The sequence below is a fragment of the Corynebacterium spheniscorum genome (assembly GCF_900113445.1).
Lineage (GTDB): Bacteria > Actinomycetota > Actinomycetes > Mycobacteriales > Mycobacteriaceae > Corynebacterium > Corynebacterium spheniscorum.
This window is the reverse complement of the sequence record NZ_FOPJ01000018.1, coordinates 1-43719: the sequence shown is the minus strand read 5'-3', so window position 1 is coordinate 43719 and position 43719 is coordinate 1. Positions and strand designations below refer to the sequence as shown.

The 43719-nt window shown below is 57.0% G+C and carries 46 protein-coding genes, 1 tRNA gene and 1 pseudogene; 20 read left to right on the top strand and 28 right to left on the bottom strand.

The genetic code is table 11. From position 1 onward, the window contains the following. Positions 1-181 precede the first annotated feature (181 nt). The 3 genes from metG to rsmI form a co-directional block, all read right to left on the bottom strand. Complete coding sequence (gene metG / locus BMZ01_RS10580) at positions 182-2017, bottom strand: methionine--tRNA ligase (RefSeq protein ID WP_092287193.1); 1836 nt, start codon at positions 2015-2017, stop codon at positions 182-184. Positions 2018-2176: 159 nt separating this feature from the next. Then, positions 2177-4066, bottom strand: a complete 1890-nt coding sequence (locus tag BMZ01_RS10575) for a BCCT family transporter (protein ID WP_395890984.1) — start codon at positions 4064-4066, stop codon at positions 2177-2179. Between the two features lie 240 nt (positions 4067-4306). Beyond that, entirely contained in the window at positions 4307-5161 is an 855-nt protein-coding gene (rsmI, locus tag BMZ01_RS10570) for a 16S rRNA (cytidine(1402)-2'-O)-methyltransferase (RefSeq protein WP_092287189.1), read from the bottom strand. A gap of 214 nt (positions 5162-5375) precedes the next feature. On the opposite strand from rsmI, the gene BMZ01_RS10565 reads away from it, so the two are divergent. Then, complete coding sequence (locus tag BMZ01_RS10565; protein ID WP_092287205.1) at positions 5376-6938, top strand: dolichyl-phosphate-mannose--protein mannosyltransferase; 1563 nt, start codon at positions 5376-5378, stop codon at positions 6936-6938. 2 nt (positions 6939-6940) lie between these two features. Here BMZ01_RS10565 and BMZ01_RS10560 read toward each other — a convergent pair whose 3' ends face one another. After that, positions 6941-7651, bottom strand: a complete 711-nt coding sequence (locus BMZ01_RS10560; RefSeq protein ID WP_092287187.1) for a zf-HC2 domain-containing protein — start codon at positions 7649-7651, stop codon at positions 6941-6943. Further along, positions 7638-8057: a DoxX family protein gene (locus tag BMZ01_RS10555; protein WP_092287203.1), complete on the bottom strand. Its 420-nt coding sequence runs from the start codon at positions 8055-8057 to the stop codon at positions 7638-7640. Before BMZ01_RS10555 ends, BMZ01_RS10560 begins: the two co-directional genes overlap by 14 nt. A gap of 220 nt (positions 8058-8277) precedes the next feature. Between BMZ01_RS10555 and BMZ01_RS10550 the strand changes: the two genes are divergently transcribed. Then, positions 8278-8832 (top strand): MGMT family protein, encoded by a 555-nt coding sequence (locus BMZ01_RS10550; RefSeq protein ID WP_092287185.1) that lies wholly within the window; start codon positions 8278-8280, stop codon positions 8830-8832. Here BMZ01_RS10550 and BMZ01_RS10545 read toward each other — a convergent pair. Together BMZ01_RS10545 and BMZ01_RS10540 are read right to left on the bottom strand one after the other, a co-directional pair. Next, entirely contained in the window at positions 8827-9399 is a 573-nt protein-coding gene (locus tag BMZ01_RS10545; protein WP_092287184.1) for an isochorismatase family protein, read from the bottom strand. The genes BMZ01_RS10550 and BMZ01_RS10545 overlap by 6 nt on opposite strands. A gap of 141 nt (positions 9400-9540) precedes the next feature. After that, entirely contained in the window at positions 9541-10908 is a 1368-nt protein-coding gene (locus BMZ01_RS10540) for an MFS transporter (RefSeq protein WP_092287182.1), read from the bottom strand. Between the two features lie 475 nt (positions 10909-11383). On the opposite strand from BMZ01_RS10540, the gene BMZ01_RS10530 reads away from it, so the two are divergent. Then, positions 11384-11827: a hypothetical protein gene (locus tag BMZ01_RS10530; protein WP_092287178.1), complete on the top strand. Its 444-nt coding sequence runs from the start codon at positions 11384-11386 to the stop codon at positions 11825-11827. Positions 11828-11844: 17 nt separating this feature from the next. On the opposite strand, the gene nhaC is transcribed toward BMZ01_RS10530, so the two are convergent. From nhaC to BMZ01_RS10505, 5 genes are all read right to left on the bottom strand, one after another. Then, a complete protein-coding gene (gene nhaC / locus BMZ01_RS10525; RefSeq protein WP_218140957.1) occupies positions 11845-13221 on the bottom strand; it encodes a Na+/H+ antiporter NhaC in 1377 nt (458 codons plus the stop codon). A gap of 203 nt (positions 13222-13424) precedes the next feature. Further along, the gene (locus BMZ01_RS10520) at positions 13425-14654 is read right to left on the bottom strand and encodes a serpin family protein (protein WP_177180159.1); all 1230 of its coding nucleotides are present in this window, start codon (positions 14652-14654) and stop codon (positions 13425-13427) included. Next, positions 14641-15831, bottom strand: a complete 1191-nt coding sequence (locus BMZ01_RS10515; protein WP_092287174.1) for a serpin family protein — start codon at positions 15829-15831, stop codon at positions 14641-14643. Before BMZ01_RS10515 ends, BMZ01_RS10520 begins: the two co-directional genes overlap by 14 nt. 9 nt (positions 15832-15840) lie before the next feature. Continuing rightward, entirely contained in the window at positions 15841-16338 is a 498-nt protein-coding gene (locus BMZ01_RS10510) for an NUDIX hydrolase (RefSeq protein WP_092287172.1), read from the bottom strand. Then, positions 16338-17231 (bottom strand): GIY-YIG nuclease family protein, encoded by an 894-nt coding sequence (locus BMZ01_RS10505; protein WP_092287170.1) that lies wholly within the window; start codon positions 17229-17231, stop codon positions 16338-16340. The genes BMZ01_RS10510 and BMZ01_RS10505 overlap by 1 nt, the downstream gene beginning before the upstream one ends. A gap of 189 nt (positions 17232-17420) precedes the next feature. Here BMZ01_RS10505 and BMZ01_RS10500 point away from each other — a divergent pair, with 189 nt between their 5' ends. The 5 genes from BMZ01_RS10500 to BMZ01_RS11315 all read left to right on the top strand — a co-directional run bounded on the left by BMZ01_RS10500 (position 17421) and on the right by BMZ01_RS11315 (position 20969). Beyond that, a complete protein-coding gene (locus tag BMZ01_RS10500) occupies positions 17421-18290 on the top strand; it encodes an ABC transporter ATP-binding protein (protein WP_218140956.1) in 870 nt (289 codons plus the stop codon). Continuing rightward, positions 18287-19135, top strand: coding sequence for an ABC transporter permease (locus tag BMZ01_RS10495; RefSeq protein WP_092287166.1), 849 nt, complete (start codon positions 18287-18289; stop codon positions 19133-19135). Before BMZ01_RS10500 ends, BMZ01_RS10495 begins: the two co-directional genes overlap by 4 nt. Next, a complete protein-coding gene (locus BMZ01_RS10490) occupies positions 19135-19359 on the top strand; it encodes a helix-turn-helix transcriptional regulator (RefSeq protein WP_092287164.1) in 225 nt (74 codons plus the stop codon). Before BMZ01_RS10495 ends, BMZ01_RS10490 begins: the two co-directional genes overlap by 1 nt. A gap of 14 nt (positions 19360-19373) precedes the next feature. After that, a complete protein-coding gene (locus BMZ01_RS10485) occupies positions 19374-20180 on the top strand; it encodes an alpha/beta fold hydrolase (protein WP_092287163.1) in 807 nt (268 codons plus the stop codon). A 570-nt stretch (positions 20181-20750) separates the two neighbouring features. Further along, positions 20751-20969 (top strand): type IV toxin-antitoxin system AbiEi family antitoxin domain-containing protein, encoded by a 219-nt coding sequence (locus BMZ01_RS11315; protein ID WP_218140955.1) that lies wholly within the window; start codon positions 20751-20753, stop codon positions 20967-20969. A 451-nt stretch (positions 20970-21420) separates the two neighbouring features. On the opposite strand, the gene BMZ01_RS10475 is transcribed toward BMZ01_RS11315, so the two are convergent. The 5 genes from BMZ01_RS10475 to BMZ01_RS10455 all read right to left on the bottom strand — a co-directional run bounded on the left by BMZ01_RS10475 (position 21421) and on the right by BMZ01_RS10455 (position 25947). Further along, a tRNA-Ala gene (locus BMZ01_RS10475) sits at positions 21421-21493 on the bottom strand. Positions 21494-21569: 76 nt separating this feature from the next. Next, complete coding sequence (sepX, locus tag BMZ01_RS10470; RefSeq protein ID WP_223845922.1) at positions 21570-22670, bottom strand: divisome protein SepX/GlpR; 1101 nt, start codon at positions 22668-22670, stop codon at positions 21570-21572. 122 nt (positions 22671-22792) lie between these two features. Then, positions 22793-23578 carry a GNAT family N-acetyltransferase gene (locus BMZ01_RS10465; RefSeq protein WP_317845921.1) on the bottom strand — a complete coding sequence of 262 codons (786 nt, stop codon included), beginning with the start codon at positions 23576-23578 and terminating at the stop codon, positions 22793-22795. After that, positions 23578-24855, bottom strand: coding sequence for a molybdotransferase-like divisome protein Glp (gene glp / locus BMZ01_RS10460; protein WP_092287157.1), 1278 nt, complete (start codon positions 24853-24855; stop codon positions 23578-23580). The genes BMZ01_RS10465 and glp overlap by 1 nt, the downstream gene beginning before the upstream one ends. Positions 24856-24954: 99 nt before the next feature. Next, positions 24955-25947, bottom strand: coding sequence for a UTP--glucose-1-phosphate uridylyltransferase (locus tag BMZ01_RS10455; RefSeq protein WP_092287155.1), 993 nt, complete (start codon positions 25945-25947; stop codon positions 24955-24957). Positions 25948-26046: 99 nt separating this feature from the next. On the opposite strand from BMZ01_RS10455, the gene BMZ01_RS10450 reads away from it, so the two are divergent. The 5 genes from BMZ01_RS10450 (at position 26047) to BMZ01_RS10430 (ending at position 28907) form a co-directional block, all read left to right on the top strand. Next, positions 26047-26757: a 5-formyltetrahydrofolate cyclo-ligase gene (locus BMZ01_RS10450; RefSeq protein ID WP_092287153.1), complete on the top strand. Its 711-nt coding sequence runs from the start codon at positions 26047-26049 to the stop codon at positions 26755-26757. Positions 26758-26763: 6 nt separating this feature from the next. Continuing rightward, entirely contained in the window at positions 26764-27441 is a 678-nt protein-coding gene (locus BMZ01_RS10445; protein ID WP_092287151.1) for an SAF domain-containing protein, read from the top strand. Between the two features lie 126 nt (positions 27442-27567). Then, positions 27568-28041: a large-conductance mechanosensitive channel protein MscL gene (gene mscL / locus BMZ01_RS10440; protein ID WP_092287197.1), complete on the top strand. Its 474-nt coding sequence runs from the start codon at positions 27568-27570 to the stop codon at positions 28039-28041. Between the two features lie 274 nt (positions 28042-28315). After that, complete coding sequence (locus tag BMZ01_RS11575; protein WP_092287149.1) at positions 28316-28522, top strand: type II toxin-antitoxin system HicA family toxin; 207 nt, start codon at positions 28316-28318, stop codon at positions 28520-28522. Positions 28523-28532: 10 nt separating this feature from the next. After that, the gene (locus BMZ01_RS10430; RefSeq protein WP_092287147.1) at positions 28533-28907 is read left to right on the top strand and encodes a helix-turn-helix domain-containing protein; all 375 of its coding nucleotides are present in this window, start codon (positions 28533-28535) and stop codon (positions 28905-28907) included. A 222-nt stretch (positions 28908-29129) separates the two neighbouring features. Here BMZ01_RS10430 and BMZ01_RS10425 read toward each other — a convergent pair whose 3' ends face one another. The 7 genes from BMZ01_RS10425 to BMZ01_RS10395 all read right to left on the bottom strand — a co-directional run bounded on the left by BMZ01_RS10425 (position 29130) and on the right by BMZ01_RS10395 (position 34749). After that, positions 29130-29363 (bottom strand): hypothetical protein, encoded by a 234-nt coding sequence (locus BMZ01_RS10425; RefSeq protein ID WP_092287145.1) that lies wholly within the window; start codon positions 29361-29363, stop codon positions 29130-29132. Positions 29364-29365: 2 nt separating this feature from the next. After that, entirely contained in the window at positions 29366-29926 is a 561-nt protein-coding gene (locus tag BMZ01_RS10420) for a MogA/MoaB family molybdenum cofactor biosynthesis protein (RefSeq protein WP_092287143.1), read from the bottom strand. A gap of 132 nt (positions 29927-30058) precedes the next feature. Further along, positions 30059-31369, bottom strand: a complete 1311-nt coding sequence (locus BMZ01_RS10415) for a S1C family serine protease (RefSeq protein ID WP_395890974.1) — start codon at positions 31367-31369, stop codon at positions 30059-30061. Between the two features lie 88 nt (positions 31370-31457). Continuing rightward, positions 31458-32978, bottom strand: a complete 1521-nt coding sequence (locus tag BMZ01_RS10410) for a sensor histidine kinase (protein WP_143067498.1) — start codon at positions 32976-32978, stop codon at positions 31458-31460. Positions 32979-33215: 237 nt separating this feature from the next. Next, positions 33216-33908 (bottom strand): response regulator transcription factor, encoded by a 693-nt coding sequence (locus tag BMZ01_RS10405; RefSeq protein WP_092287139.1) that lies wholly within the window; start codon positions 33906-33908, stop codon positions 33216-33218. Between the two features lie 385 nt (positions 33909-34293). Further along, complete coding sequence (gene rpmF / locus BMZ01_RS10400; RefSeq protein WP_092287137.1) at positions 34294-34467, bottom strand: 50S ribosomal protein L32; 174 nt, start codon at positions 34465-34467, stop codon at positions 34294-34296. A 3-nt stretch (positions 34468-34470) separates the two neighbouring features. Continuing rightward, positions 34471-34749, bottom strand: a complete 279-nt coding sequence (locus BMZ01_RS10395; RefSeq protein ID WP_092287135.1) for a type B 50S ribosomal protein L31 — start codon at positions 34747-34749, stop codon at positions 34471-34473. A 353-nt stretch (positions 34750-35102) separates the two neighbouring features. Here BMZ01_RS10395 and rpmB point away from each other — a divergent pair, with 353 nt between their 5' ends. The 6 genes from rpmB (at position 35103) to BMZ01_RS10365 (ending at position 38229) form a co-directional block, all read left to right on the top strand. Next, complete coding sequence (rpmB, locus tag BMZ01_RS10390; protein WP_092287133.1) at positions 35103-35339, top strand: 50S ribosomal protein L28; 237 nt, start codon at positions 35103-35105, stop codon at positions 35337-35339. Next, positions 35340-35504, top strand: coding sequence for a 50S ribosomal protein L33 (rpmG, locus tag BMZ01_RS10385; RefSeq protein WP_018019289.1), 165 nt, complete (start codon positions 35340-35342; stop codon positions 35502-35504). Positions 35505-35506: 2 nt separating this feature from the next. Then, complete coding sequence (gene rpsN, locus BMZ01_RS10380) at positions 35507-35812, top strand: 30S ribosomal protein S14 (RefSeq protein ID WP_092287131.1); 306 nt, start codon at positions 35507-35509, stop codon at positions 35810-35812. A gap of 15 nt (positions 35813-35827) precedes the next feature. After that, positions 35828-36073 carry a 30S ribosomal protein S18 gene (gene rpsR, locus BMZ01_RS10375; RefSeq protein WP_092287129.1) on the top strand — a complete coding sequence of 82 codons (246 nt, stop codon included), beginning with the start codon at positions 35828-35830 and terminating at the stop codon, positions 36071-36073. Between the two features lie 239 nt (positions 36074-36312). Continuing rightward, positions 36313-37389 carry a hypothetical protein gene (locus tag BMZ01_RS10370; protein WP_092287127.1) on the top strand — a complete coding sequence of 359 codons (1077 nt, stop codon included), beginning with the start codon at positions 36313-36315 and terminating at the stop codon, positions 37387-37389. A gap of 165 nt (positions 37390-37554) precedes the next feature. After that, complete coding sequence (locus tag BMZ01_RS10365) at positions 37555-38229, top strand: TetR/AcrR family transcriptional regulator (RefSeq protein WP_092287125.1); 675 nt, start codon at positions 37555-37557, stop codon at positions 38227-38229. A 48-nt stretch (positions 38230-38277) separates the two neighbouring features. On the opposite strand, the gene purH is transcribed toward BMZ01_RS10365, so the two are convergent. The 3 genes from purH to BMZ01_RS10350 are packed head-to-tail and all read right to left on the bottom strand — an operon-like array spanning position 38278 to position 42081. Continuing rightward, positions 38278-39846: a bifunctional phosphoribosylaminoimidazolecarboxamide formyltransferase/IMP cyclohydrolase gene (gene purH / locus BMZ01_RS10360; RefSeq protein ID WP_092287123.1), complete on the bottom strand. Its 1569-nt coding sequence runs from the start codon at positions 39844-39846 to the stop codon at positions 38278-38280. Further along, on the bottom strand, positions 39843-40451 hold the full coding sequence (gene purN, locus BMZ01_RS10355) for a phosphoribosylglycinamide formyltransferase (protein ID WP_092287121.1): 609 nt from the start codon (positions 40449-40451) through the stop codon (positions 39843-39845). The genes purH and purN overlap by 4 nt, the downstream gene beginning before the upstream one ends. 10 nt (positions 40452-40461) lie before the next feature. Further along, the gene (locus BMZ01_RS10350) at positions 40462-42081 is read right to left on the bottom strand and encodes a cell division protein PerM (RefSeq protein ID WP_143067497.1); all 1620 of its coding nucleotides are present in this window, start codon (positions 42079-42081) and stop codon (positions 40462-40464) included. A gap of 439 nt (positions 42082-42520) precedes the next feature. Between BMZ01_RS10350 and BMZ01_RS10345 the strand changes: the two genes are divergently transcribed. Further along, complete coding sequence (locus BMZ01_RS10345; RefSeq protein WP_092287117.1) at positions 42521-43267, top strand: M23 family metallopeptidase; 747 nt, start codon at positions 42521-42523, stop codon at positions 43265-43267. A 166-nt stretch (positions 43268-43433) separates the two neighbouring features. On the opposite strand, the pseudogene BMZ01_RS10340 reads toward BMZ01_RS10345, so the two are convergent. Further along, positions 43434-43719: pseudogene (locus BMZ01_RS10340) on the bottom strand (IS1249 family transposase); the annotation flags it as partial.

The window sequence follows — 43719 nt, the reverse complement described above, 5'->3', positions numbered from 1 at the left end:
ACCCCCTAAGCAAAGAAGACCAACAACTCATCAAAGAACACTACAAAACCCACGCCGAAATCAAACGCAGCATCCGCAAACTCACCAACCACACCGACGACCCCAACCAACCCCCACCCTTCTAACCCCCAACAATCACCGTGCCAACACCCACAGGCACGGTGATTCATGCTGCCAAAAACTAAGCCGACTGCACCGGCGCCCACTCCGGACCGGTCTCCCCCAGCTCCGGATCCAACTTCTGAATCAAAGGCTTCGGCTTAGCCAACGGCGTTCCCGGGACCACATCCACACGACCCCAAGCTGCCTGCTGCGACTCATAGTCCCCAGTAATCACCGGGTAGCTCTGATTCTCCTCCGGCAGCCCAACACCCACCAGGTTCACCGGCAGATCATCAGATACCTCGCGAACCTCCGGGGCAGCAGCCCACACACCCTCGCGCCCCAAGGTCTCATGAACCTTCTGCGCAGTGTGCGGCAAATAAGGAGTCAACAAAACATTGCAATCGCTGACCACCTGCAAGGCAGTCCACAGCACCGTAGCCAAACGCTCCCGCTGCTCCTCATCCTTCGCCAAAGCCCAAGGCTGCTGGTCAGCGATATAAGCATTCGCTTCCCCCACCACATGCATCGCCGCAGTAATACCAATCTTGAACTTCGACTCCGCCAAAGCCGCCCCCACGGTCTCGAAGGTCTCATCAGCCAAAGCCAAGATCTTCTTATCCGCGTCGCTCAGCTCGCCCGGCGTCGGCACCTCCCCAAAGTTCTTATGAGCCATCGACACCGTGCGGTTCACCAGGTTGCCCCAGCCATTCGCCAGCTCATTATTCACCCGGCGCACAAACTCATCCCAGGTGAAGTCCGTGTCATTATTCTCCGGCCCCGCCACCGCAATGAAGTAGCGCAAAGGATCCGGACCAAACTCCTGCAGGAAGTCCTTGACATAAATCACCACGCCTTTAGAAGAGCTGAACTTCGAGCCACTCATCGTCAAGAACTCGGAGCTCACCACCTCAGTCGGCAGGTTCAATTCGCCATAGGTGCCAGCTTCCCCACCTTTATCTCCCTTACCTGCATATCCCAGCAATTCCGCCGGCCAGATTTGGGAGTGGAAGGTGATATTGTCCTTGCCCATAAAGTAATAGGACTCAGTTTCCGGGTTATTCCAAAACTCCCGCCACGCCTCTGGGTCACCACTACGGTAGGCCCATTCAATCGACGCAGAAAGATACCCAACAACCGCGTCAAACCACACATAAAGTTTCTTGGCATTATTGTCCTGCCAACCCTCAACCGGAATCGGAATACCCCAGTCAATATCGCGGGTCATCGCACGCGGACGCAGGTCATCCAGCAAATTCAGCGAGAATTTCAACACATTCGGACGCCAAGATTCACGACCCTGCAGCCACTTCTCCAAGGCCCCCGCCAAACTCGGCAGATCCAGCAGGAAGTGTTCCGTCTCAATGAAGTTCGGCGTCTCCCCATTGATCTTCGACACCGGCTTAATCAGATCCGCCGGATCCAGCTGGTTACCACAGGTATCACACTGGTCACCGCGCGCCCCATCTGCACCACAAATCGGGCAGGTGCCCTCAATATAACGATCCGGCAAGGTCCGCCCCGTCGAAGGCGATACCGCCCCCATCGTGGTCTCCTTGATCATGTACCCGTTGTCATACAGCCCCCGGAAGAGCTCCTGCACAACCGAATAATGATTCCGCGTAGTCGTCCGCGTAAACAGGTCATAGGACAATCCCAGCCCCGCCAGGTCCTCCACGATCTGCCGGTTATAGCGATCCGCTAATTCTTTAACCGACACACCTTCCTTATCCGCCTGCACCAACAGCGGCGTGCCATGCTCATCCGTCCCGCTGACCATCAGCACCTTATTCCCGCACATTCGCTGATAACGCGCAAAAACATCAGAGGGAACACCGAACCCCGCAACATGTCCAATATGGCGAGGGCCGTTGGCATAAGGCCAGGCAACAGATACGAGCACAGACTTGGTCATGCGAACCACCTTAATTTATGAGCTCTTCTAAGTATTGCGATACCCCCCTGTCTGAGCGACAGAGGGGTTTTCTTAGCTTTCCCCGAGATCCGGTGATCAGGTGTGCACAGCGTTCAAGGTTTGCTTCCCACCGCTATGCCGCACCTGTTTTCACCAATCCTACTTCCTATTCAAATGCAAACTCGGATTCGCCTTATGCGGACGCTTGCGGCTGCTAGCGCGCTTCTGGCGGCGTTCCTTCAAAGCCTGACGACGCAGCGCCTCAGCGTGAATGCGACGCTCACGGGCCAGTCGGGCCGCGAACTCTTGTTGCGAACGATAATCCAGGTAGATCACGTCATTGCGCAGATCCTTCACCATCGCCACCATCAGCAGGATCACCACCAGCAAGAAGGGGCTCGCCGCAATAATCGTGACATTCTGCAGATTCGTCAGGGTGTCATCACCGGCAGAAAGCAGCATGGTCAAACCGATCAACGCAGTCAGCACACCCCACCCGGCGGAAACAATCGGGGTGGCTTCGGTGCGACCGTATTGGGACATGGAGCCCATCACCGTAGAAGCAGAGTCCGCGGAGGTGATGAAGAAGGTCGAGAGCAGAATCATGGCGATTACACCGGTCAAGGTGCCGAGCGGCAAAGTGTGCAGGAGGCCAAAGAGCTGCTTTTCTGCGGAACCATCACCGTAAATGGAGTGACCCTGCTGTTCCAGGGTGATAGCGGTACCACCGAAGATGGAGAACCACACCACCGACACACCAGTGGGTACCAGCATCACACCAACGCAGAATTCGCGGATCGTGCGACCGCGGGAAATGCGGGCCAGGAACATTCCCACGAAGGGGCTCCAGGAGATCCACCAGGCCCAGTAGAAGATGGACCAGCTAGCCAACCAATCACCCGCAGTGCCATCAGCGGACATGGCGGTACGGCCAGCCATCTCAAAGAAGTTAGCCAAGTAGGCGCCAATGGAACCCGGGATCAGGTTCAAAATGGACACCGTCGGACCCACAATGAAGACGAAGATGGCCAGCAATGCTGCCAGCGCCATATTCGCGTTAGAGAGGTACTGCACGCCCTTACCCACACCGGAAAGCGCGGAGATAATAAAGGCCAAGGTCAGCACCGACACAATGCCAATGATGGTCGACTGGCCGGGGTTTTCAATCAGACCAGAAGCCTTCAGACCAGCACCAATCTGCACCGCACCAACGCCCAAGGAGCAGGCGGTACCGAAGACAGTGGCAATAATCGCCAAAATATCAATGAACTTACCCAGGGCGCCTTCCGCACGCCGTTCACCAATGAGCGGGATGAAGGCCGCACTGACCAGCTGGCGGCGTCCCAGACGGAAGGTGGAGTATGCAATCGCCAGACCAACAATGGCGTAAATAGCCCACGGGTGCAGAGTCCAGTGGAACATAGCCGAGGCCATAGCCGGACCAACCGAGTGCTTGGCGTGGAGGGGCACACCTTCGCGGTAGAAGGTCAGCGGTTCGGAAGCACCATAGAACATCAAACCAATACCCATGCCGGCGGCGAACATCATCGCAATCCAGGACACGGTTCTAAACTCTGGTGCTTCATCATCACGGCCCAAACGGATCTGCCCGAATTTACTCAGGGCCAACACGAAGATGAAGAACACAAAGGCCGTACTAAAGAGGATGAAGGCCCAGCCGAAGTAGCCAACCACAAAGTCCAGAGTGTTGGAGGCGAACTCAGCGAAGCTCACCGGCCCGGTCAGACCCCAAATCACAATCGCCAGGCACACGGTGATGGCTGGAACAACAACAGCCCAGTTCATCTTTGCCTCGCCGGCCTCCGAGGCAAGCTCAATCTCATCCTCGGGGCGATCCGCATGCTTGGTGATCGTCTCGCTTTCCGAGAGCATATTGGCCAGCTGCTCGGTTGCCGAGTAGGAGGCCAAGGTGTCATCCACGGTCACTGGCGTGGCACCAGCTGCTTGGATTTCCCTGGAGGCTTCCGGGGTCACGCTCTTGGAAACATGCTCCAAGCGACCATGGTCCGGCATGTGGGTGTCTGCCACAGGATCAGCGGAGTGATTCTTTCCACCTTCTCCATGCGCATTGTCTTTAGGGTCAGTTGTGGTCATGGAATACCACCTTGGTGGCAGCCGGGATGAAACTCAACTAGAAAAGCCCAGGCTATGAAGCTAAGAAGCCTCAAGAATCAGAAAAGTTATCGTCCCGTTACCAACTGAATGCTGTCACCTAGCTTTAGCTTTAATCTTATTAACCCCAAAAAGATCACGAAATGATAACAACCCTTAGTTTTGTGACGCAGCTCTCTTATCTAGCACGGCTTGATAGAGCTCTCGAGAGCTCACTCCAGCGCTCTCAGCCAGGGCTCGGCAGGCGTGTTTGAGCTTTTCGCCAGCATTCACCCGCTCTTCTACTAAAGCCACCAGATCTTCTGGATCCACTTCCCGCGCAGTGGCCCCCTCCAGGACAACCGTAATCTCGCCCTTCAATCCTTCCTCAGCCCACTTCGCCAACTCGCCTAAGTTAGCGCGCTTTACCTCCTCGAAGGTCTTGGTCAGTTCACGGCACACCGCTGCCCGCCGGTCTGCGCCCAATACCTCCACCGCGGTCGCCAAGGTATCCGCAATGCGGTGCGGGGAGTCAAAGAAGCACACCGCTCGCGATTCAGTCTTCAAAGATTCCAACCACGTGCGCCGCGCCCGCGCTTTACGTGGAGCAAAACCATCGAAGGCGAAGGTTCCCACCGCCAAGCCGCTCAGCGCCAAGGCAGTAGTCACCGCCGAAGGACCCGGAATACAGGTCACCGGAATACCCGCATCATGCGCCGCGGAAACCACGCTATGTCCAGGGTCAGAAACCAAGGGCATACCGGCATCGCTAACTACCAGAACACTGCCATGGGTGGCAGCTTGCAAAAGTTGTTCTACCCGCGATTCTTCATTGTGATCGAAATTAGAGATCACCTGACCGCGGATGTTCACACCGAGGTAATTCGCTAGGTTCTTCGTGCGCCGAGTATCTTCCGCAGCAATAAGATCTGCATATTCAAGCGCATGGCATAACCGAGGGGAAGCATCGCCGGGGTTGCCTAGTGGGGTGCCGGCAATAATGATGCCGCGAGGTAGTTCTTCTGGTTTCACTGCGCTTTCCTTTATCGGTATTGGCCTTGAGCGTAGTTCTGCGCCCGCCGGCCTTACAAGAACCCAGGTGTCAACATAGGTGGTCAAAAATTGCCCCACCGTAGGGGTAATAAGGCTCCCCAATGTTCGCACATAGCCTAGAATCACCGGCGTGACCACCACCGATAAGCTAGCTACCGCCCCCTCGCATCCCCGCGGCGCCCATGGTGCGCCCTTGCACTGGCAGAACCTAGGGTTAATTCCACGCTCTTTGTGGTGGACCAGAGCTGACACGCTTTATTTAGTCATCATCGCGATCTTGGCTTTTGCCACACGGTTTATCGGTCTCGGTGCCGCGCAGTCCTCCGGCACCCCGGTTTTTGATGAAAAGCACTATGTCCCCCAGGCCTGGGATATGGTCCGCAGCTCGCCTAACCCACTAGTCGGGGGCATCGAATCGAACCCCGGTTATGGCCTGGTAGTGCACCCACCGCTAGCCAAACAGATCGAAGCCTGGGGCGAAATGATCTTCGGCTACTCCCCCTGGGGTTGGCGCTTCAGCGGCGCCCTCATGGGTGTCCTGGTGGTCCTAGGCATCATGCTGATCGCGCGGCAGCTCTCCGCCTCCCGCGAGGTAGCTTTCCTAGCCGGCATCCTCGCCATCTTTGATGGTGTACTGCTGGTGAGCTCGCGCTTCGGAATGCTCGATATCTTCCTAACGATTTTTGTCGTCGCCGCTGCGCTATTTCTCATCCTGGATCACCAGCAGGTGGCCACGCGCATGGAGCGTTTCCTGCGCAGCGGTGGAGAGATTATCTGCGGCAGCGGTACCGGGCCACGCCTCGGTTTTAGGTGGTGGCGCTTTGCTGCCGGCATTGCCCTAGGCATGGCACTCTCGGTGAAGTGGTCCGGCGCCTACTACATTGCCTTCTTCGGGCTCATGAGCGCGCTCAGCGATGCTGCGCTGCGTCACCGCGCTGGCGCACCGCGGCCGATTATCGGCGCCCTAGTACGCGATGTCCCCGCAGCCCTAGCCAGCCTGGTGCTGGTCCCTGCGCTGACCTACCTGTGGAGCTGGCGCGCCTGGTTCTCTTCCGAAACCGCCGTGTATCGGCACTACCGTGACGCCGGCAAAATTGAAGGCGGTTCTTTCCTCAACCTTCTCCCCAGCCCCGTCGCAGATTTCCTGTACTACCACTTCTCGGTGCTGAAATTCCACGGCACCTTGAGGACCTCTACCGGTAGTTCGCACCCCTGGGATTCCAAACCCTGGTCCTGGCTGGCTGGCACGCGACCCATCCTTTATTCCTCTGCCACTGATCTGGACTGTGGGGAAAATAAGTGCCGCGAGATGATTTATCTCTTCGGCACCCCAGCCATTTGGTGGCTCACCGTGCCCGTACTGCTGTGGGGCTTCTATGCGCTGATCGTCAAGCGCCGCCGAGAGTTCTTAGTACCGCTGGTTGGCTTCGCCGCTGGCTTTATCCCCTGGCTGCTGGCCTATGACCGCCAAATGTATTTCTTCTATGCCGTCCCCTTGGTGCCCTTCACCATTGTGTTGCTGGCTCTAAGCGCCGGCATGCTCAGTGGCCAAGGGCCACTTATGAGCGGGGTGCTCGGACGCAAGATTCTGCCCAAACTTACTGGCGGGGCGGTGCTGCACCGCGGTACCTTCGCGATCTATGTCTACGTCGGTGTGGTGATCGCCTGCTTCGCCATTTACACCCCGATCCTTTATGGCTTCCGGATTACTGACACCCTGTTCAACCAGCTCATGTGGATGCCAAGCTGGAAATAACGCTAGTAGGGCCGCGACCCCAGGGTGCGCCAGCTTTCCTGCCAGGTGCGGCCACTAGGGCCGAAGTACCACGCCATCCCTAAGCACAGCGCGCTTATAGCCAAAAGGCAAAGGTGCGCTAGTTGTGGAGCGCTCAACGCTCCTAAGACAATTCCGCGGACCGCAAAGCCTAAGCCGAAGGTCCACAGGGCTGCCACCAAGGGCACCAGCCCTGCCGCTAGCCGCGGGCGCCACGCAGCGGTGGCCAAACCCAAAGCTAAGGCCAAGCGCACACTGGCTGCTTCCACCAGTAGGTTCGCCAGGGCCGGGTCAGCTCGTTCCGGCAGTGGTTGACCTTCTGCCACTATCGGCTGCACCACAGTGGAGTCCGCCAAAATCATTACTGCCCACACCACATAAATAACTGCGATCAGGGCCAGCACCACTCGTGCTACCGCCAAGAAGGCCGCACGGTTAGCTGCACTGCGTCGCCACTGCGGTTCTACTTCCGCCAAGATGGCATCAGCTAGGTCTGGGGGTTGCATAGCGGAGGGCTCCCCCAACGGCACTAGGTCGGAAGCCAATTGGTCATTAAGGGCGACAGCACGGTCATAGAAGGCCTTGCATTCGCTACAGCCAGCCAGGTGCGCATCGATAATGTCATCAGCTATGCCGGGGGATTCGCCGTCGAGTCTGGCCGAGAGCGCCGCCCGGATCTGCTCACAGCTCAGCACGTACTAGCACCCCGTCAACGCTTGCTCGACCGGACCCAAAAACCACAATGATTAATAAGGCGCAGAGCATCACCAGGGGATACTCCATACCCATGTGGGTGCTATCGATGAAGATGCCTTGGTCAAGGTGCACAAAATACAGCCCCAACGCCACCATCAACATCAGTGCGCCAGCAACAAAGGTGGTTAAAAGTCCCACTATCAGTAGTGCCCCACCAGCGCCTTCCGCGATCGCCACAATCCAGGAGGTGAGTTTCGGTTGGGGCACATTCGCTGCCGAAAAGCGGCCGGTGGTTTCGGTGATACCGGTGATGGCAAAGCGATCCCAACTATGCGCAATGAAGATGACACCCAAAACAATGCGCACGATCAGCAGGGCGCCATCCCTGACCACCGGTTTATCCATGTGCATCAGAGTACCTTCTTCAGCCTCTCATGCCACGCCCAGGTTCAGGGGCAAAGAAAGAGCCCTGCCGGGAAGGTACACATTTTCGCCCCCATTTCCCTTCTTGAGTGACCCCGTTTCGCGGCGACATCCACAATCGAGCTAGACACAGACACAACCGGTCTGATGTTACCCCCGCGGGGGTAAGGAGCTTCAGGGCCAGGGACTTAAAATAACGCTTATGGATATGGGCGCTTTGCCAGAAACTCGAGACGGCTCCACCATTCATCAGCTGACACTGCCGGACCATAAAGTCGGACCTGTTTTCTTGGTGGAAACGAATGGTCTACTCGCCCAACTATTGCTCACTCAAGGGCAGAAAATTCCATATTCATTTAAAAAAGAAGCCGGAAGTATTCGCTCAAGCACACCATTAGATTCCTGGCTGATTAATTATCTGACCAACGCAGTTCCACTCCCCGATTGGAGCGATATCGCTCCCCATATTCATCCCAACCTATGGAATAGAAGCACTTTCGATTCAGATATTCTGCACGCATTAACGCAGGTCAAGCATGGTGAATCCACAACCTATGCTGACTTAGCTGAAGCCGCGGGCTATCCCAGAACCTACGCCCGCCAGGTGGGACGCGTGGTGGGCAGCAATCCCATCCCCATCTTGCTGCCCTGCCATCGAGTACTCGCAGCCGGTGCCACACTTGGCGGCTACTCCGCCGGATTGGAGTGGAAGCGCTTCCTTTTAAAGCTGGAGTCCATCCCCTATCGCGAGCTATAAATCCGCGGAATCGACCAGCTTGATGCCGGCTTCCACCATCTTCTTGCGCGCCGCGGCACCTAGTTCTTCACTGACCGGAACCGTCAGGTCACGGATGACCTTCACCTTCCAGCCGCCCTTCTTTGCATCCAAGGCTGACTCCAGCACGCAATGCGATTCTGCGATGCCCACGATGTCCACTTGTTCAATGCCTTGTTCATGCAGGATCTCACCGAGGGTGCGTTCATCTTCGCTGATGCCCTCAAAGGCGGAGTAGGCGGCGCTATAGTGCCCCTTCTTCACAGCCACATCCACCTGCACACCTTTTAGCGCGGAGTGCAGTTCCGCATTCTCGGTCCCGGCCACGCCATGCGGTGGCCAGGTGTCCACAAAATCTGGATGATCCGAGAAGTGAGTGCCAGGGTCGATATGCCAATCCTGGGAGGTAGCGATCAGCTCATAGCGATCGCGGTGCGTGCGATAAAACTCAGCAATGCGATGCGCAACGGTATTACCGCCAACCACTGCCAGCTCACCGCCTTCGCAAAAGGTGGGTTGGACATCGACGATTAGCAGTGCGCGCTTCATGATGGTGGCCTTGGGCTCAAACTTTCTGGGAAGGTGAGTGTGCTTTGGCGATTAGCGTACCTACTTCCCCAGCGCAGCGTGCAGAAATTACAACCCCCAAAGGTGGGGATGTGGTGCGATCTTTGCTATTTCAGGCATCGGCTAGCTCTGATCTAGCCGCCCGTTTTCTTTGAGGAAGAAGAGCGCGGCAATCACCGTGGTGGACACAATCACCATCACGTACACCACAAACCACAGGGTGTCGGCATGTTGCTTGCTCAGGTTATAAATCATGGGTGCTGTGCCACCGAACATGGAATTAGCCAGCGCATAGCCGGTACCCAACCCAATAGCGCGCACCTGCGGCGGGAATTGATCAGCCTTAACCACAGCGTTAATAGAGGTATAGCCAGTCAAAATCACATACCCCACCATCACAATCAAAAGCGAGAGGATGGGCGTATGCACCGTCGGTAGTACCAGCACCAGCACCCAGGTATAAGCCAAGGCACCAAAGCCGAAGAATAGATAGAGCGGCTTGCGGCCCACGCGGTCTGAAATCAACCCACCAAGTGGCTGAATGAGCATAAGGAAGCTCAAGCCCACCAGGTTCAGCACCGTCGCGGTCACCGGGGAATCCGCGAAGGTAGCTTTCACAATGCTTGGGGCATTTACCGAGAAGGTATAGAAGCACACCGTGCCACCCGTGGTCAGGAAGAAGACCAGCACGAAGGGCCGCCAATAGTGTTTGAGCAGCTCCCCTAAGGTGCCGGCGGTGGTATCCTCCCCGCTGCGGGTTGCTTGAAGGTGCTCTTCGGATAGGGATTCATCCATGGTGCGTCGCAGTATCAGCACCCCAATGGCTAGGAGCCCGCCGATAATAAAGGCCACCCGCCAACCCCAGGCATGCAGTGCTTCTTGGGACATCGTGAGGCTAAAAATCAGGAGTACTGATTGCGCCAGCACATGTCCTGCCACCAGGGTCGTGCATTGGAATGAAGAGAAGAATCCGCGTCGTCCCCGCACCGCCGCCTCCGACATATAGGTCGCTGAGGTTCCGTATTCGCCGCCGGTAGCAAAGCCTTGGACTAAGCGGCAGGCCATCAGCGCGAGGATCGCCCAGCCACCGATCACTTCCCGACCAGGCAGAATACCGATAATGAAGGAACAGCTCGCCATAATGCATACAGACAGGGTGAGTGCGGGCCTGCGGCCACGCCGGTCCGCATAGCGACCAAAGAACCAGCTCCCCACCGGGCGCATAACAAAGGTCACCGCGAACACCGCCCAAATCACGACGGTTGCATTCTTATCTTCCGGACTTAAAAAGTGCCCCTCGAAGTACTTGAGGAACACGGTATACACGTATACATCGTACCACTCCACCAGGTTCCCCAGCGCCCCCTTGATGGTATTCGCCACTGCCCTACCCAGGGACTTTGGTGTTTCCACCAGCCCTGCCCCGGCTGGTTGAGTGTGTTGATCTTGCTTGGTCTGTTCGCTCGTGCGAACCGCTGGATTCGAGGCCATGCATCACATCCTTAACTCCGGTTAAATACACAGATCACAGTGTGGCCTAGAACATAGCCACGGGCGTTAGAATAATGACCTCGCCGCGAATCTCGATAACCGTAGAGCAGATAGTTAAGCGCCCATACACCCACTTAGGGGTGAGCTGGCTAACACGATATAGTTTTGACAACCTAGCTATACGCTCAACCCACTGTTCCCAGCAATCTTCCAGGATTTTCCCAAGTTGCACATCCGTCCCAATTCCTCAGTTGATTCCCCCAACAACTCCCACTCTTTAGTCGCACCTAAGTGGTTTGATAAAGAAAAATTCAACATTAATTGGCCTTTCCTACTGGCATAAGCCCGCAAGTGCGTGTAGGACATAGGGAGCCGGCTCGGATTACCGCCTACACCTGCCGCCGCCTTCGTTTACCCAACAAAGGCGATGGCGTCCGAGCCTTACCCACAGCACCGTAGGAAGGACAACGCCGTAATGGCTCTACAGATCATGGCTCATGCCAAAAGAGATGATGGGTGGTGGCGCGTCACCATCCCCGAAATTGAAGGGATAATCACCCAAACCCGCCGTCTCGACCAAATCCCCACCGCAGTTATTAAGGTCCTCCAGAATCACCCCGATTTCAAAGGGCAAGACCTTGATGTCCAGGTCCGTTTGGACAAGGAACGTCAAGCAGCTGTCGATGAGGTTCTTCGGCTTCGCGACCGCGCCGATAAGACCCGCCAAGAAGCCAGTTCCGCGGTCAAAGCGCTGGTCCAACAACTCGCCCACGAAGGCTTGTCCTATCGCGATATCGGCACCCTGCTCCAAGTCAGCTACCAATACGTCCAAACCTTGGCGAAAAAGAAGCTGCTGATCGAGCGCACGCCCAATAAATCCCCCCGCGAGCGCCTGGGCTGCATCCATAGCTCACGCTAAAACCTGGAGACCCCCTTTTAAGCCATCGCATTTAAGGGGGTCTTCCTGCGCCGCCACAACCCCCAACCTAAATAAGCAAAGGCAATTCCCACCAAGGGATTAAGCAAGTTCAACCAGGCATAAGGCAAGAAATTCAAGGTCGGCACGCCCAAAGTTGCGGCAAAGAAAATCCCCGCCGTCGTCCACGGAATAAGCGGCGTCGTCAACGTCGCGCCTTCCTCTAAGGAACGCGAAAGCACCGCCGAATCAATCCCCATCTCCTCATATTTCTCGCGGAATAACTGCCCGCCCAAAATAATCGACATATACGCCTCCCCCATCCCGATATTGCACAATAATGCCCCAATAATCGTCGCGGATACCAAGGACCCCACCCGGCGAATCGCCCCCAACATCCCATGAATCAGCACCCGAACATATCCAAAACGCGATAACACCCCGCCTAAAGCCAAAGCCTCCAAAGACAGCATCAATGTCCACCACATAGAGGTCACGCCACCGCGCCCAAAGAGGCCATCGAGCACCTCCACCCCAGTGTCCACACCGGCCGGGCGCCACAATGCCTGCAGCCAATCTCCCACCGCCACATGCTGCACCAGCATCGCCACACCACCGGCAACCAGAATGGTTACGGCCATACTCATCCGCGCATCCACCCGCAGCAAGCTTAGCCCCACCATCACCGCCAGCGGAAGCAAGGTCACCCAACCCAGCACATACGTCGCCCCAATGGCATCGGAAAATACCTGCACATCATCTGCCGGAATCACCTTCGCCCCAAAGTGCCGCCCCGCTAACCCATAAGCAATAAGCACCAGCACAAAAGTCGGCCCCGTCGTCATCAACATAGAACGAATATGCTGGTAAAGCCCCGTTCTAGCGGCCATCGCCGCCAAATTCGTGGTATCCGAAATCGGCGACATTTTATCCCCAAAGCACGCGCCCGATACCACCACACCAGCTACTAGCGGCAAGGGCAGCCCACTGGCCGCCCCAATACCCATCAGCACCACCCCAGCTGTCCCCGCCGTCCCCCACGCCGTCCCCGTCGCAATCGACATCAAACAACACAGCACCAGCGCCGCCGGCAAAAACCACCCCGGCTGAATCAGCCGCAACCCCGCATCGATCAGCGTCGCCACCGTCCCACTGGCCATCAGCGCCGCAATCAACGCCCCAATCAGCACAAAAATCACCAGCGCCCCCTTGGCCTCCCAAATCCCCTGGGCCATAGCGCGCACAATATCTTCCGGGGTACGCCGCGCAAAACTCATCGCACTCACGCTCACTATGAGCAACGCCCCTGCCATTAATAGATGCAGGTCTGCCTCAAATACGACAAGCCCGATCGAGATCAGCAGAACCACGGTGGCCACAGTTATGGCGGCACTCAAGATGGAAGGGTCTGCCTCACCGCTTCTCTTAGGCGCGAGTGTGCGAGCTTCAGGCGGACTTTCTTGTTCTTCGGGATTGCCGTGCTTATTCACAATCTCGACGCTACCCGCGCACCGCACCCCAATACAGCCCTTGGGGGTGGACCTACTGTTTATGTACCGATACCTATCACCCCCTGACGAGCCGACCCAACACTCTATTTTTATTGGCTGGGATCCCCAACCGAGATCATGAAGAAGGGCATATCCAAGTCATCATCGTTAATCACCATGAGGAAGGGGCGATCCGCAATAAAGCTGGCCTCCGGGGGAACCGGGGCGGCAATGAATTCCACTCCTACTTCGGTGGCGGCAGCGGCAATAGTGCCTTGTTCATCAACTAGTAGCCGGGTTTGTTGGATGGCTTGCCCAAGCTTGAGCGGTGTTTCTTCAGTGATGCGGCTAAAGGGATCTGTCTGTGCATCAAAGACTTTGTTGATCCCAGCGGCTTTGAGGCCTTCTTGAAGGTCCATCTTCACCTTAAGGTCCAGCTTGGGGATTGCCACTTGCACCGTATCTTCTTTGGTGCTTCTGAGTTCAATGAGCATCTGGCGCAGTTCTTCCGGGGTTAAAGAACGCGGATCAGTGCCTTCGGGCGGCAGCAGGAAATTAGCCGCAAAGCGCACCATATAGGGCATGCGAATGGCCTGCCAGCCATTGCTGCTGATGCTTGATACCGTCTGATCGCCGCGCAGGAAAGGCACCTGGATGGCTTGGCCACCCGCGGTGGTGAATTCGCCCTCTTCGGTATCGGAGGCTTTAAAGGGCTCCTGCCACATAGCTGCCATGAGCAGGGTATTTTGCAAGACCAGCGCCAGGTCTTCTTTAGGTTCAATGGCGGACTTTTCAATCAATCCGGCGGTGTGCTTCTTCACCCAAGCATCCAGCATCTTGGTGGCCTCGGCGGAAGAAAGGTCAGTCTGCTCGATGTTGGCATCGTGATAGCGGGCAAGATCATCACGGAAGTTCCGGCGCGCCTTAAGCTCATCATCGAGCACAATGCGGTTAGCGATGTGCAGGACCGGCAGCGGATCTAATTCCCCACCGGGATCAACGGATTCCCAGTTCTTTTCCAAGGGTCTCAGGCCCTGGATAAGGGCGGAGATTTCTTCAGAGGAGCACCCAATCGCTGCTTCGATTTCTTGGCGGGCTTCATCGCTGGTGCCTTCAGCAAGCATGCCGAGGCCAAGCATGAGTGAGATCGGGGAATTGAGTTGGTTGGGGTGCTCTGTATCGGCGTTTAATAGGGTGTGTCCGAGGCGGTATGAGCTATTGATCATGCTGAGGTTGTGGGAGATGGTTGATGGGGGTGCTGGTTCGAAGTCTGGCCTGCAGGCAGAAAGCATCAGGCATAGCGGCAGCAGGATGCTGATGAGGCGTTTAGGGGTGATCACGGCGCCACTCCTCATAATCGGCGTAATAGCCTTCGAGCTCGGTGGGGCCGGAGTCCACCGGTACTGGGGTGCCTTCAGGTACGTCCGGGGCTTTTTCTTTCTTGATGCGCCCACCGGTGGGCAGCTCAATGGCGCTTAAGAAGATCGGCACTAGCGTGGTGTCTTCGTAGATCACCATGAGGTAGGGGCGATCGAAGACGAGCACTGGTGGTGGCGGCGGTGGATCCTGGGGTGCGCCAATGAGGTCAATGGAGAAGTAGGTCAACGCGGCACCTTCGGTGCCTTCTTCATCCACTCTGAGGCGAACTTTTTGGCCGGCTTTGCCCAGTTCAAGGGGTTCGGGGCTAAGCCGCTGGAAGCAGCCTCTTAAGTTCAGGCCCAGGGAGCTAAGCGGAAGCTCGATATCGAGTTCAACATCAAGCTTGGGGATGCACACCTCCATGTCGCGGTAGGGTGCGCGCCGAAGTTTAGCTAGTGCTTGGGATAACTGTTCTGCGGTGATCTCCCAAGGTGAGGTGCCTGTGGGTGGGAGTAGGAAGGCGGCAGAAAGGCTGCGCCCGCGATAAGGTAGCCGCACTGTTTCCCAGCCTTCAAAGTGCAGGTAGCGCAGATCATCATGGGAGGCCATCATGGGTACGTGGTGGGTCTGGCCTTGGGAATAAAACGGCCGGTAGCTGCTGGCGGAGTATTCGAAGTTATGGCGCCAGGCGGCTTTGAAGTAGAGAGCGCTGAGAAGCGCTAGGTCAGTTTCATTAAAGTCCACGCCCGCGGAGGTGATTAGCCCACCGGTGTTCTTGGATACCCAGGCGTTGAGTTCGTGGTAGTTGGTGGCGTCATAACCTTTGGCTTCGGTGTGTGGGTAGCGGCGGAGCTGTTCAAGGCATTCTGGGTAGGTGGGAAGTGGTGCTTTGATGGCTAAATGGTTGGCATAGTGCACGCCCTTATGTGGTTGGAGAGCACGTGCTAGAGCGTCTAGCTTCTCGCGTACTTCAGTGGTGGTGTGGCAATGCAGTAGTTCCAGCAGCCGATCGAGTTCGCGGCCTGTGCCGAGGGTCTCGGAGAGAGCCCCGAGGGCAAAAAGAAGCGATAGTGGGGAAACAATGTGATGCGGGGCGGGCGGGTTGTGTTGCGCTGAGCTGCGGAGGGTGCGAAGGCCGAGGTGGTAGGGGCTGATCATGCGGAGCTCCTAGAGGGTTGGGCCGGAGCCGGAGGGTTCGGTGGTGCGGATGACGCAGAGGGTGCGCGGGGGGTTGCTGAGGAGTTCGGCGAGGAAGGTGGGATAGGCGGGGCGGAGGCGACCGTAGTCTTTGAGGGGGACCCACTCGCACCATTCGCGGGCGCCATCCATGCTGGTGGAGGCGGTGCTGCGCGGGCGGTGGCGGGCGGGGTCGAAGTGCATGAGGAAATAGAAAGCGAGCTCGTGGGCGGGGTCGCCATTGCTGAGGGTGAAGAAGTTTTCGTGGATGAAAAAGGGGCGTTGAATCTGCAGCTCAAGGCCGGTTTCTTCGAGGACCTCGCGGCGGACTGCGGCTTCGGTGGTTTCACTGTGGTGCACTCCCCCACCGATGGCGTAGTGGTAGGGGTCGAGGTCATTGCGGGCCATGAGCACGCGATCGCCGTCGAGGATGATGGCGGCGGCGCGCAGGCGAAACCAGTGGCCGTCCTGGTGAAAACCGCAGTCCATTAGTCCTCCGGGTCTTCTACTGGCTCCAATTCGCGGGCCTCTAGCTCCGCCAGGCTGACATTTTGCGCATCGCGCCAGTGGAATCGGCCATTTGCGGAGGAGCCCATGAGAAAACCGGCGGCCGCCGAAGGGGAACTAAATAAGGTGTCTTTGGTTAATTCTCCCCCGAGAATTCGGTCGCGATACTTTTCCCGCAAACGCTTAATAGTATCCGGGCAGGAGGCGGTGAACTCCTCGCGCAATTGTGCACCTTCGAGCACCACAAACCCTTCGGAGGTTTGACGGCCTTTGCCGCTGGCGCTGGAAGAATTGAGGAAGAGCAGGGATTCATTCTCAGTTTCCGGGACGCTACGGGTGTTGGTGGTGACCTCATCAAAGAGGTGATAACCCAAAGATCCAATAGCGATCTTCGCGTAATTAATAAACTCCTCGAGTTCCGCCTGCTTTTCTTCGGTGACTTTGCCGGGAGATGGGTCATTGCCATTGGTGACCTGCACGCGGGCGGCTTTGAGGGCCTGTTGATAAAAGGAATTCTCTAGGTAAGAGATTTCGGTAGGGCCGAAGGAATCATTGGAGGTAATAATTACCACCGCATGCGTGAAATAGTCGAGCTTTTCTTCGCCCACATGCTCCGCGATTCTGCCGAGGACTCCGTTGCCATTTTTGCGTTCGCGAGCTTGGCCAACATAGGCGAGCTCCTCCCCGGTTTCCTCATCAGTACCGAAAAGTAGGTACACACCGGTTTGGTTAAGCTCTGGGCGGTCCTTGCATTTACCGAGGTCAGCGCGGGGGATCAGGTACACAACTCCGATCCAATTGCTTAAGGAGCATTTCATGCGGCCGGTGGGGGTGCCGTCCATGAGGTAAAGCATGACGGTTTTGGGGTTAGGCATGCTGCGGGGTCCTTATGGGCTCGTCCTGCGGTATTTCTTTCGAGTCTAGGTGTGTTCTGGGGGCGGGAGCGAGTGGTGGTTGGATTTCTCACGGTTTGTCATCCTTTGACAATAAAATATAGTACACCTACTATCACCCGTAGTGGAGAGATGATCTTTCTGCACAGCCGGCTTAAAGAAAGGAATGCCGTGCCCATCATTGACATCGAAGGACTGCATTTTGCCTATGGCAAAAATGTGGTGCTTGAGGACCTCGACCTGCAGATCCAGCGCGGTGAATTAGTGGCCATGCTGGGTCCCAATGGGGTCGGTAAAACCACTCTGGTGGAGAACCTACTGGGGACTCTTGCCCCAGATCGCGGCCGCGTGCGGGTATGCGGCACAAACCCCCGGCGAGTCGGGGCAGATTTTTGGCCCAAGGTGGGCTTCATGTCCCAGCATTGGAATGACCACCCCAAGTGGCGGGTCCGTGATCAACTGGAATGGATCCGTGCCTGCTATGACATTCAAGGCACCACTACCCGCGATCCGCAGCAGCTCTTAGCCGCTCTGGATCTATCCGATAAAGAGAACTCCCAGCTCAGCAAGCTTTCTGGGGGTCAACGTCGGCGCATCGACTTTGCTGCCGCGCTGCTCTCGCGCCCGGAACTACTCATCCTCGATGAGCCCACCACTGGGCTCGACCCAGTAGCTAAAGCGCAGATCCATGACCTGGTATCTGAGTGCCAAGATGATGGCACCACCGTCTTATTAACCACCCATGATTTAGCTGAGGCAGAAAAGATTTCTTCTCGGATCGTGATCCTCGGCGGCGGCGGGATTCTTGCTGATGGCACCGCGCATGAGCTGCGTCGAAGCTTGGCGAAGAGTTGTGAAATTACCTGGCGCGAGGGTGAGGAACACTTCATTCACTCCACTAATGAGGTGGAAGCTTTTGTTGCCGGTCTTGATCTGACCTCAATTAGTGATCTGACTATAACCCGTCCAAGCCTGGAGGATGCCTATCTGGATCTGGTTTCTCAGGCCACTGGTGTTGAAGCTGAAGGGAGCACACTATGAAAGTCTCTGCCCTCCTGCGCGCAACGCGCATCCAATTCTGGGCTGACCTTCGCCCCAACCTGATTGGCCTTGGGTTAATCGCAACACTGATTACGCCTGCAGTTTTTAATCTCGTCGTGCTCGCGGCAAGTAAATTCGTCGATAACCCAGAATCGCTCGCTGTTTTTAGTCCAGCTTCTTTGTTAGCAGGTATGTTCGGTGGTTTCGCCGGCATGGTGGGTATGCAAATCATGAGCGAGATGTATTCCGAGCGCATCTCCGGCAACCTGCTGCGGATCCGTACTCTCCCATATGCTTCTGTGGTGTGGGCCTTAGCCAAGACTCTCAGCGCGTCGCTGCTCGTGGTCTTCATGTTGCTGTTGTTGCTCATCGGTGGGCAATTCATCTTGCCTACCGCAGCGCTGAGCACCCCGCAGGTAGTGCAATCCATTGCTGCACTCATCCTGATCATCCTGGCCTGTGCGCCACTGGGATTCATTGTGGGAACCGTGGTGCGTGGGACGTATTCCATGTTGCTCGCTACCCTTGGGTGGATGGCGCTACTAGCTACCTCAGGTGGTCCTTTCCCCCTGGATATGCTGCCTGGGTGGCTCCAAACAATCCAAAAAATCATGCCCTTTTATTGGGGCGGACATTTGGCGCGAGCCATTATGTTGCCAGCGGAATACGGGGTGAATGAAGTAACGGGTTCCTTTAACCTTGGGCTGGCAGTATTGATCCTCGTTGCCTGGATGATTGGCGGGTTTATTCTCGCGATACTATTGGTCAATACGAGTTTGAAGAAGCAGTCGATCTCCTCATTGGAGAAAATCCAGGCAACGGTACGCACACAAGCAGGAATTTAATGGCAGAAGATAAGGTCCACAATCGCATTGCGGTGCTGCGTGCTGACCGAAAAGTCTCACGCCGCGAGCTTGCTGAAGTCCTTGGTGTGCACTATCAGACCATTGGTTATTTAGAGCGCGGGGAATACGCCCCCTCTTTAGCGCTGGCTTTGCGTATTGCCGCTTTCTTCGAAGTCCCGGTGGAAAAGCTCTTCTCCCTGGAAGAATTCCCGCCACTGATTTAGGCACTGAGGGGCAGATGATGAGCAAAGAGCAATTGGTCTCAATCGCTGGTGGGGAGTTGTGCATCACCCGCCAAGGTGATCCCTCTGCCCCACTGGTTGTTCATTTGGAGGGGCATCGCGCGCAATTGCTCTCGGTGCCGGATGCTTATCTGAATGCCCTGCTAGCGGCTGGTATGCAGGTGGTGCGCGTGGATAATCGCGATGTTGGTAGGTCTTTTCGGGCAGTTGAGGATTACACCTTGGCGGACATGGCTGAAGATATCCACCAGCTCATCGCGTACCTGGGAGGCCCGGCAATTATTACTGGGCGTTCCATGGGTGGGGCCATCGCGCAGCTACTGGCACTGAACCATCCTGAAGATGTGGCGGGTTTGGGGCTTTTCTATACGTTTGCTTCATCCGAGCAGCGAATTCCCAGAGCAGCTACTCCGGCACCCTTTTCTGATCGTCAAGGGTTCATTGACTACGAACTAAAGGAACTACCCCGGATTGTCGGGTCACGTTATCCGATGTACCCCGATGAAATCCGAAAGCTAGCCGAGCACATGTGGGACCGCGGAGTGAGCTGGGAAGGCTGGGAGCACCAACGCCGCGCCATGGAAGCCACCGAGCCGTGGGCGGATCGTCTACCGGAGATAGCTGTGCCAACAGTCGTGGTGCACGGCAGCGAGGATCCCATCATTCCGCCCCGATTCGGAGGTGAACTCGCAGCAGGAATCACAGGTGCTGAGTTCCACCTCGTCGAAGGGATGGGACATCAACAGCCAGCAGAGCTATCGGAGTTCTTCGCAGAGCTGACTATGGGGTTAAAGGGGCACTAGGCGGAGCAGCGCTCGACATCACCGCGAAGAGCTCGTCTAGCAGGGCAGTTACGATAAATTCGCGGCCCAACAACACCGGGGGAAGTACCAGCGAATAACACACAGGGCCCGCTGGGTGCAGGCGCGGAGCATCCAGCGATCTTTACGGTGACGCTTATATTGCGCCTAGCATGAGCGTGAACGTAAAGGAGGTCGGCAATGGCTCAGGGTTTGCTTTAAGAATTTTCTGAATCAAACGATGGAGTGTTGTGCGTATCTGCCGCTAGCAAGTTGGGCATTAGCGCTCCTACCATCTATGCCTTTGCCCGCGCTCGTGGATTGCAACGCGTTTCCAAAGGTGTTTATGTCGACCCTGATGGATGGCACGATGAAATGTGGTTGGCCTCGCTGCGCTGGCCACGAGCGGTTTTCTCCCATAAGTCAGCGTTACTTATGCATTCACTGAGCGATCGAGAGCCGGCAACTCTGTCACTCACGGTCACATCCGGCTACAATGCCTCAACTTTGCGCGAGCGCGGATTTCATGTCTTCCATATAAAGCCCGGATTACTTGGCATGGGTAGGGCCACAGTGACTACTCCCGATGGCCACAAAGTACCGTGCTATGACTTGGAACGCACCGTTTGTGACATCGTTCGCTCGCGCTCCAAGATTGATCTGCAAGTATTTTCCGCCGCGTTGCAGAGTTATGTGCGCCGGGGCGATAAGCAATTAGACCTGCTCGATTCCTACGCAAAGGAACTGGGAATCCGTGGAGTGGTTGGCCAGTATTTAGCGGTTTTGCTGTGAGGCTGACTGCGAACCGGGTCTTTGGATTCTAGCGGGGTGCCATGCATAAAAGGGGGTGAAGGTAGTTCGTGCTTAGAGTGAGAGCAATAAACAAAAACAATCTTCACTACCGCTGAGGCTACCGAGATATCACCGAGGAGGCCACTTCGACGGGGTGATCATTGCCTAGATAAAACAGCGTCGCGTGTCCTTGATGCCTCCAAGGCCTTCGGTAGCCCGGGAACACCTTGATCACACCTCCTCGCCAGGATCCGAAGAGCCTAAGAAGGCCGCTGGGAGGCAACAACCACGCTCTCCCCTCCCCTAGTGCCATTCTCCGCAGTGCGCAGCCCATCACACTAGATGAACAACCCCCAAGCGAACTAATTTCCCCCCTCGTCACGTACGTGGCACACACCAGCTAGCCGGGCCTCATTTTAGGCCCCTGACCTGCAGATTCTCTTTTACTTTGTGGAGCTAACGGGAATCGAACCCGTGACCTTTGCATTGCGAACGCAACGCTCTACCAACTGAGCTATAGCCCCTAGTGCGCAGACTAGTTTAGCGTACCGACGATGCTTCCGAAAATCCGCAGCACACTACCCTGCACACCCCCCAGCACTACCCGGCGCGGCGGCCGCTAATGTCTACAAGATCCCCGCCAGCATCATGCTCCGGGTTCCACACCATCTCCGGCAGGTTCACAAAATCGGGGCTCTCATCATCAAGCTCCACCACTACCGCACCGGGGTGCCGTAGCTGGCGTGGGATCTGCAATTCCTCATCGCGCACCGAACGCACACCCAAGCGCGCCCGACGCAGCTGCGCCACGCGGCGAGCACGTAATGCTTGCTCTGCCCGCACCTGGTGGCGCAGCGCAAAGAGATAGGCCACAGTCAGCACACAGGCCACCACCGGGGCGGACCACGCCCAACCACCAAAGATCAGCCCCACTGCCAAGGTCACCGCCAGCAACACCGCCAAAATCAACAAGGTGCGGCGACGGCGCTCATAACGGTCCGCAGAGCTTCGCGCATCAGCTTCGGGGTCATACCCACCACGGCCGCGGCGGCTGCGAGCAAACTCGATTTCTTCTTCCGTCAGCTCAACTTCCGAAGCTTCAGCAGTCTCCGAAGTATCCGCCGCCTCAGAACCCTCCGAAACCACCTCAGCTTCTTCCGGTTCCTCTTGCACCTCACTCACCAAAGATAGGTGCGAAGATTCCGTCTCATAGAGCAGATCCTCCGGGGTGGTGGTCCAGCTATCAACCTCATAGGCGGGCAGCTCTTCATCCCACTCATCCAGGTGCACAACCTCAGGTTCAGGTTCCTCGGCGGGCTCTAACTCATGCACCACCGCCCCCTCAATCACCTCCGGTGCTTCCTCTTCCCGCGCAGCGCGGCTAAAGAACCCGCGGCGCAGGCCCTCCATATTTAAGGTGCGTCCTTCTACTTCCTCAAGCAATACATCGGTGTCATCAACCACCTCAATGTTGTCGTGGGGCTCATCCTCATGCCGGCGAATATCGCTGGGCATCACCTTGGGGCGCCGCCGCGGCTGCAGCTCACCGGAACCACCCTCATAGAGCACACGGGTGTCCTCAAAGGCATCACCAGCTCGCGAAATCGGCTTTTGACCACGCAAAAGCAGTGGAGCTAGCACAAAGAGCCAGACCACGATGATCAAAATGATAACGAGGCCACCGGGCATAGTCCGGATCACACCTTCCCACACTGCTTGAGGAGCTACTTCAAGTGCCCAGAGTATCCCGAACCGCCGCACTTATTCAGCTGCCACGCCCAAGCTAACGCCCAAAACTCCCGTGCCGAGCTAACGCATCCAAGCTAACGGAAATACCCCACCCGCCGCAGCCGCAGGGCCGCACTATCGGGATAATCCTCTGCCACCAAGGCCATTAAATTATGGTCCCGCCAACGACCATCAATATGCAAGTTCTTCCGCAAATACCCCTCATGCCGATACCCACAGCGCTGCAACACCGCCTGACTTGCCGGATTATCCGGCAAATACGTCGCCGTAATCCGATGAATCCCTACCCGCATCAACGCATGATCCGTCCCCAAGGCACACGCCGCCGTCGCAATCCCCCGCCCGGCATAAGCCGAATACACCCAATACCCAATCCAACATTCCGAAGCCGTCCCATGATGAATCCCACCCAAAGTCAACTGCCCAACAAAACGCCCATCCAACTCAATCGCCAGCGGCACCACTTCCCCATGCTTCGCCAAATGACGCATCGTCGCATACATCAACCGCCACCCACGCGGCGAATGCGTCTCCCGCCACGAGTTCGCCACCGTCGGCTCCACGCTGCGCAACACGCCCTCATCCTTCAGGCGCTGCGTTATCCACGCCGCCCCATCGCTTTTTTGAATCGGCCGCAAACGCACCACCGCCCCATCCCGCAAGCGCAACGCCGGAGTACTTTCCGGCCAGCCCGGATGCAAAGGATGTGGTGCACCAAGGTGCAGCGCTTTCCCGAGTTCGTGGCGCGAACGAGGCAAGCTCTGCGGGTCTCCGTCGGTTAGGGCATGCCGCACCCTTTTGCTGTGCTCGCGAATAGCCGGACTAAGAGCCTCTTCTTTGCCGGCGAAAAACTTCATCATCAGCTGTTCTGCGATAAGAACATGACCTCAACCACGTCCCCGGGACGAATATCAGTAATATCCTCCGGCACCCGGATCATGGCATTGGCATCAGATAATCCCGCCAATAGGTGCGCCGGTGCACCCACCGGGCCACCTAAACCTTCCACCAAATAATCATGGGTTTGGGCATCACGCATCAAGCGTGCACGAATAAACCCACATCGCCCGGCGCGTGAACTCAAGTGATTAATCACCCTGGCCCGCACCCGACGGCGATGCGCATTGCGCTTGCCCAAACTCAACCGAATCAGCGGGCGGATAAACACCTCAAAGGTCACCAATGCCGATACCGGATTCGCCGGAAGCAAAAACACCGGAATCTTATCGGGGCCTAGCCGCCCAAAACCTTGCACTGATCCAGGGTGCATTGCCACGCGCGTGGTATCCACCCCACCAAAGTCATCAATTACTTCCCGGATCAAAGCAGAACCAGAACCACCCACCGCACCAGAGATCACAATGATCTCACTGCGCAGTAATTGGCCTTCAATAATGTCATGCAAGCGGCGCTTCTCACCGGCTGCAATACCGAACCTATGCACATCCGCCCCCGCCTCACGGCCAGCTGCTGCTAGGGCATAGGAGTTCACATCAAAAACCTGGCCCAAACCGGGCTCGCGATCAATGTCGACCAGCTCCGCCCCCACAGAAATTACCGATAGCCGGGGCCGTGGGTACACCAATACCTTCGAGCGTCCCACCGCAGCTAATAAGCCAATCTGTGCTGGCCCAAGCACTGCACCGGCACTCACCGCCACGTCACCGGGCTGAATATCATCGCCAATGCGACGCACAAAGTCCCCGGAGCGCACGGGCTTTTCCGGAACCACTCGCTTCCGGCCACGATCAGTCCACCCCAAAGGCAATACCGCATCCGCCAAGGTCGGCAAGGCCGCCCCGGTATGCACCCGCACTGCCTGGCGTGGCTGCAAACGTAAAGGTTGTTGGGAACCAGCAGTTACTTCTCCCACTACCGGCAAAGACATTCCCGTGGTTTCGGTGCTGGGTTCCCGATGCTGATTCCGGGCTCCCCCTAGGCCCTGTTCCCCACCAACATCAACTGCGCGCACCGCATAGCCATCCACCGCGGCCTGCGGGAATCCTGGAAGTGCTCGATGCGCTTGCACTTCCTCTGCACACATCAACCCCAAAGCATCAGCAATCGCAATGCGTACGGGTTCTGGGGTGACTGCAGAGTCAGTGACTAAAGCGAGTTGCTCCTCCACCGATCGCATCTGCGCTTCCTTTCTCGCGGCTATGTAGGGCGGTGCCCGCGGCCACTTACCACCATAAAGCCCGGGTGAAGCCCAAGCACATTACGCCACGCGCGCGTCCTACTTCTTCACCTCAGGATGCTCGGCTTCATATTCCTTCAGCAGTTCCGACAAGGCCTCATACAGGTGCGGCCCATAGGTGTCATGGTGCAACCCAAAGTCCACACACGCAGGAATATAACCACCGGGGTTACCCAGGTCATGGCGCTTGCCACGGTGCACCACAATATGCACCGGATGGCCTTCTTCTAAGAGCAAAGCAATAGCATCGGTGAGCTGCAATTCCCCACCCTTGCCTGGGGTGATGCGACGCAGAGCATCAAAAATTTTGCGGTCTAATAAATAGCGGCCAGTCGCCACAAAATTAGAGGGCGCTTCTTCTGGATCCGGCTTTTCCACCATCCCGCGGATCGCATAGCAATCCTCGCTGGCCTCTTCGCTCAAGTCCAAGTCAAACACGCCATAGTTAAATACCTGGCTGCGCGGCACTTCCACAGCACACAGCACAGAGCCACCAAACTTCGCGCGGACTTCCGCCATCTTGCTTAAGACACCAGTCGGCAGCACCAGATCATCAGGGAGCATAACCGCGAAGGCGTCTTCGTCATCATCTAAGACACTTTCCGCAATTCCTACGGCATGCCCTAATCCCAGCGGTTTGTCCTGGGTGACGGCAACAGGGCGAATAATTTCGCGGGCGCGACGCACCTTCTTTAATTGATCGTCTTTACCGCGTTCCCCAAGCAAGGCTTCAAGATCAGGGAATTCGCCGAAGTGCTTCAAAACTCCCGCTTTCCCGGGAGCCGTAATAATAGCAAGCTTTTCTGCACCAGCTTCGGCGGCTTCCTCGGCAATAATCTCAATGCCGGGGCGGTCAACCACCGGAAGAAGTTCTTTGGGCACCGTCTTGGTGGCGGGGAGGAATCGGGTGCCTAGGCCCGCTGCGGGAACCACGACGGTTCGAACGGCGACGACGGCGGTCACGGCGTCAAGGGGGGCGTCGGAGGAAGCCAAGTCGACGCGTTCGGCGTCAGGTCGAGAGCTTTGAGTCATGCGCCCCATCCTACCCTGTAACCATTTCGTAACCTTAGCTACGGGGTACGCGCGCATGTCGCCTACTCCAGCGAAAAAACTTAGCTTTAGACTGCGCTTATGCATTCCCCAACGAACCCAACTGGCCCCTCCCTTTCCCACATAGCCCCTAGCCTGAGCACAGGTTATCAGGACTTATCATTATCCGAACGCAAAAACTTATGGCGATCTTTTATTCGGAATACTAGGCGTTCTTACTCAGAACTAGAACGTTCACACATGAACGATCAACTAGCGAACTTGTTGAATGAATTACTCATAAAGCTCACCCCCGTTAATGCCACCAACCTCAAAGTCGCCGCATTTATGCCCACCGCCATCGAACCCGGGCATGGCCGCTTAATAGAAACACTCACCACCGGTTCCTGGATTTCAGAGCAACAAAACATTGAAGTGTTTTTACCCATTACTCTCCCCGCCGGCGTTCTTCGATGGGCTCCCTATCGTGGTGAAGATTTCTTAACTTCCGGCCCCATGGGAATCGCAGAACCACGATGCGAGGAATCTGAACCCCTCAGCTCAGCACTTTTAGCCAAAATGGATTTCATTATTGTTCCGGCTTTAGCTACTAATTCCCAAGGCCGCAGACTCGGCCAAGGCGGCGGCTACTATGACCGCGCCTTAAGCTACCTGCCCAACCCCGGCCCCACCTTGATCACCTTGCTCTTCCCCGGCGAGGTCCACCCCGATATCCCGGTCGAAGCACATGACCAAAAAACGGACTATGTGATCACCCCAGAGGGAACCTTCCGGCCTGGCCCCAACGTCTAAAGGACTATGGCCACTCCTTTGCTCCCGGCACGCTCAGCAGCCCCGCGCGTGCCACCGCGCCAGTCAGCCATGTCGCGGCGTCTCCACAGTTGGGCCCAACTGTGGTCCACCCCGGGGTGGCGGCGCCACCAGGCCACTCGCCGGCTCTTAGCCCTAGTGGTCCTCAGCTTTGCTTTTTATACTGCCTTCATCAGCGCCGAAGAAGACACCATCTCCATCCCCGTTTTCAACCAAGAACTCCACGCCGGCAGCGTCATCCAAGAAAGCCACCTCCAAGAACGCCACTACCCACGCAGCGTTCTGCCCACCCAGGTTCTTGCTGATCCGGAGCAGCTCATAGGCCAAACATTGGTCAGTGGCGTCTATCCCGGGCAATACGCCACCGACATTATGGTGCTCAGCCCACGCCTCGGAGAAGGCCCTAATGACACCTTGGTGCCACTACGCCTAGCTGACCCCGATGTGGCCCGCATATTAAGGCATGGCGATCAGGTCAGCGTCGTCGCTGCAGATCCACAATCCGACTCCGCAGCAGCCCGCGTGATTGCCCGCGGCGGCCGCGTGGTTCTCAGCAATGCGGAGCCCGGCACTATTTTATTGGCCTTAGATGAAGAGGCTGCTCAGGCTGTGGCAGCGGCTTCCCTCCGCGGGCCTTTAAGCGTGATTCTTGGCAATAAAGACTAGATACCTGCCGCAATGCTCGCGCAATGCCCGCACAATGCTCGGGGGTACAGCACACTACTGAGGTGTACTGCTTGCTAGAGTGCTTCTTCGCCCCTAAAGAATTAACACTCACAATTGGAGATTATCTTGCTTAAAGGCTTCAAAGATTTCATCCTGCGCGGCAATGTTGTTGAACTTGCCGTTGCGGTAGTTATTGGCACCGCCTTCACCGCCATTGTCACGGCTTTCACCGAGCACCTCGTCAACCCAATTATTGCTTCCTTTGGTGGAGCTGATTACTCCGGTCTCGGATTCTTTATCCGCAAGGGCAACGAGGCCACCTTCGTGGATCTCGGCGCCATCATTACCGCCGCGATTAACTTCCTGATTATTGCCGCCGTTGTCTACTTCATTCTGGTTGCCCCGATGAACCGCATCAACGAGCTCCAAGCCAAGCGCAAGGGCGTCAGCGAAGAAGACGCCGAACCCGCTTCGGTAGAAGCCAACCTGCTGGAAGAAATTCGCGACCTGCTCAAGACCCAGAACACCGGCGCTCATGCTGCTCTCCCGCAGACCCCCAGCTACGAGACCCCGGATACTCCCGCCCCGGGCATCAAGTAGTAACCAACACCCCACGGCACACAAAAACGGTACTGGAGGTTTTCAAGTCCCGCTGTGTGCTTGGGGTGTTCTCGTCTTGGTTGAAGAATCCTTCCGGTGGCCGGCAGCCACTGATATTCGTGGGCGCGGGGTCTACCACATGTCCATATCACCACTTATACGTAGACACAGCGTTGTGGACGTCCGGCAAGATAGAACGCCGCCTGCAACCACATACCAAAAAAATGTCAACCCCGGGGTTGCCTTGTTAGCAAGCCCGGGGTAGCCTACGCTTTTGGTTAAGCCCCAGAAGTACAAGACGGTAGCGTCCTTCCTGCGCTCCGCTGGATGGCGCATCCATCGCCAGGGCAAAGGCAGTCACGAAGTCTGGATCGGCCCAGAAGGTGGCAGGCTAATCGTTCCCCACCACCGCGAAATATCCGCAGGAGTCGTAGCCGACATCATCAAGAAAGTCCCGAATACCCCGCACAACTGGAAATAAGGAGCGCGCCATGATTCACGTCAACGCTACCGTCGCCCGAGACGGGCGCTGGTGGATCGTCAAAGTTGCAGACTATGACATCACCGGTCAAGCAGCTCATCTTAAAGATGCCGAAGCTGTCGCACGAGAGATCATCGCATTATGGCTTGACTTAGACGAAGACGACATCTCAGCTACCGTCACACCAGTTTTGGATGAGGGTATAGCCAGTGCGTTTCTCACAGCCGATGCAGAAGACAAGCGCGCGCGAAGCCTAGCAGCCCACGCCGCAAAGCTCAGGAGCGAGGCAGTACGCCAACTTCTGGACACAGGCATGACACAAAAGGAAGCCGCAGAAATGCTCGGAGTCTCCCGCCAACGCATCGCGCAACTAGCAGCAAGATAACCTTCCTGTGCAGTCACAGTCCGGACCAATCGAGCACGAGCGGAAACAAGGTGACACGACATTATTACTGCGTTGGTTACCAACCCCATCACTGGAGGTCGCCGTCACTTCGCTGCTTTTCAAAAAGGTGTCATCGGTGAGGGATAAGCAGATCGCAGTTCAACCAGACTGTTCTACCTGGACAGACAGATACTCGATCTTCTGCCCCGCCGCACCGTCGCCCTATCCCCCGTGGTGCGGTGGAATCTCCTCAGCCAAGAACTGCTCATGGCTAGGAGCATCTTCAGCCTCAGGATCTAATTCCACAATGCGCTCATCATCCGCAGCGCTCGTGCTTTCCTTAGGCGCCTTAAGGTCAATCCAGCTCTCCGCGGAATCCACACTGCGGTCAATATCCGCCGCAGGTGAAGGGCGCACTACTCTGCGTCGGCGGCGTTGCTTCGCACCATCACTCATCGTTATTGACCTCGCACCTCATATTGACGCAGCTCATCAATCAGGTGGTGCACCAAAACCCCCAAGGTCGCCATCCCATCACGAATCGCAGCGCGAGAACCAGCCAGGTTCACCACCACCGTGGAGCCGGAAACCCCAGCAATACCGCGAGATACTGCCGCATCCACCGCACCGCAGGCCAAGCCTGAGGAACGCAGCGCCTGCGCCACCCCAGGCACCAGCTGGTCTAGTACCGGTCGGGTAGCTTCCGGGGTGTGATCCCGTGCCCCTACCCCGGTGCCACCAACAGTCAGCACCAAGTCCACCCCACCAATCACAGCTGTTTCAATCGATTGGCGGATCGGTGCCGGCTGCGAAGCAACCGTCAGCACCGCATCAACAGTGAACCCCGCTTCACACAGCAGCTCGGTCAGCAGCCGATTAGTGTCGCTATGGTCTGGGTCCGCGTGGTCATCAATAACCACCACCAACGCGCGACGCGGGCTCTTCCGACGACGCGCTGCTTCTTCTTTTTCCTGGGCAAGCAGGATTTCTGGATCCGGTTCCGCGTCGAAGTCCAACATGGCGAGGCGCGCTCCTTAGGGTCTGGTGGTGCCCGCACGCTATCTGCGCGCAGACACGCGTTCAAAAATGCGAGGTCCTGCAGTCAATCAAAGGTGGAGGGCGCAACACGCACCACACCTTTTCCAGTAAATCTACTCTGTGCTGAGCGTTACCTCTACCTCTCGAGTCTCCCCACTATCCGGGTTCTCTAAAGTCAGCCGCACAGTTTCCCCAAAATCGCGGGAACGAATCGTCGCAATCAAGGCATCCGCATTATCCACGGGGCGATCATTCACGCGGGTAATCACTTCCCCAGCCTTCAGTCCCGCTTGATCCCCAGGTCCACCTTCTTGCACCATCGCGATCAACGCTCCCTGCACGCGAGCCCGCTGCGCCACCTGCACACCAATCAAAGGCTGCGTGGCCTTGCCATCCTTAACCAATTGATCCGCCACCCGCTTGGCAAAATTCGCCGGAATCGCAAAACCCAAACCAATCGAACCAGCCGCCCCCTCCCCACGGCTAAGCGAAGCAATCACCGAGTTCATCCCCACCAGGTGACCTTCCATATCCACCAACGGACCACCCGAGTTACCCGGGTTAATCGCCGCATCGGTTTGCACTGCATTAATAAGGGAGGACTCCCCACCCTGCTGCGATGCCCGCACCGGACGATCCAAAGCCGACACAATGCCGGTCGTCACCGTGGAACTCAACCCCAAGGGCGCCCCAATAGCCACCACTTGTTGCCCCACCTTCAAAGCCGAGGAATCACCAAAACTTAATACCGGCAGGTCCTGAACATCCTGCACCTTAATCACCGCAATATCGGTGGAAGGATCACTGGCAATATATTGCGCCGGATGCACATCCCCATTATTCAAAATCACCTGCATCCGCGCGCCCTGCGCAGCATTGGCCACCACATGGTGATTGGTCAAAATCAGGCCATCCGAAGAAATAATCGAACCCGAGCCCTCATCAACACTGCGCTCATCAGCCACCCGAATCGACACCACTGCCGGCAAGGTCGCCGCAGCCACCCGCTCTACATCCCCTTGCGGACGATGCGCTGCCGGCGCCAGCGGAGCCTCCTCCAAAGAATTCACGCTCTCCGACTGCGATCGCGTCGGCTGCAGCTGATTCACCGCCACCGCCGACACCCCGCCGCCTACCAGCGCTGCGACCAGCGCCAAACTCAGAGCGGTACCCAACCCCACAACTTTCCGCGGCTTCACGATCTGCGGCTGCCCCGGCAATTCCATGGTGTACTGCTCTGCTTGCATTCCCCGAGATCGGGCATCCAGCTGCGGCTGTCCCTGCGGCTCCCCCAGGGGCTGAGCTAGACCCTCCTGCTTCTGTTCATCGCGAGGAGGATAAGGATAAGCCTGGTTCTGATAGGGCGAGCTAAAGCTCTGATACCCACCCTGGTTGTCATTGGAAGAAGGATCATTATTTTTCATGGCTCTGATTCTTATCCCTTGCTCTTAATAGTGACTGCACAGCCGCTGCGAAGAGGATTTACGGTTTCTGTGAGTTTCCTGAACCGCACTACCCGCGCGGCAACACCACTGACACCGTCAACCCCGGATGCTCCACATCCAGCGGATCAGTTTCCCACAGCTGAATATTACCGCCATGAAGCTCCACCACCTGCTGGCAGATATGCAGCCCCAACCCCGTACCCGGAACCTCTGCTGCTGTCCCTTCCTGGTGCTGGCTTCGATAATATCGCTCAAAAATATATGGCAGATCATCCGCCGGAATCCCCCGACCATGATCCGAGACCATCAATAGCGCCGTATCCTCATTAATCTCCGCGGTGGTGATATGCACCTGCTCGCCTTCCGGTGACCACTTCACCGCATTGTCGATCAGGTTCAGCACCATTCTTTCCAAGAGCCGAGAATTACCTTCTAATTGCAATTCCTCCAAATGCACATCCAAGCTCACCTGGTGTGCTTCCGCCCGTGGCCTTGCCCTTACCAAAGCGCTGCGCACCACCTCTTCGAGCTGCACGATCTCCAGCGGGGTTTCTTCGGAGTCATGCAAAGACACCTCCACCACCTCTTTAATGAGCATGGTCAGCTCATCTAGCTGGGTGCGGATACTGTTTTCTAACTCGCGAGTCTCCTCATCACTCAACTGCCCTTGGGACTTCTCGCGGCTTCGCAGCGTGGCATTGAGTTCCATGAGCAACTCAATATTGATGCGCAAGGCGGTCAGCGGTGTTTTCAGCTCATGGCCGGCATCAGCGATCAGGTGTGCAAAACGTTGGCTATGGTGATGGCACTCTTTTAATAAGCTATTAATGCTCTCGCTGAGTTGCGCCACCTGCTTATCCTGACCCGCACCACAAATGGGAACCTGACGCAGGATGCGTTCCTGGTGCATGCGATCCAAGGCCCCCTGCAAACACCTCATGCTTTGGGTGTAGGCATCTGCACGCGCCACCCACGCCAGCGCCAAACTCCCTACCCCCACCAAACCAATAACCCCGAACACAACCCGCAGCGAAGCCAAGCTTTGTAGGTACTCAGTCTCATCAGCGCTGACAACCACATACATGCGCTCATCTTCCGAGCGCGCTAACCCATATTGCGGCGGAGCCCCGGGGTAGCTTTTCTTCCCCGCCAGCATCCCTGATCTAGGCACCGAATCACGAGGAATGTCCACCGCTAGATAATCCCCGAAGTGGTGGTTCGTCCCAACCGGGATCACCGACACCTTGGCCTCACGGTGGTAGTGCTTAAAACTTGAGACTTCCTCATCTATTGCCTTCGCACTCATGCTGCTATCGACTCTTTTACTTAAAGAATCTGCGTACTCCAGCAACACACTTTCGGCCTGGTGAACCATCAATTGAGCCAAGATGGTATAGGAGCCAACAATCACCCCCAATAGTCCAATCGCTAAGAGAATAAAGGTGGTTCTCGCTGCCCGAGCGCTACGGTGCCGTACACAGCCCACACAGTTATGCAGGCGACAGCGAGAACTCTCAGGTTGAGATTGTTCTTCAAGTCCCTGCCGCATCTGCACGGGTTTATTCTTCGTGGAGAAAAGCGGCTTCATAATAGCCACCTCCCACCGCACCACAAGGACCTCTGGGCACGCTGAGTACGCCTAGTGCGCCTTCGGATCCTGGTTTGTTTCATCGGTGTGTATGGGGGTGGCTTTCACTGGGGAGGAGCGCGATGGCCTACCTGAAGAAAACTATGAGAACCTCCTAGTAGCTCTTCCACAGTCATCAAGTCATTTTCTTATTTTCGTCCATCGCTGGAATAATTAATTTCATATCCTAAAGACAGCTTACGGAGCCTCTTCTCGCAACACATACCCCACACCGCGAACAGTTTGAATAAGTCGAGGTTCACCATTGGCTTCTGTCTTCTTCCGCAAGTAACCGATATAGACCTCTAGGCCATTTCCGCTATCGCGAAACTCAGACCCCCACACTTCTTGCAATAGATATCGACGCGTTAAAACCCGACGCGGGTTGCTCAGTAACTGGTGCAGCAAATTGAACTCAGTGCGAGTTAAGCGAAGAGGACGATCTCCACGAGTAACATCGCGGGATTCCAAATCCATGAATAGGTCACTGAATTCTAAGGTGCTACTGATGGGCTCTTCCCGGGAATCGATCGCTGAGCGGCGCAGCAAGGTACGCACCCTGGCCATGAGTTCTTCTAAAGCGAAGGGTTTAGGAAGGTAATCATCCGCCCCGGCATCTAAACCGGCCACGCGGTCCGCCACATTTCCGCTAACCGTAAGCATCAAAACCGGTCGATCAAAACCCGTACTGCGGAGTTCACGACAAACTTCAAGACCGTTCATTTGCTCCATGAGCACATCTAAAATAACGAGTCTCGGAATGCTGGAGCGAATGAGTTCAAGAGCCTCATCCCCGTCCGAAGCAACGCCAACTTCATAGCCATTGAATTGGAGTGAACGGCGAAGCGAATCGCGCACAGCGATATCGTCGTCGACTACGAGAATATCCATGCCTTCTATTGTGGCCGACCAACATAAGAAAACTGTGAGATTATTTGATAATTACCGTGACAAATCTGCTAATAAACCTAGCAGTCCAAAGAATTGCAGCCTTCGCACTACCCTAAAACTATGAGGGAGCACACACTTTGGAAATAGGTTGCACTTTGCTGAGACACAAACGTAAAACAAGCATTATTGCAGCTCAAGACCGATCAGCTTAGCCTTTTTCAATGATCTAAACCGCATTATTTCCCCTCAAAATTACAGCGGTCTTCCCTTCACCCCGGACCGCATCAACACGGCAACGCCTGTGGTGTTTAGTCGGGCACAAAAATACCCCTATCCCCACGGTATGGGGGATAGAGGTAAGCGCGCTTAAAAAGCTGGGGTCAAATTAGAACTGTTCAACCTCAACCAGGCCAAGCTTTGCGGCCTTCACCAGACGGCGCGGGATGCGCACGACCTGGCCGTCGATGTTCACTTCTTGGAGGGCGGCGTTGTCAGCCTTCCACTGGGAACGGCGGGAGCGGGTGTTTGCGCGGGACATACGGCGCTTCGGGACTGCCATGTTTTATTTCCCTCCTTCAGTCTTCTTCTTGCGGCGGGCCATAGCGCCGAAACGACGCTGGAACTTCTCAACACGGCCAGCGGTGTCCATGACACGCTGAGCGCCGGTCCAGAAGGGGTGGGACTCGCTGGTGACGTCAACGACGATCAGCGGGTACTCGTTGCCATCTTCCCACTCCACGGTGCGATCCGAGGTGACGGTGGACCGGGTGATGAACTGGTGCCCGGTGCCGGCATCGCGGAAGACCACCGGGTGGTAATCCGGGTGAATATCCTTTTTCATTAAGTCTCGATTTCCCTCAGGGTTGAACTACGGGTCGGTTCACCGCACTCACTGCGGGGATCGTGCCCGAGTTGGGTTTTCGTGAACATCAAACCCCGGGACTAACACCCCAGGGCCTAACCTCTGGCATAGTACACCTGAGAACCCCCGAGGTGAAATTCTGCCGGAGCCGCACCCCAGCCGCCCTATATATAGGAGCATTGCAGCTTCACTCACCAAATACTGGCACCGGGGGATTAGGATTTTAAGGGCAGTTCGTTGTATGGTGTCTCCTTGCTGTTGTCGAAAATATTCGTTCACGCCCCTGCTCTATCTACGGATAGATAAGGGCGATGCTAGGAGAAAGTAACCCTATGTCGGCTATTTGCCAGGTCACGGGACGCAAGCCGAGCTTCGGCAAGTCTGTCTCGCACTCGCACCGCCGCACTTCGCGTCGTTGGAATCCCAACGTTCAGCGTCGTCGGTTCTACCTGCCCTCTGAGGGCCGCACCATTACCCTGAATGTTTCCACCAAGGGCCTGAAAGTCATCGACCGCGACGGCATCGAATCCGTTGTTGCGCGTCTGCGCGCACAGGGGGAGAAGATCTAAATGGCACGTAATGACATTCGTCCGATCATCAAACTGAAGTCCACTGCGGGTACCGGCTACACCTACGTCACTCGTAAGAACAAGCGGAATAACCCCGATCGCATCACCTTGAAGAAGTATGATCCGATCGCCCGCAAGCACGTTGAATTCCGCGAGGAGCGATAAGCATGGCCAAGAAGTCTAAGATCGCCAAGAACGAGCAGCGCAAGGAAATCGTTGCGCGCTACGCCGAGCGTCGTCAAGAGCTCAAGGCCATCATCAAGAACCCGAAGACCTCCGACGAAGATCGTCTGGATGCTCAGTTCGAGTTGAATCGCCAGCCCCGCGACGCCTCCCCGGTTCGCGTGCGCAACCGCGACTCCCATGACGGCCGTCCGCGCGGTTACCTGCGCAAGTTCGGCCTGTCCCGTGTCCGCATGCGCGAGATGGCTCACCGCGGTGAGCTGCCTGGCGTCCGTAAGTCCAGCTGGTAAGGGAGTTTCAGCACAATGAAGCGCAATATGAAGAAGGCGCGGATGGAACAGTCCCGCCGCCCCAAGAAGAATCCGCTCAAGGCTGAGGGCATCGAAAAGGTGGACTACAAGGACACCAAGACCCTGCGCCTGTTCATCTCGGATCGTCACAAGATCCGCTCACGTCGCGTCACCGGTCTGACCCCGCAGCAGCAGCGTCAGGTTGCTACCGCGGTGAAGAACGCTCGCGAAATGGCTCTCCTGCCGTTCACCACTCGCTAAGGCTTCAGCATCTTTTAGCTCGCCTTGCGAATGTGGTTGCGTGAATCTCGCAACAGCATATGAGTGTTGAACTCATACATCCCCGCACTTACTTTCGGTAGGTGCGGGGATGTTTTTATGTGCACACTTCATTAGGAGCAAGTCTGCGCCGGGTATTACTCGCTCACGTATTGGGCGTACTATCACAGAAGCAGATGAAAGCGATGAGGTCCTAGCTCAGGAGGCTGATCCCCCACACCGTGGCTCAACACACCAACCCCAGCAATGCCGATATCAGCTCGGAAGATTTCGATAGCCTCCACCCTTCCCTCTTGGAGCTTTCCGCCCAAGCACCACGCGTGAAAGAACAAGCCACACTGCACGGCATGCTCTGCGAAGCCCGTGAGCTAGTGCGCAATGCCATTAATCATGGGGAATCGCCGCGCTTGGTATCCGCCTGGTATGCCGAGTTCTTCCGTGGGGCTATGAGTTCCACGCCAGCCACGCGGTTGGCTCGTGGGAAGTTCTGGTTAGCAGGTTCGGTGGGCCATGGGGATGGGATTATCACTGCGCCAATTAGTTTCCTTAGCCGCAAACCTGCCATTGATTTCCAGCATTTCATTGGTGGCACCGGGCATACGGTGCGGGCTTATTATCTTTCGGACACCAGCTGGGAAAAGGTAGTTCCACGGACCCTGCGCGATTATGACCTCAGCATGATGCAGGCACTGACGGATGCCCCGGAGGCAGACTTTGATGATGCCGCCGCCGCTGGGCTGCTGAGCCGACAGGCTTTGGGCCTGCTGCGGGTAGGGGCTTTGCAGCTGCGACCGCCGCACTATGCGCATACGGATGGTTTCCCCGATCCGATGGCACGCGTGGATATTCAGGGCGCATTATTGGACCCCATTGCGGCGATCGCACGTTGGGCTAGTTTGCATGCGGATCGTCGCCGCCAATTGCAAGTAGATGTGCCGGAGGTAGAAGCTGATGCCCTGGAGAATCCCGTGCACCCTGATTCCCCGGAAGCAAAGGCGATTATCCCGGATGTGGCGGATTTCCAACAGCCCATCACGGTGCGTACCACTTCCCTATCCACCCCGGGGCGTTTGCTTCATGCGGCGGAGGCAAAGGTGCTTCCCCAAGAAGCTGCTGATGGCCTGATTGAGGCATGGGATGCTGGGTTGAATCTCTTGATGCGTCGCTGGGTTGATGGGGTGAAAAGTGAGGATGCGCATTCCGGGAATCTTCCGAATCTACAGCGGGCGCAATATGGTGCTGCGTGTCGGCAGGTGTCTGCGGTATTGGCTGGAATTGCTGCGAATACGCAGTTTTAATACACCCCTTGGGTGCCCCTAGTGCACTCGCCTGCTTTCATTCCTGTAGATATATAGGAATAGAAACATTTTCATTTTCTCTCTCCCCTTGCGCGCCGTTCCTGCTTGCCTAAAAACTTTTCTTCTGCGCGCATCAATTCTTATCGCAAAGGAGGCTCCGGTTCTATGGCCGGTGCAGTGGGACGCCCACGCAAGAATAGTCCGCGTCGCCGTGGCCGCACAGCCCGCGAAGAGATCCTGGATGCCGCGGCGGAGCTATTCACCACCCAGGGCTTTGCCACCACGTCCACCCACCAAATCGCTGATGCGGTGGGTATTCGCCAAGCCTCCTTGTACTACCACTTCCCCTCCAAAACAGAGATCTTCCTGACTCTGTTGAACTCCACTATTGAGCCCTCTACTCGGCTTGCGGCGGCACTGGGTGAAGCTGAAGATACCGATGCGCCGCAACGCTTGTGGTCTTTGGTGGCGGCGGAAACCAGTTTGTTGTTATCCACCCGCTGGAATGTGGGGCGGCTTTATCAACTACCGGTTGCGGCCAGCCCGGAGTTTTCGGATTATCATGCGCACCGCGAGGAGCTTTTTAGTATTTTCCGCGATACCGCAGCCAGCATTGTAGGCGCTGAGGATCCGCGGATTGATCTGCCCTTCTACTTGGCTTTATCCGCCATTGAAATGCGGGATAATACTGGAGTTATTCCGGCTGAGGTGAGTGCTACGTCGCTTCCGGATACCGCGATTATGCTCGCTGATGCTGCGCTGACGGTACTGGGTGCCCCGCTACCGGCAGACCGCGTGGAAAAGACCTTGACGACACTTAGAAGCTTGGAGGAAGCGTAGATAACAAAGGCCCCGCTAGATGCTAGCGGGGCCTTGATCGTGTGCTGCTTAGTGAGCGAAGTGGCGTGAGCCGGTGAGGTACATGCTCACCCCAGCGGCCTTGGCTGCTTCAATGACTTCCTCATCACGGATGGAACCACCTGGCTGCACAACGGCTTTCACGCCGGCATCAGCCAAGATTTGGAAACCATCGGCGAAGGGGAAGAAAGCATCCGAGGCGGCAACGGCACCGCGGGCACGCTCGGAGTCACCTAAGGTATTGGCGCGTTCCACAGCGAGCTTGGCGGCATCAACGCGGTTAACCTGCCCCATGCCGACACCAACGGTGGCGCCATCATGGGCCAGCAGGATGGCATTGGACTTTACCGCGCGGACCGTGGTCCAGGCGAAGGCGAGATCACGCAGGGTGTCTTCATCGACGGCTTCGCCCGCGGCGAGGGTCCAGTTGTTGGGGTCATCGCCTTCGGATTGCAGAACATCGCGTTCTTGGCAGAGCAAGCCGCCGGAGACCTCGCGGTGTTCAATCCCGGCGCGCTGGGGTTCTGCGGCTTCGAGGATGCGGATGTTCTTCTTTTGACTCAGGATCTGCACTGCTTCGGGAGCGTAGGAGGGGGCGATGATGACTTCGGTGAAGACCTCTGCGACTTGTTTGGCCATGGCGACGCTGACTTCGCGGTTAGCGGCGATCACCCCACCGAAAGCGGATAGTGGGTCGCAGGCGTGGGCGCGCTTATGGGCCTTGGCGATGTCTTCTTTATCGATGGCTATGCCGCAGGGGTTGGCGTGCTTGATGATGGCGACACAGGGCTCCTGGTGGTCCCAGGCGGCCCGCCAGGCGGCATCGGTGTCGGTGTAGTTGTTGTAGCTCATTTCCTTGCCGTGGAGCTGCTGGGCTCCAGCCACGCCGTGAAGTTCACCGGCGGGGGCATAAAGGGCGGCTTCTTGGTGCGGGTTTTCGCCATAGCGGAGGCCGCGGACCTTTTGCATGGAGGAGCCGATCCACTCTGGGAAGCCTTCTTCTTGGGTTTGTTCGCCCAACCAGGTGGCTACGGCAACGTCATAGCTGGCGGTGTGGCGGAAGGCTTCAAGGGCGAGTTGGGTGCGCTGTTGGCGGGTGAAGCCGCCGTCGCCGAGGGCGCGGAGGACTTCTTGGTAGCGTGCGGGATCAACCACGACGGCGACCGAGGGATGGTTCTTGGCGGCGGCACGCACCATGGAGGGCCCACCAATGTCGATTTGTTCGACGCAGGCATCGAAGTCGGCGCCGGAGGCGACGGTGGCGCTGAAGGGATAGAGGTTCACCACGACCAATTGGAAGGCTGCTACGCCTAGGTCTTTGAGTTGGTTGAGGTGGTCTTCTTTGCGGGTATCTGCGAGGATGCCGGCGTGCACTTTGGGGTGCAGGGTTTTCACGCGGCCTTCGAGGCATTCGGGGAAGCCGGTGAGTTCCTCAACTGCGGTGACCGGTACTCCGGCATCTTGGATGCGGGCGGCGGTGGAACCGGTGGAGACGATTTCTACGCCGGCTTCGGCTAGCCCGCGGGCAAGGTCCTCGATGCCAGTTTTGTCGTAGACACTAATTAGGGCCCGGCGGATCGGGGTGCGTTCCTCGGTCATGGGGTTGAAATGAACCTTCCTTGGTTAGAAGCGCCCTCAAGCACCTTCACAATGAGTTTTCTTTCGACCTGCTTGATTTTTTCGTGCAGGGTTTCTTCGGTGTCATCCGCATCGACCCGGACTGCTTCTTGGGCGATAATTGGCCCGGTATCGACACCCTCATCCACGAAGTGGATGGTGGAGCCCGTGATCTTTACGCCATAGGCCAGGGCATCGCGCACGGCATGTGCACCGGGGAAACTGGGTAGCAATGCGGGGTGCGTGTTGATGATGCGGCCGGGGAAATGGTTTAAGAAGGTGGGGCTGAGGATGCGCATGAACCCGGCGGAGACCACCAGGTCTGGGTTGGTGGTGGCGACTTCGGTGGCGAGTGCCTGGTTCCAGGCTTCGCGGTTGGAGAAATCTTTAAAGGGAACCACCGTGGCGGGGATGCCGTGCGTGTGGGCGCGCTTGATGCCTGGGCAATCGACGTCGGCAATGACGGCGCTAATGCGGTAGCTATCCCCTGCGTGATCAATGAGGGATTGCAGCAGGGTCCCACTTCCGGAGACCAAAACGACGATAGTGAGTGGATCGTGTACGGAAGTCCTATCTGCGGATGTCACGCGGCTGAGTCTAGTGTGCGGGTGGGTCTTCTGGCTCCTCAGGTGCGCTTTCTTCGTGCTCTTCGCCCATATCGGGGGTATCGAACCAGCATTCTTGGGCTTCTGCTTCGGGTTCACTATCCCCCGTTTCTGAGTCTTCTACCGTTGTCTCCGGGGGATCCTGCGGGGCGTTGGAGTCCTGCTCAGGTTCCTCCTCGCTCTCGATAAGCTCGCCCTCGATGACCTCGGGAGTGGGTTCTTCTTCGACTTCGGGTTCGGGGGCGACCTCGGGGATGGGACGTGGTTGAAGCAGGGTGAGCGCGGCGGCGGCGAGGCTGAGGATGCCGATCCAGAGGCCAGCGAGTGCGCCAGACAGTGGGAGTAGGGAGCCGACGTGCGGGTAGACGCCGAGTTGGCCGCTGGCGAGCCAGAGGGAGACGGCGAAGATGAGTGCGGAGCTTAGTGCCGCGCCGAGGGCGGTGAACCAATGCGGGCGGGGTGCGCGCCAGAGGAGGAAGAGGGCGGTGAGTGCCGGGATAATCAGTGCGGCGGGCGCCCAGGTGGGGAGGCTGGCGGGGAGGAAACCGAGGATCGGTAGGGGTGGAAGCGGGACAAGGGTGGTGCCAAAGAGTGAGACCTGGGCGTCACCGAAGTGGAATTCGCTGCCCATGAGTACCGCGGCGGTATGGATGGCGAGGTTGGGTAGATACAGCAGGCTAAGGAGGATCGCGCCGGCGATGCCGAGGCGGGAGGCGTAGGCGCTAAGGATGCTGTCTTGGACCGGCCAATGCAAAAGCAGCAGGCAGAAGATGGTGATGGGGGCGATGACCATCACCATGAGTCGGAGGAAGGAGCGGGCTAGTAGCGCGCCGTCGATGAGTTCCTGCGGAACGCTATAGCGGGTGGCGAGGGCGCGCCAGAGTTTTTCGCCCATGCCGAGGGCAAAGGCCATGAGATGAAGGACGACTGTGCGGGCAAGGGCGAGGCCCATGGGTGGGATATCGACCGGGTAGACGGCTTTGGCGTCCGCGATGACTGCGGCGGCGGAAAGTGTGCCGAGGATGGGGATACCGAGGGCGATCAGGCCAAGGACGAGCAGATCGGCGATGCTGACGCGGTCTTTGACGGCTTTGTTGATGCGCCGGGCGAGTACCGCCACCATGACGAGTGCGGGGGCAAGCGGCAGGATGCCGATCTGCAAACTGCCGGGGATGGAGATGGGGACCAGGTTAATGATCAACCACAGGTGCGCCATGGTGGCCGGCAGAGCGCGCAGGCTTAACCCGGTGAGCATGATGCCAGCTAAGGCGAGCACCAAGATGGTGGCCAGTACTACCCCAAGCGGCAGGAGCACGGTAGGTAGGTAGCGACGCAGGCGGCCTTCGAAGGTGGCCTGGTGTCGGGGTCGGTTGAATTCTTCTTCCGCCGGGTGCGGGTGTGCTTTGCGCTTGCGGGAGCGGAAGGTGCTTTTTGGTGCTGTGGGGCGGCTGGCAGCGCTGGGGGCCACCGGGCCGGCATTGGGGTTGTTGGTGGCGGTGCTGCGCCGTGGGCGGCGTTTGCGGGTAGGTGAACTTGTTCCACGTTGTCCGGGGTGGCTCGCTGAAGCAGAGCTATGTGAGCCAGGCCCTTGGAGGGGCTCGTTGGCGCTCATGAAGCGAAGGTATGGGTTAGGAGTGGTGGAACTCATGCCCTTAACTGTGCCATGAGTTTTAGGTTGTGGGGTGATAGCTGCTGGTGCGCCTGGGCGTGTTTCTTGAGGTGTTTGCTCGGCGCTTCTTCGACGAGGAAAGTGTTATAGAAGCGTGATCCAGTTGGGGGTAGGGCTACCCCCGCGCACTTAAGAAAGCGTCAAAGATACTACGTAATAATAGTGGCGTTTGTTACCTTCTGAGGCTGATGTGACCTAACTTAGTGTGAGCTTGGTCTAGGTTCTCATAATCCTTAGCTAAACAGGAGAAACGAGGTTGCAGTATCGCTTGCGGACGGTTATCGTTACGTCCGGCAGATAACAGGAAGGTCACAAATTCCTTACCGGCCGCTAACGGAGCGGAAGGGGGACGGTTGTGGCGCTGGATGGAAGAGAAGGCTCAATGCTTAGTACGCCCCAGCAGTCGACGCGAGGCAAGCATCGCAAAGTTACTACCTCGCAAACGGCGAAGGGTCGCATTGCGCTAGCTGCAGTCGCCGCCGGAGTCGTCTCTACCGCAGGTGCTGGTGGCGCGATGGCCGCTCAGGTCAGCCACCAAGACCAGCAAAGCGGCCACAAGGAAATTGCCTTAGCTGCCAATACCGCACCGATGAACGGTGCCCCGACGCTTGGTTCCAGTGATGCTGCCCCACAGATCCTGGCGATCGCCGAATTTAAGCCCGCTGCGAATCTTCATGAGCAGCTGGTTAAGGCCCTGGAGTATTCCGCCCAGCGCGCCGAAGCTGATCTGGCCGCCCGAGCCCCGCAAATTGTCCGTCCCGCGGAAGGTGTTTTGACCTCCCCCTTCGGGCCGCGCTGGGGCTCTTTCCACTCTGGTGTGGATATTGCCAATGCGATTGGCACCCCGATTTTGGCCGTGATGGATGGCGATGTGATTGATTCCGGCCCGGCTTCTGGTTATGGCCAGTGGATCCGCATCCGCCACGATGATGGTTCGATCTCTGTGTATGGGCACATGTCTACCCTGGATGTTTCCGTGGGTGAGCGTGTGAAGGCCGGACAGAAGATTGCGGGAATGGGTTCCATGGGCTTTTCTACCGGCTCGCACCTACACTTTGAGATTCACCCGGATGGTAATGCCGCAGTGGATCCGCTGCCCTGGCTCGCTGAGCGTGGGATTGTGCTCTAAGTAAGGCTAACGCCTCCTAGTTTTTTGCAACCGTAGTTTCTTGCAGCTGATGTGAGGGACTGCGGTTAGTTTTATGTGTGGGGTGCGCTCGGGGTGTACGGGGTGTGGGGGTTAAGTAGCAAAATGTGTGCTTTTTCGGCGTGTCGCCGATTGGGCACACTTCTTGCTATTTCAGGGGTCCTTTTCGGATGCCGATCGAGTGTTGGTACTCGGTTGGGATAGCGTTGTCGTAGAAGGCTGGTCGACCGGTCTCCTGGTCGGCGTTGTTGTGGTCTTCTGGGACAAGATCTAGGACTTTGGCGAGTTGATCTTGTCCGAAATTGCACTGCCTGGCGATCTCTAGTGGGTCGTCAGGCAGTTGCGTTTTTGCCTGTAGGTACCACTCGAGCATTCGGCGTTGCCGTTCTCCTGTTCTGCCTCGGTGGGCATCCGCGATGCGTTTGATCTGGGCG

Excerpts from the sequence above, each read along its gene's own strand:
- BMZ01_RS10395 (WP_092287135.1), bottom strand. The coding sequence starts at position 34,749 with ATGAAAAAGGATATTCACCCGGATTACCACCCGGTGGTCTTCCGCGAT.
- BMZ01_RS10415 (WP_395890974.1), bottom strand. The coding sequence starts at position 31,369 with ATGAAAAATAATGATCCTTCTTCCAATGACAACCAGGGTGGGTATCAG.
- BMZ01_RS10495 (WP_092287166.1), top strand. The coding sequence starts at position 18,287 with ATGAAAGTCTCTGCCCTCCTGCGCGCAACGCGCATCCAATTCTGGGCT.
- BMZ01_RS10490 (WP_092287164.1), top strand. The coding sequence starts at position 19,135 with ATGGCAGAAGATAAGGTCCACAATCGCATTGCGGTGCTGCGTGCTGAC.
- BMZ01_RS10540 (WP_092287182.1), bottom strand. The coding sequence starts at position 10,908 with ATGGCCTCGAATCCAGCGGTTCGCACGAGCGAACAGACCAAGCAAGAT.
- BMZ01_RS10455 (WP_092287155.1), bottom strand. The coding sequence starts at position 25,947 with ATGACTCAAAGCTCTCGACCTGACGCCGAACGCGTCGACTTGGCTTCC.
- BMZ01_RS10345 (WP_092287117.1), top strand. The coding sequence starts at position 42,521 with ATGCTTAGTACGCCCCAGCAGTCGACGCGAGGCAAGCATCGCAAAGTT.
- glp (WP_092287157.1), bottom strand. The coding sequence starts at position 24,855 with ATGCGATCGGTGGAGGAGCAACTCGCTTTAGTCACTGACTCTGCAGTC.
- BMZ01_RS10515 (WP_092287174.1), bottom strand. The coding sequence starts at position 15,831 with ATGATCAGCCCCTACCACCTCGGCCTTCGCACCCTCCGCAGCTCAGCG.
- rpsN (WP_092287131.1), top strand. The coding sequence starts at position 35,507 with ATGGCCAAGAAGTCTAAGATCGCCAAGAACGAGCAGCGCAAGGAAATC.
- rpmF (WP_092287137.1), bottom strand. The coding sequence starts at position 34,467 with ATGGCAGTCCCGAAGCGCCGTATGTCCCGCGCAAACACCCGCTCCCGC.
- rpmB (WP_092287133.1), top strand. The coding sequence starts at position 35,103 with ATGTCGGCTATTTGCCAGGTCACGGGACGCAAGCCGAGCTTCGGCAAG.
- BMZ01_RS10410 (WP_143067498.1), bottom strand. The coding sequence starts at position 32,978 with ATGAAGCCGCTTTTCTCCACGAAGAATAAACCCGTGCAGATGCGGCAG.
- BMZ01_RS10420 (WP_092287143.1), bottom strand. The coding sequence starts at position 29,926 with ATGTTGGACTTCGACGCGGAACCGGATCCAGAAATCCTGCTTGCCCAG.
- BMZ01_RS10510 (WP_092287172.1), bottom strand. The coding sequence starts at position 16,338 with ATGGACTGCGGTTTTCACCAGGACGGCCACTGGTTTCGCCTGCGCGCC.
- BMZ01_RS10405 (WP_092287139.1), bottom strand. The coding sequence starts at position 33,908 with ATGGATATTCTCGTAGTCGACGACGATATCGCTGTGCGCGATTCGCTT.
- BMZ01_RS10350 (WP_143067497.1), bottom strand. The coding sequence starts at position 42,081 with ATGAGCGCCAACGAGCCCCTCCAAGGGCCTGGCTCACATAGCTCTGCT.
- BMZ01_RS10555 (WP_092287203.1), bottom strand. The coding sequence starts at position 8,057 with ATGGATAAACCGGTGGTCAGGGATGGCGCCCTGCTGATCGTGCGCATT.
- rpsR (WP_092287129.1), top strand. The coding sequence starts at position 35,828 with ATGAAGCGCAATATGAAGAAGGCGCGGATGGAACAGTCCCGCCGCCCC.
- rpmG (WP_018019289.1), top strand. The coding sequence starts at position 35,340 with ATGGCACGTAATGACATTCGTCCGATCATCAAACTGAAGTCCACTGCG.
- BMZ01_RS10430 (WP_092287147.1), top strand. The coding sequence starts at position 28,533 with ATGATTCACGTCAACGCTACCGTCGCCCGAGACGGGCGCTGGTGGATC.
- purH (WP_092287123.1), bottom strand. The coding sequence starts at position 39,846 with ATGACCGAGGAACGCACCCCGATCCGCCGGGCCCTAATTAGTGTCTAC.
- BMZ01_RS10545 (WP_092287184.1), bottom strand. The coding sequence starts at position 9,399 with ATGAAGCGCGCACTGCTAATCGTCGATGTCCAACCCACCTTTTGCGAA.
- BMZ01_RS10450 (WP_092287153.1), top strand. The coding sequence starts at position 26,047 with ATGCATTCCCCAACGAACCCAACTGGCCCCTCCCTTTCCCACATAGCC.
- BMZ01_RS10550 (WP_092287185.1), top strand. The coding sequence starts at position 8,278 with ATGGATATGGGCGCTTTGCCAGAAACTCGAGACGGCTCCACCATTCAT.
- BMZ01_RS10530 (WP_092287178.1), top strand. The coding sequence starts at position 11,384 with ATGGCTCTACAGATCATGGCTCATGCCAAAAGAGATGATGGGTGGTGG.
- BMZ01_RS10445 (WP_092287151.1), top strand. The coding sequence starts at position 26,764 with ATGGCCACTCCTTTGCTCCCGGCACGCTCAGCAGCCCCGCGCGTGCCA.
- BMZ01_RS10425 (WP_092287145.1), bottom strand. The coding sequence starts at position 29,363 with ATGAGTGATGGTGCGAAGCAACGCCGCCGACGCAGAGTAGTGCGCCCT.
- BMZ01_RS10365 (WP_092287125.1), top strand. The coding sequence starts at position 37,555 with ATGGCCGGTGCAGTGGGACGCCCACGCAAGAATAGTCCGCGTCGCCGT.
- BMZ01_RS10505 (WP_092287170.1), bottom strand. The coding sequence starts at position 17,231 with ATGCCTAACCCCAAAACCGTCATGCTTTACCTCATGGACGGCACCCCC.
- BMZ01_RS10485 (WP_092287163.1), top strand. The coding sequence starts at position 19,374 with ATGATGAGCAAAGAGCAATTGGTCTCAATCGCTGGTGGGGAGTTGTGC.
- BMZ01_RS10465 (WP_317845921.1), bottom strand. The coding sequence starts at position 23,578 with ATGATGAAGTTTTTCGCCGGCAAAGAAGAGGCTCTTAGTCCGGCTATT.
- metG (WP_092287193.1), bottom strand. The coding sequence starts at position 2,017 with ATGACCAAGTCTGTGCTCGTATCTGTTGCCTGGCCTTATGCCAACGGC.